The 47,893-nt window shown below is 51.4% G+C and carries 34 protein-coding genes and 1 tRNA gene (1 of these 35 running past the window's edge); 17 read left to right on the plus strand and 18 right to left on the minus strand.

Annotated features, from left to right (window positions below; genetic code table 11):
* Window positions 1–733 carry the 5' portion of a response regulator transcription factor gene (locus IXB28_RS00250; protein ID WP_215616539.1) on the minus strand. The gene continues 8 nt to the left of window position 1, outside the view, so only the first 733 of its 741 coding nucleotides appear in the window; it begins with the start codon at window positions 731–733; the stop codon falls past the left edge of the window.
* A 518-nt stretch (window positions 734–1,251) separates the two neighbouring features.
* On the opposite strand from IXB28_RS00250, the gene IXB28_RS00255 reads away from it, so the two are divergent.
* Complete coding sequence (locus IXB28_RS00255; protein ID WP_215616540.1) at window positions 1,252–1,494, plus strand: DUF6761 family protein; 243 nt, start codon at window positions 1,252–1,254, stop codon at window positions 1,492–1,494.
* A gap of 107 nt (window positions 1,495–1,601) precedes the next feature.
* On the opposite strand, the gene grxD is transcribed toward IXB28_RS00255, so the two are convergent.
* The 3 genes from grxD to IXB28_RS00270 form a co-directional block, all read right to left on the minus strand.
* Complete coding sequence (grxD, locus tag IXB28_RS00260) at window positions 1,602–1,925, minus strand: Grx4 family monothiol glutaredoxin (protein ID WP_215616541.1); 324 nt, start codon at window positions 1,923–1,925, stop codon at window positions 1,602–1,604.
* Window positions 1,926–2,038: 113 nt separating this feature from the next.
* Window positions 2,039–2,290 carry a BolA family protein gene (locus IXB28_RS00265; RefSeq protein WP_215616542.1) on the minus strand — a complete coding sequence of 84 codons (252 nt, stop codon included), beginning with the start codon at window positions 2,288–2,290 and terminating at the stop codon, window positions 2,039–2,041.
* A gap of 83 nt (window positions 2,291–2,373) precedes the next feature.
* Window positions 2,374–3,405, minus strand: a complete 1,032-nt coding sequence (locus IXB28_RS00270; RefSeq protein WP_215616543.1) for a hypothetical protein — start codon at window positions 3,403–3,405, stop codon at window positions 2,374–2,376.
* 153 nt (window positions 3,406–3,558) lie between these two features.
* Between IXB28_RS00270 and IXB28_RS00275 the strand changes: the two genes are divergently transcribed.
* On the plus strand, window positions 3,559–5,700 hold the full coding sequence (locus IXB28_RS00275) for a S8 family serine peptidase (protein ID WP_215616544.1): 2,142 nt from the start codon (window positions 3,559–3,561) through the stop codon (window positions 5,698–5,700).
* Between the two features lie 723 nt (window positions 5,701–6,423).
* Here the strand turns inward: IXB28_RS00275 and IXB28_RS00280 are convergent.
* Window positions 6,424–6,497 (minus strand) — tRNA-Pro (locus IXB28_RS00280).
* Window positions 6,498–7,025: 528 nt separating this feature from the next.
* Here IXB28_RS00280 and IXB28_RS00285 point away from each other — a divergent pair.
* The 3 genes from IXB28_RS00285 (at window position 7,026) to tsaA (ending at window position 10,089) form a co-directional block, all read left to right on the plus strand.
* Window positions 7,026–7,403 carry a hypothetical protein gene (locus IXB28_RS00285; protein ID WP_215616545.1) on the plus strand — a complete coding sequence of 126 codons (378 nt, stop codon included), beginning with the start codon at window positions 7,026–7,028 and terminating at the stop codon, window positions 7,401–7,403.
* A 257-nt stretch (window positions 7,404–7,660) separates the two neighbouring features.
* On the plus strand, window positions 7,661–9,124 hold the full coding sequence (locus tag IXB28_RS00290) for a phosphoglucomutase/phosphomannomutase family protein (RefSeq protein ID WP_215616546.1): 1,464 nt from the start codon (window positions 7,661–7,663) through the stop codon (window positions 9,122–9,124).
* Between the two features lie 239 nt (window positions 9,125–9,363).
* Window positions 9,364–10,089: a tRNA (N6-threonylcarbamoyladenosine(37)-N6)-methyltransferase TrmO gene (gene tsaA, locus IXB28_RS00295; protein WP_215616547.1), complete on the plus strand. Its 726-nt coding sequence runs from the start codon at window positions 9,364–9,366 to the stop codon at window positions 10,087–10,089.
* On the opposite strand, the gene IXB28_RS00300 is transcribed toward tsaA, so the two are convergent.
* The 4 genes from IXB28_RS00300 to IXB28_RS00315 form a co-directional block, all read right to left on the minus strand.
* Window positions 10,086–11,399, minus strand: coding sequence for a hybrid sensor histidine kinase/response regulator (locus IXB28_RS00300; protein ID WP_215616548.1), 1,314 nt, complete (start codon window positions 11,397–11,399; stop codon window positions 10,086–10,088). The genes tsaA and IXB28_RS00300 overlap by 4 nt on opposite strands.
* Before the next feature lie 27 nt (window positions 11,400–11,426).
* Complete coding sequence (locus IXB28_RS00305; protein ID WP_215616549.1) at window positions 11,427–13,859, minus strand: hybrid sensor histidine kinase/response regulator; 2,433 nt, start codon at window positions 13,857–13,859, stop codon at window positions 11,427–11,429.
* 65 nt (window positions 13,860–13,924) lie between these two features.
* Window positions 13,925–14,254 carry an AzlD domain-containing protein gene (locus IXB28_RS00310; protein ID WP_215616550.1) on the minus strand — a complete coding sequence of 110 codons (330 nt, stop codon included), beginning with the start codon at window positions 14,252–14,254 and terminating at the stop codon, window positions 13,925–13,927.
* On the minus strand, window positions 14,247–14,966 hold the full coding sequence (locus IXB28_RS00315; RefSeq protein ID WP_215616551.1) for an AzlC family ABC transporter permease: 720 nt from the start codon (window positions 14,964–14,966) through the stop codon (window positions 14,247–14,249). Before IXB28_RS00315 ends, IXB28_RS00310 begins: the two co-directional genes overlap by 8 nt.
* Window positions 14,967–15,389: 423 nt before the next feature.
* On the opposite strand from IXB28_RS00315, the gene IXB28_RS00320 reads away from it, so the two are divergent.
* The 10 genes from IXB28_RS00320 to IXB28_RS00365 all read left to right on the plus strand — a co-directional run bounded on the left by IXB28_RS00320 (window position 15,390) and on the right by IXB28_RS00365 (window position 29,992).
* Window positions 15,390–16,673 (plus strand): proprotein convertase P-domain-containing protein, encoded by a 1,284-nt coding sequence (locus IXB28_RS00320; protein WP_215616552.1) that lies wholly within the window; start codon window positions 15,390–15,392, stop codon window positions 16,671–16,673.
* Window positions 16,674–17,002: 329 nt separating this feature from the next.
* Entirely contained in the window at window positions 17,003–18,082 is a 1,080-nt protein-coding gene (locus IXB28_RS00325) for a TIR domain-containing protein (protein ID WP_215616553.1), read from the plus strand.
* Window positions 18,083–18,228: 146 nt separating this feature from the next.
* Window positions 18,229–20,247: an NB-ARC domain-containing protein gene (locus IXB28_RS00330; RefSeq protein WP_215616554.1), complete on the plus strand. Its 2,019-nt coding sequence runs from the start codon at window positions 18,229–18,231 to the stop codon at window positions 20,245–20,247.
* A gap of 874 nt (window positions 20,248–21,121) precedes the next feature.
* The gene (locus IXB28_RS00335; protein WP_215616555.1) at window positions 21,122–24,334 is read left to right on the plus strand and encodes a DUF4347 domain-containing protein; all 3,213 of its coding nucleotides are present in this window, start codon (window positions 21,122–21,124) and stop codon (window positions 24,332–24,334) included.
* A gap of 585 nt (window positions 24,335–24,919) precedes the next feature.
* The gene (locus tag IXB28_RS00340) at window positions 24,920–25,213 is read left to right on the plus strand and encodes a hypothetical protein (protein WP_215616556.1); all 294 of its coding nucleotides are present in this window, start codon (window positions 24,920–24,922) and stop codon (window positions 25,211–25,213) included.
* A gap of 519 nt (window positions 25,214–25,732) precedes the next feature.
* The gene (locus IXB28_RS00345) at window positions 25,733–26,695 is read left to right on the plus strand and encodes a protochlorophyllide reductase (RefSeq protein WP_215616557.1); all 963 of its coding nucleotides are present in this window, start codon (window positions 25,733–25,735) and stop codon (window positions 26,693–26,695) included.
* Between the two features lie 179 nt (window positions 26,696–26,874).
* On the plus strand, window positions 26,875–27,747 hold the full coding sequence (locus IXB28_RS00350; RefSeq protein ID WP_215616558.1) for an S-methyl-5'-thioadenosine phosphorylase: 873 nt from the start codon (window positions 26,875–26,877) through the stop codon (window positions 27,745–27,747).
* A 136-nt stretch (window positions 27,748–27,883) separates the two neighbouring features.
* A complete protein-coding gene (locus IXB28_RS00355; RefSeq protein ID WP_215616559.1) occupies window positions 27,884–28,471 on the plus strand; it encodes a DUF3611 family protein in 588 nt (195 codons plus the stop codon).
* A 511-nt stretch (window positions 28,472–28,982) separates the two neighbouring features.
* Entirely contained in the window at window positions 28,983–29,132 is a 150-nt protein-coding gene (locus tag IXB28_RS00360) for a hypothetical protein (protein ID WP_215616560.1), read from the plus strand.
* Between the two features lie 8 nt (window positions 29,133–29,140).
* Window positions 29,141–29,992, plus strand: a complete 852-nt coding sequence (locus IXB28_RS00365; protein WP_215616561.1) for an EamA family transporter — start codon at window positions 29,141–29,143, stop codon at window positions 29,990–29,992.
* 109 nt (window positions 29,993–30,101) lie between these two features.
* Here the strand turns inward: IXB28_RS00365 and IXB28_RS00370 are convergent, their stop codons facing one another.
* The 7 genes from IXB28_RS00370 to bchB form a co-directional block, all read right to left on the minus strand.
* Entirely contained in the window at window positions 30,102–31,265 is a 1,164-nt protein-coding gene (locus tag IXB28_RS00370) for a sugar phosphate nucleotidyltransferase (protein WP_215616562.1), read from the minus strand.
* A 356-nt stretch (window positions 31,266–31,621) separates the two neighbouring features.
* Complete coding sequence (locus tag IXB28_RS00375) at window positions 31,622–32,476, minus strand: segregation/condensation protein A (RefSeq protein ID WP_215616563.1); 855 nt, start codon at window positions 32,474–32,476, stop codon at window positions 31,622–31,624.
* A gap of 318 nt (window positions 32,477–32,794) precedes the next feature.
* On the minus strand, window positions 32,795–33,148 hold the full coding sequence (locus IXB28_RS00380; RefSeq protein WP_215616564.1) for a lipopolysaccharide assembly protein LapA domain-containing protein: 354 nt from the start codon (window positions 33,146–33,148) through the stop codon (window positions 32,795–32,797).
* A gap of 106 nt (window positions 33,149–33,254) precedes the next feature.
* Complete coding sequence (locus tag IXB28_RS00385) at window positions 33,255–33,938, minus strand: DUF3153 domain-containing protein (RefSeq protein WP_215616565.1); 684 nt, start codon at window positions 33,936–33,938, stop codon at window positions 33,255–33,257.
* Window positions 33,923–34,429 carry a tetratricopeptide repeat protein gene (locus IXB28_RS00390; protein WP_215616566.1) on the minus strand — a complete coding sequence of 169 codons (507 nt, stop codon included), beginning with the start codon at window positions 34,427–34,429 and terminating at the stop codon, window positions 33,923–33,925. The genes IXB28_RS00385 and IXB28_RS00390 overlap by 16 nt, the downstream gene beginning before the upstream one ends.
* A 91-nt stretch (window positions 34,430–34,520) precedes the next feature.
* The gene (locus tag IXB28_RS00395; protein ID WP_215616567.1) at window positions 34,521–40,085 is read right to left on the minus strand and encodes a trifunctional serine/threonine-protein kinase/ATP-binding protein/sensor histidine kinase; all 5,565 of its coding nucleotides are present in this window, start codon (window positions 40,083–40,085) and stop codon (window positions 34,521–34,523) included.
* 301 nt (window positions 40,086–40,386) lie between these two features.
* Window positions 40,387–41,913 (minus strand): ferredoxin:protochlorophyllide reductase (ATP-dependent) subunit B, encoded by a 1,527-nt coding sequence (bchB, locus tag IXB28_RS00400; protein ID WP_215616568.1) that lies wholly within the window; start codon window positions 41,911–41,913, stop codon window positions 40,387–40,389.
* 373 nt (window positions 41,914–42,286) lie between these two features.
* Between bchB and IXB28_RS00405 the strand changes: the two genes are divergently transcribed.
* Together IXB28_RS00405 and IXB28_RS00410 are read left to right on the plus strand one after the other, a co-directional pair.
* A complete protein-coding gene (locus IXB28_RS00405) occupies window positions 42,287–42,844 on the plus strand; it encodes a hypothetical protein (RefSeq protein WP_215616569.1) in 558 nt (185 codons plus the stop codon).
* A 190-nt stretch (window positions 42,845–43,034) separates the two neighbouring features.
* Window positions 43,035–44,441, plus strand: coding sequence for an MFS transporter (locus IXB28_RS00410; RefSeq protein ID WP_215616570.1), 1,407 nt, complete (start codon window positions 43,035–43,037; stop codon window positions 44,439–44,441).
* A 150-nt stretch (window positions 44,442–44,591) separates the two neighbouring features.
* Here the strand turns inward: IXB28_RS00410 and IXB28_RS00415 are convergent, their stop codons facing one another.
* Window positions 44,592–46,118: an alpha-amylase family glycosyl hydrolase gene (locus tag IXB28_RS00415; protein ID WP_215616571.1), complete on the minus strand. Its 1,527-nt coding sequence runs from the start codon at window positions 46,116–46,118 to the stop codon at window positions 44,592–44,594.
* Between the two features lie 320 nt (window positions 46,119–46,438).
* The gene (locus IXB28_RS00420) at window positions 46,439–47,515 is read right to left on the minus strand and encodes a diguanylate cyclase (protein ID WP_215616572.1); all 1,077 of its coding nucleotides are present in this window, start codon (window positions 47,513–47,515) and stop codon (window positions 46,439–46,441) included.
* Window positions 47,516–47,893 lie beyond the last annotated feature (378 nt).

Below are 47,893 nucleotides of genomic sequence, written 5' to 3' on the forward strand. Positions count from 1 at the left end.
CGGCATTTACCGCATTAACCGCCCCAATACCCACAGGGCGAGGCTGATGTAAACGCTCAATATTCAATCGATAACCAACATTGCGCACAGTCTGAATCACACTCGGTTGACGCGGATCCACCTCAATTTTCTTACGCAACGATAAAACATGGGTATCCACGGTGCGTGGATTATCAATGGCATCGGGCCAGGCACGCCGCAGCAAGTCAGCCCGACTGAGGGGGGAGCCCTCCGCCTGGGTTAGCACATAAAGTAAACTAAATTCCTGGGGTGTTAGGTCAATAAACTGCTCTTTAAACCGCACGCGGCGCTGCACTAGATCAATGTTCAAATCCCCATAGGCTAGGGACGCTGGTGCTGTCAGCTTTCGATTTCGACGGGTTAACGCCTCTATCCTTGCCAAAAACTCTTGCATGCCAAACGGCTTTTTGAGATAGTCATCAGCCCCCGCTTGCAAACCAGCTACGACGTCCGGTTCCCCAGACTTCGCAGACAAAATCATAACGAGCGGTCTACCCCGCTGCTGTAACCATTGGCATAGCTCCAAGCCACTACCATCAGCAAATTCTGTTTCAAGAATGACCAAGCTAGGCTGGGCCGTCTGAAACGTTTCCTTGGCCCGCACTATATCAGCAGACTGATTGACTCGATAGCCTGCCTGCTGGAGATGCCAACTAAGTAGCGATCTCAAATGGGGATTTCCTTCAACGATTTGAATACACGTAGAGGCCACAGCTAACTATCGAAGCCCAGGCTTCATAACACTCTCGTAGAAGAGTATCAAAGACTTCAGGAACATTTTGTAGTTGCGGCTACGGGGCGACCAGACATCCGTATTTCTGTCCATCGCCAGTGTAGTTTTTCTTATAAACCCTCATTTACCACCTAAAGGCCAGCACAAGGACGTAAATCTATGGTTTAAACCCTAATATTTGCAAAAGAAACCACTCCGTACATCGATGAAACTGATAAAATCTTAGAGAGACTACTGAAAAAACAAAAAAACTTTACATAATAATTAAGTGTGCTTAAACGTCGCACTTAGTCGGGTTTTCAGTAATTTCCACTCCGTATCTACCCCTTCACGGTTTCATCAGCCCCTTTGTTCTTTCGTCACTACGATTACCTGTACCCCTCGGGTAAATGTCGGTTATTTAGCAGAACTTTGACGATTAACCCCCCATTATTTAGCTATCCATAGCGCCAGAAAATAGGTCACGAACCAGTGGTTTAGAGGAGGCCCAACAAAATATGCTTCAAGATGCCAAAACAATTCGCTTCTACCAAAGAGTTACAGATGCTTTAGTGGATCAGTGGAATCGTGGATATCGCTCCGATGATTTACGTCGCTATGTGGCAGGTTATTTAGCCGCTCTTCGCCATTCTGATGCGCTAGAGCCCTACCTGATTCATCGTCTCGAAGAAGAAGTTGGTCGGTTTTTATTCGATTCATCCAACTTTGCGATGGCTCAGCCCGAACCAGACTATCGTTAATCACCAGATGCGTTATCTAGGTCCGTAGTTGCATAGAAAAGGGGCAGCCGTGGCGCTGCCCCTTTTTGTAGCTGAAATAAATTTATTATTTTCAAGCCAAACAGAGTCTAAGACGCCAGGGCAACTTCTACCATTTCCTGAAGTTTGCCGCTCTGGTATAGCTCAATCATAATGTCGGAGCCACCAATGAATTCACCATCGATGTATACCTGGGGAATGGTGGGCCAGTTGGAATATTCTTTGATGCCCTGGCGAATATCAAAGTCTGCCAACACATCAACGGTTTCATAAGGTGCCCCCAGGGAATTGAGAATTTGGGCCACATTATTAGAAAAGCCACATTGGGGCATGAGTTTGGTGCCCTTCATGAATACAAGGATTTTATTGGATGTGACTAATCCGTCGATTTTTTCTTTGACTTCTGGAGACATAACTACAGCACTCAATGATTACCTAATGTTCGACATTACTAGCCCATGGAGTTAGCAATGTGTAAATAATTAACGATTGTAATGGGATTTGATCGGTCTGGATGCAGCAAGACTTAGCTTTGCTGGCTCCATTCCTCTGGGGTAAAGGTTTTGAGGGTGAGGGCATGGAGATCGCCAGAGGCCATCGCAGCATTAACGCTGCCATAAACTAGCTGATGCTGCTTTACCAAGTTGAGCCCTGCAAATGACGTGGACACAATGGTGGCTTGGTAGTGATCTTGCGTTCCGGTTAGGTCCTGAATAGTTACCTGGGCATCGGGCAGTTTAGCTTTGATCAGTTGCTCTATTTTATCGGCAGGAATCATAGGAGATGGCAGATAGGGAGATAGATGATCCTAACTTGGATAGGCTGGCTTTCCCACATTTATCCTAAACCCGTTCGTGGGTATCACTGCTCAGCGGAGGTGGCCGTTTCTTCGTTGGCGACATATGGCTGGCCGACAAACCCAATATCAAATAGCTGATCGTAGGCCCGTTTACCTAAATCACGACTAGGGTTTTGACTGTTGAGCACTTCCACGAGTAAAGGAATCGCCAGGGAGGACTGCTGCTGCGCTTGATAGGCGCTGGCCAGTAGTAAGGTAGCTTCATCTCTAAGTTGAGCCGCTTCCAGGGCTTTTTGGCGGGCTTCATCACTAATGCGACTATCAATGCCCTTAAAGGTGGTAAACAGGCTTTGGTAGTAGCTGGAGCTAGTATTTAGGGTCTCACGGGCATCTTGGAGACGGACAGCCGCAGTGGCATTGTCGCCATTGGCACTGGCGGCATTACCTTCTGCGATTAAAATTTCCGCAGCGACAATGCCAATGGGGCTATCGTCCTGGTTTAAAGGACGAGCGGCACCGGCCACTGCGTCACTGGGGTCTTCTGAGCCTGTGCGGCGATAGGGACGACCCATAAAGCCAAGTTCAAAGAGCTGGCGATAGGCATCTAACCCTAAATCTCTGGCTGGGCCCTGGCTTTGAACAATTTCGATCAAAAGCGGGACCGCTAGTGAGGCCTGACCTTGGGCTCGGTAGATCAGGGCCTGGCGCAGGGTGGCCTGGTCGCGCATTTGCGCTGAATCTCGGGCACGGTTACGCAGGTCGCTGCTAATGTCTGAATCGATGCCCGTAAAGGCGGCACCAATGCTCTGGTAGCTGGTGGAGGTTTCGTTCAGGGTTTCGCGAGCAGCCTGTAGTTTACGGATGGCTAAATCATAGTTTTGGTCTTCAATGGCGGTCTCTGCTTCCGCCAATAGACCTTCGCCAACGGCAATGCCAAGGTCGGTCACCCCTGCTTGGGCTAGGAGATGGCTTGGCACAGCTTGGTTAGATGTCTCTGTAGAAGCGGCACTGGGGGACGCCATGAAGGTTAAGCTGGCAGCTGCTCCCAACAAGGAGAGCATACTAGGTTGAACGATGCGCAGTAAGGAAACCATGGGGCCAACTAACAACTAAAGCGATTACAGGTGGAATAACAAAGCGTAACGATTTGATCTCCAGGGGATCATTAGGGTCGAGACCCTACTATATCTTTACGAAGATATCGTTACAGAGGCTATCAATATATAAGTCTTAGGTTTCCAGGCATTGTGCCTATTGTCAAAGTGGATAGGGTCTTTGGGGTGTCTGAAATGGTTGCAGGAGAAAGCTTACAGGGCGTCAATCCGGAACAGGCAGGATTGATTTTGCAGCGGGGTGGCGAAGAGCTATGGCTATATAAGGTGGCCAATTGGCTCACCTTGCGATTTGAAGATCTTGCCGAACAATCGTTGGTCCTGGAAGATCTAACCCGCCAGTGGCAGCCCCTAGAAGTTAGGTCGGTGGCCCAGGGGCAACTGGTGGCCCTGAAGGTGAAGCGTCAGCAACTGGAGGACTATTTGCAACGGGCAAGGCAGCTACCCCAGGTGCGATTTGCTAGCCATGTCTATGAGCTGGCCGCCAGCCCGAACACCCATCTCTATTTATTGGAACAGTTAACGGTACAGTTCGCTGCGAATTTTCCCCTGCGGGAGATTGATGCTTTAGGGCAGGAGCTGGGGCTAATTCGTACCAAGGGATTGGCGGGGGTGGAGCGTACCTATGTGTTTCAGGTGGGGCCATCGGCGATGGAAAACCCCATTAAGCTGGCGAATCGTTTGATGCGCCATGCCGCTGTGCTGGTGGCGGAGCCTAATGTGGTGATTTCTACGGCACCGTTGTACCGTCCCCAAGATAATCTCTACCGACAGCAGTGGCATCTCCAGCATCAGGGGGGCAGAGGGCTGGTGGTGAATTCTCATATTAGTGCTGAAAAAGCCTGGGATATTACTCGCGGGAGCCGTTCGGTGGTGGTGGCCGTTACGGATGATGCGTTTGATCTAAATCATCCAGACTTGCAGGGCATGGGCAAGCTGGTGGGGCCGCGGGATTTGAAGAATAAGGATGGTTTGCCGATGCCGGCCCAATCCTATGAGAACCATGGCACGTCGGTGGCAGGGTTGGCGGTGGCCGAAGAAACGGGTAGCGGTGTGGTGGGGGTGGCGCCGGGCTGCAGTTTTATGCCGATTCAAACCACTGGTTTTTTGGATGATGAGTCGATTGAGCAGCTATTTGACTGGGCCGTGGCCCAGGGGGCTGCGGTGATTTCTTGTAGCTGGTCGCCAGCGGCGGTTTATTTTCCCCTCTCGTTTCGCCAGCGCAATGCGATTAATCGGGCGGCGACGCGGGGCCGCAATGGTAAAGGCTGTGTGGTGTTATTTTCGGCCGGGAATGCGAATCGTCCTTTGAATGGCAAGGTCCAGGAATTGGGCTGGCCCAGGAATGCATTGCGGGGGGTAACCCAGTGGCTGGGCGGTTTTGCCATGCATCCGGATGTGATTACGGTGTCGGCCACCACGAGTTTGAATCGGAAGGCGGTGTATAGCAACTGGGGGAAGCAGGTATCGGTGGCGGCGCCGAGTAATAATGGCCCACCGAGTATGGCTTTGCCCAATGTGGGGCAGGTGGAAACGGGACCACCGGTGAAAGGTGCGATGGCGGGGTTGGGGATGACCACCTGCGATCGCACCGGGCAAACTGGCTACAGCCGCAGCGACTACACCAGTTCCTTTGGCGGTACCTCCAGTGCCTGCCCTGTGGTTGCGGGGGTGGTGGGGCTAATGCTGTCGGCTAATCCAGACCTCTCGGCCGCAGAGGTGAAGCAAATTTTGCAAGACACCGCCGATAAAATTGAGGACACCAGTCCTGACCCGCAGCTGGGCTTAGCCTACGGTCGCTACGACAATCGCGGCCATTCCCTGTGGTTTGGCTATGGCAAGGTCAATGCCTATCGAGCCGTTAAAGCTTGCCGCGATCGCTACCTATCCACACGACGGCTGAGCAAGACCCTAGAGCAAACGAGCGCCGTGACCTTAACCATTCCGGCTAGCCGCACTGACCTCCAACGCGCGGGCATTACGATCAATCAGCGGGGCAATTTGCAGGATATCCAAGTGTATGTGGACCTGCGCCATCCCTTCCTCGGTGACCTGAGCGTGTCGTTGCGTTCGCCCCAGGGTAGAACGGTTTTGCTCCAGGGACGCACCCTGGGGCGTCAAACCCAGCTGCGTAAAACCTATACCTTTGAAAATACACCGGCCCTAACCCTAGTCATGCATGAGGGGATCCATGGCCGCTGGCAGTTGGACATTGTGGACCACACGGAGACGCACCCAGGCCAATTGTTGCAGTGGTCCCTCAAACTAGGCATCTAGCGCACATTTATACGTAATTTGGCCTATGGAGATTTCCATAGTGTTACAGGTGCACGGATATTTAGTGTGTGTAGTAATAAGGTTGGTAACACAGCTTACGCACATTCCTTTCTGAGAATGTTAAATTAGGGATATGACGCTTATTAAAGTGAAACACTACTGCTAATAGTCTTAGCAATTAGATTCACTAGTGTTGTTCCCCTATCCCTATCTACATTCATTAGATATACGGATAGTCACAGTGAACATTGCCGAGAGGCAGAGACATCAGGGTTTGGTTTTTGGACTGGGGTATGTTTTGCCCCATTGTTGTATATCAGTCAGGTGTATATCAGTCAGGGTTAGCGGTTGAGTCAGTAGACCACGCACAGGGTAACGATTAGTTTGCTGTTACGGAGAATACGTAGCTGCCTGGCTGTAAAAGTTTTTACCAACTTCATCAGATTTTACCTGGGCCGAGAGATATTTCTTGAAAACCTTACCATCGGCGTTCGGAGATATTTGATTTGTCTAGGATTCTGGTGATGATCACGGCTTGCTGGGATCTTTAACGCACCAGTATTAACTAGTTGGGACGTTTTGTTTTTGAATTTAGTTTCTCGAACATTTTCAATGGCCCCATGGCCATTGACTGGGAAAAATCCAAATCGAATAGCTAGATACTTGCTTCAGCCATTCGAAAATGTCAGCAGCCTTAGGGCTACTGGGCGGAATTTTTCTAAATCGGGATGACTGGATTCGAACCAGCGGCCCCTTCGTCCCGAACGAAGTGCGCTACCAAACTGCGCTACATCCCGTTTCAACAGCCTTCAGTCAAAGAATAAAATACTCGAACTACATTAAAATTCGAAGCTTTTATGTTGCTGACCGCTGTTACTAACCTAGGGTATCACAGGAGTTTATTGTGGTTCTTAGGTAAATCCTATCAGTATTTATTGATGGGGGACTGGGATGGCTACAGATGGTGCCATACCATGGCCAGGCGACTTTACCGATTTTTTACGGTTCAACGTCTGTGTTCGTTAGTTTCTTTATGCAACTAACGCTGCAACCTGGCTCTAGATGTGCATCCTGAGCCTGTGGGTGCATATTTTCCTCAGTTGACACACTTGTATAATTTTCCAGTTACACGATGCTACTGATGGCCAAAATGCTTAGGGAATCACTAAGTTAACCGATGTAGCGGAATGTAACCGTTTAGGAGACAGTTCGTGATTGCCCTTAATATTGATTGTTCACATACTGCCGATAAACTGAAAGCAGATGTACTGAACATTTCTGATGTTCCGACGGGATTAGACTTTCAATCGTTGGCGCCACTAGAAATGGTGACTAATCAGTTTCCTAAGATTAGTTTTGGCTGTGCGATCGCGCTAATTCCATCTAATCCTAAGTTTATTGCCAAGGCAGGTGAACGGGTGCTGATGCCAACGGGTAATGACAATCGACTATCCATGGCTCTAGAAAATAGCGTTAACTCATTTTGTTTGTGGGGACGCTGTACTCAGCCCATGTTGCTCAAGGTCTTAGAAAGCACTGGTAAGGTCCTTCAAATCCATAGCGACAAAGGATTTCGCTGGCCAGGAGGATCCGAAATGAATCTGTTGCCACTGCAGATTTTGAAGCTGGAAAACATGGAGAATATCGCCATGATTGAGTTGTTTGCAGATGCCCCTTTCACCATTGAAGGGTTGTCTATATAGATAGTGCGCTTAGTGCGACTAGTGCGATGTTTTGGCCGCAGTAATTGCGCCAAATCCCAGGTTTGAGATCAAATCTGTAATCTAGGCAACTCTTTTAGGCATTAGGTAGTCCATTTCAGTAAGGCTAAGTTCAAAAAAAACTATGTCGTCGAGTTCTACCCTCTGGCATTGACTAAGGTCACTGGTTAAACTGCTGGTGAGATCTAGCTTCTCGCTAGTATCTGTGAATCCTTAGATATGGCATTACTGAAATCATTATGGCAACTGCATTATCTCCATCTGTATTTGTAGGTAAATCAATTAAATTTGGTACTGACGGCTGGCGCGGCATGATCGCAGCCGACTTTACCTTTGAGCGAGTGGATTTGGTCGCTGCCCTGTCCGCTAAAGTTTTAGAAGAATGTTACGGCAGCAATGGCAGCCGCACGGTAATTGTTGGTTACGACCGCCGATTCTTGTCTCCTGAATTTGCTAGTCACGCCGCTGAAGCCGTTGCCCAGGCTGGTTACGACGTACTACTGTCTGAGTGTTTTGCCCCCACCCCTGCATTTAGTTGGGCCGCCCATGAGAAGGGTGCCCTTGGCGCCATTGTGATTACGGCTAGCCATAACCCGGCTGCCTATTCTGGTCTGAAAGTTAAAGGCGCATTTGGGGGGTCTGTGCCACCGGATGTGACGAAAAAAGTTGAAGCCCTATTGCCCCAGGGTAAGCCGGTGGCTGATACACCAGGCACCATCACTGCTTTTGATCCCTGGCCCAGTTACTGCCAAGCATTGCAGAGCATGGTCGACATTGAGGCGATTCGCGGCGCTATTGCCAACGGCGAACTAACCGTATTTGCCGATGTGATGCATGGTTCAGCGGCAGGCGGCTTTGAGAAGATTTTGGGCATGCCCATTAACGAAATCAACGGTGACGCCGATCCCCTATTCGAAGGCGGTGCCCCCGAACCCTTGCCCCGATATATTCCTAAGCTCTACAAAGCGATTAAAGATCGTTACCAGGCCGGTGCCGATGGCCTGACGGTGGGCATCATTTTTGATGGGGATAGCGATCGCGTTGCTGGCATGGATGGCCAGGGCGAATTCCTAAGTTCTCAAGTATTGATCCCAATTTTGATCGATCACCTCAAAGCCAAACGTGGATTTGACGGCGAAGTGATTAAAACGATCAGCGGCTCTAACCTGATGCAAAAGGTGGCTGAGCTCCATGGTTTATCGGTCCACGAAACCCCCATCGGCTATAAGTACATTGCCGATCGCATGCTAGAGGCCAAGGTGTTAATTGGTGGTGAAGAGTCCGGTGGTATTGGCTATGGCCACCATATTCCTGAGCGCGATGCGTTGCTCTCGGCCCTTTACTTGCTAGAAGCCGTAGTCAAGAGTGGCAAAGACTTTGGCCAGTTGAATCAGTTTTTGCGCCAGCAAACTGGATTTACCGGTGCCTACGACCGGATCGATTTGCCCCTAGCCAATATGGATGTGCGGGCCAAGCTGTTGGATCAGCTACAAAATGCCACACCCACTGAAGTGGCGGGTAAGACGGTCAGTGATGTTCTTTCCATCGATGGCTATAAGTTCTCCCTGGCGGATGGTAGCTGGTTGCTAATTCGCTTTAGTGGAACTGAGCCCGTACTACGTCTTTATTCCGAGGCAGCCACCATTGAAGAAGTGCATAAGCACCTCAATTGGGCTAAGGATTGGGCTAGTTCTGTAGCTTAGGATGTTCAGAAACTACTTCATGGTTTAATCTGGGCTTTTTAAGCCATGATTTCCAGGCACAGGACCATGATTTAAGTTTTAACAAGCCCTTGGTCTAGGGTCCCCTCCAGCATTAGATAGCTTTGGAGGAGGGTCTCTTTCGACCGTTATTTTTCTCTTTGATTTGGGACTAGAACCATGCCCTGGGGTATGGTTCTTTTTTTGTTATATCCTAAAAATGATTTTGATTGAGCTATTCCATGGTCGCTGAGATTACATTTGCCCCCATTGCCCATATCCAATCTTGTTATCCCGATCGGTTTGGGATTCCCCGGCAGGCAGGGTTGGTAAAATCGGCCTATGCCGATATTGTTTTTGAGGCGACCGAAGAGAATAAGTTAGCCCTGCGGGGCATTGAAGAGTTTTCCCATCTGTGGATATTGTTCTTCTTCCATGGGCAGACCTATCGCAAATTTAAACCCTTAGTCAGGCCCCCTCGCCTGGGTGGCAACAAAAGTGTTGGTGTTTATGCTACCCGTAGTCCCAACCGCCCAAACCCCATTGGTATGAGCGCTGTGCAATTGTTAGGGGTGGTTGAACAACAAAAAACAATGCGACTGCAAGTACAGGGGGGAGACTTTTTAGATGGCACCCCCGTCATTGATGTGAAGCCTTATATACCCTATGCCGATGCCCTCAGCGATGCATCTAGTGCCTGGGCCAATTATCAGGAGCCATCTTTGCCCGTGCACTGGTCTGCAGCCGCAGAGGCGGTTTTGTTGGCTGATGGGGCCGATGGCGCAGCAGAGAGACTACGGTGCTTGATTGGTGAAACCATCGCCCAGGATCCACGACCGGGATATGAACGGGGAAAAGATGGTAAGCCAGGGCAGCGCTGGCATATGCAAATTAATAACTACAGCGTTTTTTGGACGGTGTATAACAATATTGCAGAGGTGATTGAGTTAATCAAAGTCGATGGCTAGGGCTGTTTGGGTTGTTCAAGGGGTAAGGTGATTTCAAATGTTGTTCCCTGGTTGAAGCGCGATTGACAGCGAATATTGCCGTTGTGTCGTTTAATCGTTTGGTGGACGTTGGAAAGCCCTAGGCCGATACCCTGACCAATGGGCTTGGTGGTAAAAAATGGATCGAAAATATGTGGATAGTGTTCTGGGGCAATACCGATGCCATTGTCCCGAATGCTAATAACGAGGGAATCTGCCTGCTGTTGTGTGGTAATTCTAATGGTTGGGGTGGTTATTGTTTCATTCGTTTCAGCTTTTTCATCAATGGCATCAATGGCATTGGTAATGAGCTGGAAGAGGGCTTGATTGAGTAACTGGGGAAAGCATTCAATTGTGTTAGGACTGAAGCGATAGTTTTTTTCGAGGGAAATTGTTCCCCTGGATGTGGATGTGTGCAACCGATTGTTGACCATGAGTAGGCTGTAATCGAGGGCTTGGTGGATGTCGATGGTTTTTTCAGCGGCCTGGTCTAAATTGGCGAAGTTGCGTAGGCCTTGGATGATGGTCGCTAAACGTGTGGCCCCACTTTTCATCGAACCTAAAATATGGGGGATATCCTGAAAGATAAAATCTAGGTCGATGGCCTCTAGCTGGGCTTGAATTGGTGTGGGTATTTTGAAGTCTAGGGACTGATAGAGGGTTAAGGCCTGTTGCAGATCGTTGATGTATCGAGACAAGGGGGCTAAATTACCCGTGATAAAGGTTAGGGGATTGTTCATTTCATGGGCGATGCCCCCCACCATTTTTCCGAGGCTAGAGAGTTTTGCCGCCTGAATCAGCTTGCCTTGGGCGGCCTTCAGTTCTATGAGGGCGGTGCGTAGTTTTTTTTCGGTGAGCTCTTGCTGGTGTATTTTTTCCTCTAACTTTTTGTTGGTGTTTTGGATATTTTGTAGGGCCTGATGCAATTTTAGGTGAGTTTTTATCCGAGCAATAATTTCAGCTTCTTGAAAGGGTTTAGTGACGTAGTCTGCGGCACCCAGTTGGAAGGCTTTAACTTTGCTTTCGGTATCTGTTAAGGCCGTCATGAAAATAATGGGAATATGGGCTGTGTCAGGATTGGCCTTAAGCTGCTGGCAGGTTTCAAACCCACTGATTCCAGGCATCATTACGTCGAGTAAAATAACGTCTGGTGTAGCGTAAGCAACTTTTTCTAATGCACTCTCTCCTGACTTGGCAATTAACACCTCCAGGTTAGCGGTATCTAAGCATTCAGAGATTACGCCTAGATTATGGGGATTGTCATCGACGACTAGAACGGTCCCTAAATACATGGCTTGGTCGAGCGGATCATAGGTGCTTTATTCGGTGGTTCCCAGGGCGTCTTTTAAGAAAAGGGTTAATTCTTCTTCTTGGAATTCGGTGACAAATTTCTGAATCTGTTGGGTAAAGGCGGTATAACTAGAATCTGTTTCCATCAGTTGCTCTGCCTGTAGTTTTATTTTTTTTAGATTACCTTGTAGGGCTAGATGGTGAAGTGATTGAAGAACCTTTTCGGGTGGGCAGTGGAGACCGCTCGTGGTTGAGGAAGCGATGGCTTTGGGGGCTAATGGCTGGTATACCCAAGTGAGGTTAAGGTGAGTTTGAAGGGCTTTGAACAGGCTATCGGCTTGTACCGGCTTGGGTAAAAAGTCACTGCTGCCTGCCATTAAGCTGTTTTGTTCATCCACAGCACTGACGCTAGCGGATGAGGTGATGATCGGAATGGTGTGCCATGCCGCTGACTGGCGGAGCTGTTTGATCAGGGTAAAGCCATCCATAATTGGCATCACTAAATCGGTGATAATGGCATCGGGTTGACACTGGTCAAGTTTTTCGAGGGCGTCTTGTCCGTGAATGGCCTCAATAATTTCAAAGCCTACATCGGTGAGTAACCTTGTTAAAACATCGCGATTTTCCCAATGGTCATCGACCACTAGAATATGGCGAGTGGGGCCGTCATAGCCGGTGATTTTTTCGTTAACGGCTGTGGCAATTGGGTCTATACTTTCGAGGCAATAGGGCACTGTAATGGTGAATTCAAAGGTGCTTCCTTGGCCGGGTTGGCTGTTCACCTCGATGGCGCCGCCCATGAGTGACACAATTTGTTGGCTGATGGCTAAGCCCAGCCCTGTTCCCTCCGCTTGTTTCTGTCGTTGGCCCACCTGTTCAAAGGGGGCAAAAATCTGTTGGCATTGTTCGGGTGAAATGCCAATGCCGGTGTCTTCTACCATAAAATGTAGCTGGCAGATGTTGTTGCTATGGTCACTGCGGTTAACGCGGAGGGCGACCTTGCCCTGGTCTGTAAATTTGATGGCGTTGCTCAGGAGATTTAGCAGTACCTGGCGTAGCCGTTTGACGTCGGTGATAATGCCGGTGGGCAATGTGTCGTCAAATAGGTATTGGAATTCAATGTTTTTTTGGTCGGCCTGGAGCTGACAAATTTCGACGATGCTTTGCAGTAGAGAGCCTAAATGGGCTTCCTTGGGATCTAGGGTGAGTTTACGGGCTTCAATTTTGGCAAGGTCGAGGATGTCGTTAATCAGGGTGAGGAGGTGGGAGCCGCATTGGTAGATGACCTTGAGCCCTTGTTGATCGCGGGCCCCTAGATGTTGCGATCGCAGCAAGATTTGAGCATAGCCCAAAATGCCATTGAGGGGAGTGCGCAGTTCGTGGCTCATATTTGCCAAAAACTCACTTTTTGCCTGGTTCGCAGCGTCGGCTAGTTCCTTCGACTTGCGCAGTTGTTGTTGCTTAAACTGTTGCACCCACCACAGCCCCACCAGCATGGCACTAACCAACCCCAGAATGAGAATGGCCATGAAGTTTAGTAACTGTAGCTGAGATTCAATATTTTGTTGAGGGATGACCAGGGCCAGGGACCAGTCTGCCTCTTGAATCGGCATATAGGCCACATACACGGGTTCACCATTTAAGGCCGTTCGATCGATCTTTTTACGACCGTCTACCATCTGTCGCGCGATGGTGGCCAGGGCTTTTTCATCACTGTCAACCAGGCTGGTTGGATTTTCGTCATTGATGGTACCCATCAATGTTTTGTCGGGATGGATGATGGGTAATCCCGTGGAGTTTAAGGCAAATGCATAGCTATTGGGGCCATACTCCAATGCATTGACTTCCTGCTCTAGCTGGTCAATGTCGATCAGCCCAGCGGTGACACCAATGGGGCTGCCCTGTTGGTTGGCATCGGCCCAAATCGTGGACGTTACCGCCACGATCGGGGTGTCTAGGGTTCTAGAAATAACAGGGTCAGATACGTAGGTATTACCCTTTAGGGCTTCTTTCACATGCTGACGGTCTTTTAGATTTTTACCCTCTGCATAACCAACTTTCGTGTTGTAGTAAGTCCCATCCGGGTTGATCATGGCAAAAAAGTAGAAGTCTGGAATGCGGGTGACTTCCGATTGCAAAAAGGGCTCGGCAATATACCAATCCATGGACCGCATCGACGGGGTGTTGGCGATGCTGGCCACCTCTGCTTTGCGCTGAATTAACCATTGATCTAGGGTGTCTGTGCGCTGTTCGAGCTCTAGTAAAACATTGCGTTTGATATTGCTCAGCAGCAGCCCCCGCACAATGCGATAGCTCCAATAGCCGGTGAGGCCCACCCCAAGCGCCGCACCGAGGACGAGGACTCGCTTAATCCAGCTGCGCAGTCCTTGGCGAAAGGCTTGCTGCGCAGGGGATTCAGTGTTTTTGAGGTTAGATACTCCAGACAATGGTGCAGGGGTCATAATGGCCTGATTAACTTAAAAAATGGGGACGATAGACCTTTCCGTATATTGCCCACCTAGAATATTTACCCACCAACAAAACTTTGCCAGAACAGAAAGGTACCCATGCCCACCAAGATGGTAATTAATAGGTTCTTTTTCCAGAGGCCCATCCCCAGTGCCACCAGCGCCCCCACCAGTCGAGGATTGGTGGGGGCAAGCCAGAGCCCGTCATCAGTGACTAAAACAGCGGGCACAACAATGGCCATCAGCACCGCAGGGGGCACATAGTTGAGGGCCTGCAATAGGCGCGGGGGTAAGGTAATGCGATCGCTCATGGCCAGCACTGGGTAGCGGATCAAAAAGGTGACCAGGGTCATGCCCCCCAGCAGCAAGACTTCATCGGGATTAAACATGGGTCTGCTCCAGATGGTTTTCCACCAGCATGCCGGTGACAATACCTGCGATCGCAGCCACCATTAACCCCAGCTGATGGGGCAGGCCTCTGGCCACCACGGCCCCTATCCCAGAAACAACCACCGTCGCCACCATCGGCCGACTAGAGAGATAGGGCACCACCATGCCAATAAACGTCGCCACCATGGCAAAGTCCAAACCCCAGCCCGCCGCATTCGGCATCGTCTGCCCCACCGTCAGACCAATCAGCGTACACAGCTGCCAGCTGGTATACATTGCCAACGCCGAGCCCAGCTGAAACCAATGCTTATGGCGAGACAAATCCCCCTGGCGATAGCGCTGGATCGCCACCATAAAATTCTCATCGGTCAGCCAAAAGCCCAGCGGCAATTTCCACCCCTGGTTTAAGTGCTTAATATAGGGCACCAAACTGACCGCATATAGCAAGTGGCGTAGATTGACCACCCAGGTCGTCAGCACAATCATGCCCATGGGGGTGCCCGCCGCCAGTAGCCCCAGGGCAATAAACTGAGAAGACCCCGCAAACACAATCACCGACATGCCCATGGCCCCCGCAAAAGAGAGACCGCTAGACTGGGCCAGGGTGCCAAAAATGATACCAAACGGAATCGCCCCAAAAATCAAAGGGACTGTTTGGCGGGCACCGGCCCAAAACTCACCCCAGGGGGTCGCATTGGAGACCGTGGTCATAAAAAATACCAGGTAGATAAAAGGACCCCTCTAGCTTAAGGGCTTGTTAAAAATTAAAATCATGGTCTTGTTCCTTCAATTCATGGCTTAACCAGCCTGTTCGCCCTAAACCGTGGGTAGTTTTTTGACAGCTCCCAAGGGAACCCCACGGCAGCCATCCTGGGCAAGTTCTGTCACCGCTTTAGGGCATCCACTGTTGTTGTTCAACGCGCGCCCTAGCAACAAGCCCATAGCGTAATATTTGTAACGAAGGGTACTTTTTCATTAAAGCCACCGCCCCGAGGACTAAACAAACAGGTTAAATGGGCTCCTATGGGTTAAAACTTTACCCAAGAACTCGTGTGATTTAGTTATTAGGGCTGTAATCATGCGTAGCTTTCGGTAAAACACCCCATATCGATTGTTTGTGCATCGTTAGCCCCAATGAAACAAGTTTTCACCAACAATACGGCAGTACCCATTTCGCGGTTTGCCCCCACCAGTGTTAGTTCCAACCTTAACGTTGCCAATATTCCTGGATCGTTACAGCGCATTACGGTCACCCTCAACCTGGTGCACACCTTTACCGAAGATCTAAGCATCTCTCTATTAGCCCCCAATGGCTCGTCTATTCTATTAGTCGGTAATGAAGGCGGCAGTGGCGACAACTTTTTCGACACCACCTTCGACGACGAAGCAGGGGTGCCCATCACCCAGGGCAGAGCGCCTTTTCAAGGTACATTTCGGCCAGAACAGCCCCTGGCCACCTTGCTCAGCAGTGACCCCAACGGCACCTGGTCTTTACAGATTCAAGACCAGGCCTTTTTCGATGGCGGCGTGCTCAATCGCTGGTCCCTAGAGCTAGTTTTTGATAGCCCGGTGCCCGAGCCCGAGCCCACGCCAACTCCCACGCCAACTCCCACGCCCACGCCCACCCCGACGCCCACGCCTGCTCCAGTATCGCAGTTCACCATCGAAATCCGCTTCCTAGGTGGTCTCACCGCATCTCAGCGGGCCGTATTTGAAACCGCCGCCGCCCGTTGGCAAGAGATTATTATTGGCGATCTACCCACTACAACCATCGACGGTGAGACCATCGATGATGTGCGGATCGAAGCGCGGGGCCTTTCCATCGATGGTCCCAACGGTGTGTTGGGGCGGGCAGGTCCCACCCGGTTGCGCAGTGGTTCGTTGTTGCCTGCCACCGGCGTGATGGAGTTCGACATTGGTGACCTAGCCCGACTAGAGGCCGAGGGGGGCCTGTTGGATGTCATTATCCACGAGATGGGCCATGTGCTAGGCATTGGCACCATCTGGCAAACCCAGAACTTGTTGGTGGGGGCAGGCACCGCCAACCCGCAATATGTGGGCCAAAATGGTATGCGAGAGTTTTCTACCCTGATTGCGGCCCAAGGGATGACACCAATCCCCGTGGCCAATACCGGTGGCCAGGGCACCCGCGATGGCCATTGGCGCGAAGCTGTTTTTGGCAATGAGCTAATGACCGGCTTCTTAAACCGGGGGCCAAATCCCCTGAGTCGTTTGACCGTAGGTTCCTTAGAAGATTTGGGCTATGCGGTGAACTATACGGCGGCAGATCCCTATGGGCTACCGTCGTCGCTAATGTTAGCGGTGATGGGCGTTAACACCGCTGGGGACTACGGCCATCGTCAGTGTCGCATGTGCGATGCGGGCATATTGGGGAATCACTTTTTCCCTCAGGTGTAGGCCTGCGGGGAGTTGTGTAAGACTCTTAGGAGAGTTTGATGAGCACTCTCTTCTCTCAGCATATAATGGAGATTGACAACAAGTCTCCCCTCCTGGGAGGGACTGGGGTGGGTTATCAAGAAGCTTTTTCCTATCGGGGATCGGTTACTTGCGTTGGCGGTTAACCCACTCCGCCTGCGGCACCTCTCCCGAGAGGGGATGGCCTCCTACCACTATTATGTGCCTGTAACAAATATATTCGTGTCTAAATCCTCAAATTTGTATGTATAACCCCTGACCTAATCGAATACACAAGCTATAGTAAGAGCGAATTATCCTACGCTCAGTCAATGCCTAAAATCCTGATTCTTGGGGCGAATCCTAACGGTACTACACGACTACGCTTAGATACAGAAGTCCGAGATATCAGCGATGGGTTAGAACGAGCCAAGCGGCGTGATGAGTTTCAGATTGCCCAGCGGTGGGCCGTGCGACCCCGCGACCTGCAGCGGGCCATGCTGGATGAACAGCCCCAAATCGTACATTTCTCTGGCCATGGGGAAGGGGAAACGGGGCTATATTTTGAGGATGAAGTTGGCAATGCGCAGCTGGTGACAGGGGACGCGTTGGCTGGGCTGTTTAAGTTATTTAAGAGCCAGCTACAGTGCGTGGTGCTAAATGGCTGCTATTCCGAAGTGCAGGCCGAAGCGATTTCGGCCCATATTCCCTATGTTATCGGCATGCGGGATGGGGTAAAGGATACGGCAGCCATTGAGTTTGCGGTTGGTTTCTATGACGCCCTAGGCACTGGGCAGTCGGTGGAGTTTGCCTTTGAGTTTGGCAAAGCGGCCATGGCCCTAGGCGGAGTGGGCGACGAAGATTTGCCTGTGTTGCTCCAGTCGGAAACAGGCTCTGCTAGTGGTGGGTCGCCTGCAGCACCTGCCCCCTCGACCCCGTCAAAGCCGGTGGATCCCAATCAGCCCTTGAACGTGTTTATTTCCTATTCCCATCGGGATGAAGACCTCAAGGAAGAGCTGGAGGTGCATCTGTCCACCCTGAAGCGACAAAAGAAAATTAAACCCTGGCAGGATCGGTCCATTGAGGCCGGAACAGAATGGGACGATGAAATTAAAACCGCCCTGGAAAATGCCCAGATCATCCTGATGCTGGTAACACCCCGGTTTATGGCCTCGGACTACATCAACGACATTGAGCTAGCCCATGCCATGAAACGCCACAATGCCGGCACCGCACGGGTGATTCCCATTATCCTCAAACCGTCGGATGTCAAAGATACGCCATTGAGTAACCTCCAGGCATTGCCCAAGGATGCCAAGCCAGTCACCCGCTGGGATGACCAGGATGAAGCCTTTTTGGATGTGGTCAAGGGCATTCGTCGGGTGGTAGATTCCCTCACTAAAAACCCTTAGCCGCCTCTTCGACTCCGGAGGATGCCCCTGCGGAGAGGCGAGATACGGTATCAAAATCCCCAATTCCAGAGCAAACTCTGGGGTATTTGTCCCCTAGCGTGCCGCGACTGCCACCCAAATTTTTACCAAGGTCAGAAGATTTAGGCGTGCTCAAAACGACAATCTTAGGGTCTAGTCAGCCGCCGGTGGCGGTCACCGGCACCCGACGGGGGCTTAGCATTCAGGGCATGGGGGGCATTGGCAAGTCGGTGTTGGCGGCGGCCCTTGCCCGGGATAGTGCGGTGCGTCAGGCATTTGCCGATGGGGTGTATTGGGTGTCCCTAGGCCAGGAGCCCAATGTGCTGTCGTTGCAGACGGAATTAGCACGGGAATTGGGTGACAAAACACCGGACTTTAGTGATGTGTCGGGGGGTAAAAAGTTTTTGACCGAGCTGCTGGCACCGCAGCGTTGTTTTGTGGTGTTGGATGATATTTGGGATGAACAACATCTGCGGGCATTTGATGTATTGGGGGACCAGGGCCAGATGCTGGTCACCACCCGCGATAGTAGCTTGGTGACGGGCATTGGTGCGGTGGAGCACTCGTTGAATTTATTGTCGCCTGACCAGGCCAGGGTGTTGTTGGCGAGGTGGACCGGCTGTGGGGTAACGGAGCTGCCAACCGAGGCGGATAAGATTGCCAGGGAATGTGGCTATTTGCCCCTGGCGCTGGCCATGGCGGGGGCCATGCTGAAGAAAAGTCGTCGTTGGGAGTCGGTGTTGCAGCGGCTGCAGCGGGCAGACCTGGATAAGATTCGGCAACAGTTCCCGGACTATGACTATCCAGACCTGCTGAAGATGCTGCAGGTGAGTGTGGATGCTTTGGAGCCAGAGCTGCAGGAGAGATATTTAGACTTTGCGGTATTTCCAGAGGATGCGCGCATACCGGAGGCGGTATTGCAGACGCTGTGGGCACCTGTGGGCCTGGATGAGCTGGATGTGGTGGATATTTTGGATGACCTGGTGGCCAAGTCGTTGTTGCGACGGGACGATCAGGAGAATTTGTTTCTCCATGATTTGCAGTATGACTACATTGGTAAGCAGGTAAAGGATTTGCCTGGGCTGCATCAGCGGTGGTTGGATGCGTATAAAGAAAAATGTGGGCAGGGTTGGGCCAGCTGCCCCCAGGATGGCTACTTTTTTGGTCAGCTGACGCGGCATTTAAAAGAGGCGGGGCAGGTGGATCAGCTGCGCAGTTTGTTGTTTGACTATGACTGGCTGCGGGCACAGCTAACGGCCAATGGCATCAATGGTTTGCTGGCAGATTATGACTGGCTAACGGATGACAAACTGTTGCAGCTGTTGCAGAGCACATTGCGGCTATCGGCCCATGTGTTGGCCACTAAACCACAACAGCTAAACCAGAGGCTCTGGGGCCACCTGAGGGATAGGGAACAACCAGAATTTAGCACGTTGTTAACCGAGGGGGCCGCGCAACAACCATCACTGTGGCTGCAACCCCAGCAAGCTAACCTGACGGCCCCCGATGGGGCATTGTTGCGTACCTTTGAGGGCCATAGCGGCGAGGTCATGTCCGTGGCGCTGAGTGAGGATGGCCGTCATGCGCTGTCAGGGTCATACGACAAGACGATGAAACTGTGGGATGTGACGACGGGAGAGGCGTTGCGCACCTTTGAGGGCCATAGCGGCGGGGTCAGGTCCGTGGCGCTGAGTGAGGATGGCCGTCATGCGCTGTCAGGGTCAGAAGACAAGACGATGAAACTGTGGGATGTGACGACGGGAGAGGCGTTGCGCACCTTTGAGGGCCATAGCGGCTGGGTCAGGTCCGTGGCGCTGAGTGAGGATGGCCGTCATGCGCTGTCAGGGTCATCCGACAATACGATGAAACTGTGGGATGTGACGACGGGAGAGGCGTTGCGCACCTTTGAGGGCCATAGCGGCTGGGTCGGGTCCGTGGCGCTGAGTGAGGATGGCCGTCATGCGCTGTCAGGGTCATCCGACAATACGATAAAACTGTGGGATCTGACCACGGACAACTGTTTAGCCACCTTCTGTGGCGACCATTCATTCTATGCCTGTGACCTATCTGCCGATGGCGTCACCATTGTTGCGGGCGACCAAGCAGGCACCGTCCATTTCTTTTCTGTTATCACACCAGAGCCTTAGCTGCCGACATATAAGCAAAGCTCCCCACTCCCCTACATCAAAAAATCTCTTGCCAACTGCACGACCTTTCCCCTTCAAACTAACGGATCGCCTTGGCTCTTATCCAATTCTTTACCCAACCTTAAACGACAGTTTCATAAAAGCGCTCGTAACCAAAGACATTTTTTGATTTAAACATTAAAATAACAATAATTGTGTTGATATGTTAACTCGTTGTGGAGCTTGCTACAGGCCGGTTTGCACATGACACCCCAAAAAATATGCTTGGGTGAAAAGCGCAGGGAGAGCACGCCAACCCATAAAGCCTAGGAAAAGTCCCATATACATTACGTAAAGACATTGTATTTATACGTATTTGCTGATTTGCAGCACCAAGCCATCTGAAAAAGTCTTATGTCCCATTTTTTTTCGGATTCCATCATCCCCTGGATAAGAATCAGTAACGCCCCCGGTCTTTACTTATCTTTTTGCAAGCCCCTGTCCTCAGGCGTATGCACAACAATAAAATCCCAACAGGATTCTGTTATGCCGCTTCTGCCTTAGGCAGGCATAAGTTAGAGAGGGCGGCTAAATCTCTTTTTTTTAATGGTTCCCAAATAGCCTAGGACAAGGATTCCCTTCGCAAGGCTGCCGTGTATACACATCAAAGGGGGATTTAGGGGGCCAGGGAGGGGGCTGGATCACTTGCGCTAACGATCGAAGCCCCCTCCGTTGAGCTCCTGACGTAGGTTGGGTAGAACTCCGTGAAACCCAACACCCTAGGCTAGCAACAACAACTCTCCTAGGCACGCGAAAAATAACGCTCTACCCATAGTTCAACAACAGTTAATTCCTTACCCATAACACCCGTCTTTTTATTCATACGATCCTCCATATGCTGACCTCTACTCCTATCGTTGATGTCACAACCCAACCAACATCGGTAGCCCTTCCAAACCAAACAACAACCCAACATACCGTTATCCTCGATTCACAAATTGAGGACCTAAACCTACTGCTGGATGGTTTACGAGCAGATGTCACAGCCCATGTGCTCACAGCCCATGAGGATGGATTACAGCAAATCACTGCGTTTCTAACGCAACATCCCACACAGCACCTAACCCTCCTGGCCCATGGCTTCCCCGGTGGTATGCGCCTGGGGGCAACCACCGTAGACATTAACCACTTAGACACTCACACTCCGCAGCTGCAGCAGTGGTTTGCCCCCACCGCCCCGGCAAAACTAACTCTAATGGCTTGTAATGTGGCCCAAGGGGATGCGGGGCAGGCGTTTATTCAACAACTTGCGACCGTTACCGCCGCTGATGTTACGGCCAGCGTCAATGTTTTGGGTAATGGCGTTTGGCTACCCGCTGCTAAGGCGTTGTTTACGCCGGCAACCCTGGCGGCCTACCGTGGCACCCTGCAATGGTCAACTGTGGGTGCCGGGGCCATTGCCCCCCAGATTGACAACGACTTTGACATTGAAATAGACAGCCAGGGTACGCCCTATATTATTTTCCAGGATGATGCCAATGGCGTGACGGTGAAACGGTTCGATGGCCTCAATTGGGTGGATGTGGGGGTGCCCGGTTTTCCGGAGGGCAATGCTAGCTTTGTCGGCCTAGAATTTGGCCTGAATGATACCCCCTATGTGGTCTTTAAGGATGATGCCAATAACAGCCGGGCCACGGTGATGCAGTTTAATGGCACCGACTGGGCCTATGTGGGTGATCCTGGCTTTTCGCCGGGAGGGTTTAAGGACATTAACATGAAGTTCTACGGTGATGCGCCCTATGTGGTGTTCACCGATAGAACCCAAAATTCCCGGGCCACGGTGATGGTCTTTGATGGCCTCAGTTGGGAAACGGTGGGCAACCCTGGCTTTTCCACTGGGGCGGTGGCCGCCTCTGATATCAACATTGATGGCAACGGTGTGCCCTATGTGGCCTATGTGTCTGGGGAAGAGGGCTTCGAACAGGTCTCTGTGCAGCGATTTATCAATGGCCAGTGGAGCTTTGTTGGCGCGGAAGGATTTTCGGTGGGGGCGGAGGCTGCCAGACCGGATATTGAGTTTGATAATAACAATGTGCCCTACCTTGTTTACCGGGCTCGGGGCAACGGCGAAGGCAATAAGGCCATTGTGCAATCGTTTAATGGCACCGACTGGATCAAAGTGGGCAGCAATGATGCGTCCATTGCCGGTGGTTTCCACCCCGATCTGGAGTTTGACCAGAACAATGTTCTCAATCTGGCGATTGTGGACCAGGCTCTGAAAGATAAGGTCTCGGTGCGCATCCTGAATCCAGATAATACCTGGGGCTATTTGGATGATAGTGGTTTCTCGTTGGGGCCAACAAACTTCCCAGACCTGGAGTTTGATAGCAACAACCTGCCCTATGTGCTCTATCGTGAGACGTTTGACGCCAATGGGGATGTTGCATCCAGCGCCGTGGTAAAACGTTTGGGCGAACCCGCTACGGTGGTGGATAATATCGCCCCTGTGTTGGCCAGTGTGAGTCGCAAAACTCCCCTTGGGGCGACGGTCCCTAGTGGCACTGTGGTGTTTGAGGCGCTCTTTAGTGAGGCGGTGGCCAATGTTGGCCCAGAAGATTTTGTGATTAATGGGTTGCCCACGGCCACCATTGATGCGGTAACGACGACAGACAGCACTCGCTATGACATTGCGGTGACGGCCACTGGCGCAGCCGGTAGCGTTTTTGGGCTAGATTTAGCTACGGTGTCTGACATTGTGGATATTGCGGGCAATGGGTTAACCCTGGCAGAGCCCACTGTGGATGAGGCATATACCCTTGCGGGACCTTTGGTGGCCCCTGTGCTATCCAGCATCCGTCGCAAAACGCCCGTTGAGGCTGCGGTTACTGGTAATAGCACCCTGGTATTTGAGGCCACCTTTAGTGAGGGGGTGGTCAACGTTGGCCCAGAAGATTTTGTGATTAATGGGTTGCCCACGGCCACCATTGCCGGGGTAACGGCTGTGGACGCCACTCGCTATGACATTGCGGTGACGGCCAATGTGGGGGATGCCGCCAGTGGCACGGTTGGTTTAGATTTGGCCGCAGTTTCGGATATTGTCAACGCTGCGGGGACGGCCTTAACGCTGGTCGAGCCGACGGTGGATCAGGCGTATACCGTTACGGCCCCAGGGACTGTGGCCCCAGCGCCTCCGGCCACCCCTGTGGTTGAGCCTCCTACCCCCCCCGTTGTATTGCCTGAGGTGGTAACGCCCGTTGCACCTGGTGCGCTGACGATTTTACCCAGTGTGAATCGGGTGGAAGTGACATCTCTAGGCACCGATAATACGCTGCAGCTAACATTTCGAGGGGGGCAGGTGACGAATGTCCCCGACATTCTGGTCTTTGATGAGGCGGATGCGCTGATTGGCCAGTTTTCCTTGCTGGATTCTGATGACCTAGCTGCGGGGTATACGTCTCGGTTTACCATCAGTAGCAATGCCATTAGTGTTGGTCAGAGTTTGCAGTTTGCGATTCAGGATGGGGAGACGACCTGGTTTGCAGACCCCGCAAGGCTATCCGACTCTGAAGCTCTGTTGAGGTTTGGCAATGGGTTTAGCTTTAATGTGGGATTGGCGACCGAAACGGGTAGTACGAACCTATTGGTAAATGATGCGGAGTCTATTGACCTGACGGGGCAGGCGTCTGGCACCATCAGTTTCTCGGTGTATCGAGAGGCGGCGATGGATAATACGGTGGATTTGTATACAACTGATTTTGCCGATGGTGGCATTGTTGATGCGTTCACTGGGCGCACCTTGATGCCCGGTGATGCTGGCTATAGGGCAGCGGCCATTTCTAATCGGTTAAATCTCAACCTATCGGGCACCAACGGTCAGGTTAATACGGTGGATGCGGCGGTTACCGGCGGCATGCATCTCGGCATTTTTGTGGTGATCGATGGCATAGACCCTGCCGTTGGCGAGGTTGTGTTTAGCCACAGTGGAGCCAATGCCAATGGGGCGGACCACATTAAACACCTGGGCGACAATTCTTTTGGCATTGAAGATCAGGCTGGGTTGGGCGATAAAGACTTTGACGATATTGTTTTACAGTTTTCTGTTGCCTAGGGGCCCCCTGAATCGATAAATATTCTATAGATAAGAACAAACGCAATTAAGCACTTGCACGTCGAGCAATGGACCATCCATTGCTCGACGTGTTTTAAAGTTTTGGTGATACGGATTGGGTGGTGCTTAAACGTGGGGCTACCGAGTAAAAATACCCATGGCTTTGAGACCCTGGTAGGACGACTTCATTGCCTAACTAATGTTGATAGGTCTTTATACGCAGGGGCCAAAAGCCTTGCACTACAAAGAGTCATGAAACTGTAACAAAAAAGTTAACTATTCCGGAGAAGTCTGGAAGTGTACGAAGAGTAGAACGAGCAGAAAGTCTTATAGACAAGACTGCATCGAATAGCATTTATCACCTTGGGGTCAGATTATCTGACTACCTGAAAATCGATCACTTCAGACATCAGCCCCCTGTCTGCCCGATAAATTCACCTCTGATCTAAAGATACCCTTTTCTGGGTCTTGCAAAATGCTTTTATAAGTCTTCCTGGGAGAAAACTTCTGGGGTATATAATCCAGCAGCTTTGTCTATGCTTTCTGCCGACTGTGTTGTCGTAGCTCGGTTTATAGCAACTTGTCATGAAACAACAACGATTTTGGCACGCTAAGCGTCGTTGCCATCTCTATCTAGCCGTTTCCAATTCCCCCGGTATGTTTATGTTTATGGGTAAACCTTGGTCCTCCAAAGCATTGCAGGCCCTTGGTTTTGTTCAAGAACCTAACGAACAGAAACTTCAACAACCTAAGCTTGCTTTTGGCGATCCCTCTCGATTCCAGGGATCGTTTTGCAAGACCCAGGGGAAGGGATCTTCTCCTACCTGGGGTGCCCGAGGTGGCTCCGGTGGTAAGGTCACTCGATCGCCTAAAAGTTAAGGGTTTGTTAAAAAATAAAAACATGGCTTTGTTCCTTGAAACCTTGGCGTAACAAGCCTTTCGGGACTAAACCGTGAAGCAGTTGCTTAACAACTCCTAAGTTAAGAGTTGCAAAGAGTGATGGTTAAGATCTGAGCTCTCTTCTGCCAGATCTTAACTATGCTCGCTAGGCGAAGCAGCGTGGCTATTGGTCAGGCTCGGGCAAAGGGGCTTTAGTCCCTAGTTTTGTCGAACAGACCATATGGCTTAAAAGCCCCCTGTCGTTACCCAATTGGGTAACGACAGGGGGCTAATTAATGGCTGGCTGGAATCTGTCAAAGCCCCAGTTGTTCGGTTTGGGGTTTGGGCTCTGGAGCTTCAGCAATGGACGGATGTAATATTGCGTTACTTAACCCCGCAATCCATAACATTGCCCCACATTGCTTAAGGTTTATTTCGGATAACCGTTACGGTTCAACCGTGTGAGAATCTAGTGTATTCACGGATTCATACCAATTTTAGACGCGCTTTTTGACATCCATGGACCAATCTCAGCAATCAACTGCGATCGTAACCGGTGCCTCCTCCGGCGTTGGCCTATATGCGGCTAAAGCTTTGACCGATAGGGGCTGGCATGTGGTGATGGCCTGTCGCAACCTACCCAAGACCGAAAAGGTAGCCAAGGAAGTGGGTATGCCTGACGGTAGCTACACCATTACTAAATTGGATCTGGCCAGCTTAGCCAGTGTGCGTAGCTTTGTGAATGAATTTCGGGCCAGCGGAAAAAACCTAGATTCCTTGGTCTGCAATGCGGCCGTTTACCTGCCGCTGCTCAAGGAGCCCATGCGTAGCGAAGATGGTTATGAGTTGAGCATGGCTACCAACCATCTGGGGCATTTTCTACTGTGTAATCTGATGTTGGAAGATTTGCAAAAGTCTTCTAATCCGCGTCTGGTTATTTTGGGCACGGTGACTGCGAATCCGAAGGAATTGGGCGGTAAAATCCCCTTCCCCGCACCGCCTGATCTGGGCAATCTAGAAGGCTTTGAACAGGGATTTAAGCCGCCTGTATCCATGGCCAACGGCAAGAAATTTAAGCCCGGTAAAGCCTATAAGGACAGCAAGCTGTGCAATGTGCTGACCATGCGTGAGCTGCATCGTCGCTACAGTGAGTCTACGGGCATTGTCTTTAGTTCTCTATATCCTGGCTGTGTGGCCGAAACTCAGCTGTTTCGCAATCACTATTCCGCTTTTCGGACTATTTTCCCTTGGTTCCAAAAGAACATTACCGGTGGCTATGTGACTGAAGCCGTGGCTGGCGATCGCGTGGCGGCGGTGGCGGCTGATCCCGACTACAGTCAGTCTGGTTACTACTGGAGTTGGGGCAACCGCCAGAAGGAAGGCCGTAAGTCTTTTGTGCAGGAAATGTCTAACGAAGCGCTAGACGACATGAAGGCCCGGCGTCTGTGGGAGCTGAGTGAGAAGCTGGTGGGCATGGCCTAGGGCTTGAACGCCTCATAGGGTATACGGTCGGTCCCGTAGGGGCATTGCACGCAATGCCCCTACGGGTGGTTTCCATCTATAAACAGATTCCAAAAAATCAACGTTTCTGTAGATAACTTCGGTACTATGGCCTGCGGACCACTGTGGTCTAGTACCCACATTTATTGCAGGTTATCTCCATGGCGCAAGCAGACATCGGTATTATCGGCGGCAGCGGTCTCTATAGGATGGATGCCCTCACTGATATTGAAGAGGTCACCGTTGAAACACCGTTTGGTGAGCCTTCCGATGCGTTTATTTGCGGCAAGCTAGATGGTACTCCGGTGGTCTTTTTGGCGCGTCATGGTCGGGGGCATCGTTTGTTGCCGACGGAGCTGCCGTTTCAGGCCAACATTTACGGCATGAAGAGCCTCGGGGTGAAGTATTTGATTTCGGCATCGGCGGTGGGCTCTCTCAAGGAAGAGGTAAAGCCAGTGGACATGGTGATCCCCGATCAGTTTATTGACCGGACTAAAAATCGGACAGCCACGTTTTTTGGTGAAGGCATTGTGGCCCATATTGCCTTTGGCGATCCGGTGTGTAAAAACTTGGCGACAGTTTTGGGCGATGCCGTGGAAAGCTTGAACCTGGAGGGTGTAACCCTACACCGGGGGGGCACCTATGTGTGTATGGAAGGGCCGGCATTTTCCACTAAGGCGGAGTCGCATTTGTATCGTAGCTGGGGGGCCACGGTCATTGGGATGACTAATTTGACTGAGGCAAAACTGGCGCGCGAAGCGGAAATTGCCTATGCCACCTTGGCCATGGCCACTGATTATGATTGTTGGCACCCGGACCACGATAGTGTGACGGTGGAGATGGTGATTGGGAATTTACAAAAGAATGCGGTTAATGCCCAGCGGGTGATTCAAGATGTGGTTTGTCGTTTGACGGAGAACCCCCCTGAATCTGAGGCCCATTCGGCGTTGAAATATGCGGTGTTTACCCCTCTGGATACGGCGCCTGTGGCAACGAAAAATAAGCTTAAGCTTATTTTGGAAAAGTATATGTAGGCCCTGGCCAGGATGTCCGCATGGCAGGGTGGTTTTGGGCTGCATGTTGTAGCAATTTGCTGAATAGCGCTGTACCTGTAGGGTGAACTGTGGGCGCAAGGCTATATTTAATGTTGGAGACGCTTCTAAACAGCTTATGACCGGTGAACTTGGTTATTCCTTACCCCCCGCTATCCGTCGCATTGCGAATAACTTTCGCCTGGTTGGCTGGGTGAGCTTTTGGGTGCAGATCGTCAGTGGCGTCATTGCTACGCTGCTGTTTGTCACATCATTGCTGGGGCTGCAGTCTGTTTCGAGCCGTAGCGGTGCCGAAAATGCAGCGGCAGGAAGTGGTTTTCTGTTGGCGGCGCTGGGTTTGGCGGCCGTATATGTGGGTGTGTTTTGGGCGTTTCAATATACTCGGTTTGCCCGCAAACTTAAGTCTAGTAATCCGGACCTGCGACCTAAGCCGAAAAATGCGGCAAAAATCGTTGCCACTGGTTTAACGATTAGTGTGCTGGGGATGTTTTTTGGCCTATTGGGCTCTGGAGGCGTGGTGGGGTCACTGATGCTGAAGGTGATTTCCCAACCCCAAAGTGGCAATATTGCTGTGGTTAATCCCACTTTGGCTGTGGAGCCGTTGGATGTGTTTCTGGTGCAGGCAACCATCAACACGTTGATTTCTCACTTTGCTGGCATTGTGGGGTCGCTGTGGTTGTCGCGGACGATTAATAAGCAGTCCTAAGGTGGGGGAGGGGTTAGTGAAGGTGAGAAATAAGGAATTAGGAATTAGGAATTAAGTGGGTTGACCCAATTAGCTATCAGATGTCGAGGCCCCTTCTGTCCTCCAATTTTGGGGGGGACTAGATCCAAAGCCCTAAAAAAAATGGGGGGTTGGGGCAAAGGACGCGAAGTCCAAATGCCTGTGCGTATCTTAATAAAAGATTGATTCACCTACTTGGTAAGGGGGTTTTTCTGTCTCCTTTAATTAATAATTGTGGTCGGGAACGGGGTTGAACCGATGTGTAGCATCCCTTGAAGGGCTGTTGCTGCCATTGACCAGTATTCTGGTTGGCACGTCCAGGCGTTGCTTTTTGTGGAGCTTCGCTAGGGTGGACATAGCCCATTTCTGGGAGATGAGACCATGAAAAAAGGAGTTTGTGACCGAGTCTGGTTACTCTATCTACAAGGACGCCTATCCCCGGTACAGCTGTTGGCATTGTGTAAGCTATCTGCAGTGAATAGCCAGGCAAACAATGACCATCAATCATCTACTGCTGCATAGTTTTTTGGGTGCTGAGCCGGGCCAGGATTTTACGGGCCACCATCGGTCGGTTTATCCCCTAGCTCAGCAACGGCATTTTGTGCTTACGATCTTTCCCAGCTGGCTGCTGCTCGCCGCGTAGTGCAGCCCATGGAACAATCTTTGACAGATCGTATCCCAGCGCCGACGCTGGTAATTTTGGCGGGTTTAACGGTGCAGCTGGGGTCGGCCCTGGCAAAGTCTGTTTTTGTTTTGGCGGGCCCCCTGGGCACTGTGTTTCTGCGGGTGGCCCTGTCGGCGGTGCTGTTGACCCTGATCTGGCGGCCGCGCTGGCAGCCAATTCGGTCCCACTGGCCCCTGGTGCTGGCCTATGGGGCGGTGCTGGCGGTCATGAATACTTGCTTTTATTTGGCCATTGATCGGATTCCCCTGGGTATTGCGGTGGCCATTGAGTTTACGGGACCCTTGGGGCTGGCGGTGCTGAAGTCGCGGCGCTGGCTAGATTTGGTGTGGGTCACCCTGGCGGCGGTGGGGGTGCTGTTGCTAGCACCCTTGCAGGGCAGTGGTTTAGACCCGCTGGGGTTGATGTTTGCAGCGCTGGCGGCGCTGGCCTGGGCTGGATATATTGTGCTGGCGGCGGCGGCGGGCCAGGTGATACCAGGCCTTGAGGGACTGGTGTGGGCGATGATTTTTGGTGGCTTGTTGTTAATGCCCGTGGGTATCGGTGTGGCGGGGGCTTCGTTATTCAATGGGCAATTGTTGCTGATGTCTGTGGCGGTGGCGACCCTATCGTCGGTTACCTATGCCTTGGAGCTGATGGCGTTGCGACGGCTGCCGGTGAATGTGTTTGGGGTGTTGCTGAGTGTGGAACCGATGCTGGCGGCAACCTCTGGCTTTTTTGTGTTGGGGGAAACGTTGACGCTGCGATCGCTAATGGCCATTGTCTTAATTTCCATCGCAGCGGCTGGGGCCGCCCGCTATGGCGTCTCAGCGGTTGAGTAAGTCGGGTAAACCGCCTATATACAAAGGCAAAGGCCCGGGGAATAGCGCCCCGGGCCTTTGCAATCATGTCGATGGAGTTGTTGAACTAGCGTTCATTAAAACGCAGCGTTCATACAACGGCTTCGTTGAGCAGTTCAGTAATGGCCCGATGCTCAATGGGGGGCTCCATCACCTCCTGGCGAGTATCCGTAATCAGCCAGTCTAGGGCCGCTTGCTTCATATCGATGGAGGCGCCAGTCTTGTCAACGCAATAGCGACCGAACACAAGCTTGTCGATCAAACGTACGCCGGAACCAATGCGGGAATATTCGAAGACGACGCTCTTGTCCACCAGGGCACCGCTGCAAATGCAGCTATTGGGGCCGATCATAGTAGGTCCAATGATGGTGGCACCATCTTCGATTTCCGCCATGCCGCCAATGTAAACTGGACCTTCGATATTGATCTTATCCCAGTTGGCCTTCACGTTTAGACCGGTGTAAACACCAGGCTTTACTTCATGGCCCGGAATGCTAACGCCCTTGACCTGGCCCGTGAGCACATCTTGGATGGCCTGCCAATAGTCGGGGACCTTACCAATGTCAACCCACTCAAAGTCCATGGTGATGCCATAGAACGCTTCGTTGGCTTCCACTAGCTTGGGGAAGAGGTCGCCACCGATGTCAAACTCTTGACCGGAGGGGATGTAGTTAAAGATTTCGGGCTCGAAAATGTAAATACCGGTGTTGATGTTGGTGCTCAGGGCCTCCTCAACCGTAGGCTTTTCTTGGAAGGACTTGATGCGGCCAGTGTCATCCGTGACCACCACACCGTAGCTGGGCACCTGCTTGAGGGGCACCGACTTCATGACGATGGTGGCGATGGAACCCTTTTCCTTGTGCTGACGAACCGCTTCGGTGAGGTCCAGGTCAATCAGGGCGTCGCCGCAGAGGACGACGAAGGTATCATCAAAGAACGGGGAAAAGTCCTGGATTTTGCGCATACCACCGGCGGAACCGAGGGCATCTCCAACTAGTTCACCATTGGTAATGCGACCTTCAAAGGAATAGGCTAGATCTACACCGAAGCGCTGACCATCTCTGAAGTAGCCTTCAATTTCATTGGCCAAGTGGCTAACGTTGGCTACGATTTCAGTAAAACCGTGCTGTTTTAGTAGTTCTAATAGAAACTCCATCACTGGCTTTTGCAGGATGGGGATCATCGGCTTAGGAATGGTGTACGTGATGGGACGTACACGAGTACCTTTCCCTGCCGCCAAGATCATGGCTTTCATAAATGCTCTCTCTATTCCTAAATAACAGCTAAGAGGTAAAAATAACCGGACGTTGCGATCGCGAGCGACCGCAATAAGCATAAGGCTTTAACTACAGGTCTCACTATCGCAGGACAAACTTTAGTAGAGGGTCTAAAATTTGCCATTGCCAATCACCATTGGCACCTGACAGGAATCATCGGTTTGGCAACGTCAAGATAGTAACAAGCGCCCTTAAAGTATACCCACGCATATTGTCGGACTTCATTACTGCCTCACAGACGTCCAGGCAAATATTGATTTTTATGCATCCCATCCCCAGAATGACACCTATGGAATGTCCTTTGTTCCGGACAGGTGATTAGGGCCTTTGGGGCTTAATCGGGTAAAACATAGGCGGGCACATCCGCTAGGGTGGCTGCGTTGAGTTGTCTGACTTTCAGATCGCGGTAGAAACGGTCCTGAGCAAGTTCCACTTTGGACTGTGAGGATAAAAAGAGTAGGCCCCAAAATACGCCAACTTTTTCATGGCGATAGTCTTCATCACTTAATTCGTTAGTGATGGGGCCACCCAGAACATCTGGACGAAAATGGGCCCAATGTTCTAGTAAACGCTCAAAATCCATCCATTCGATGGCACTTTCTAATTCTTCCCAATATTTATCCAAGAATGTGGCCAGGGCATCCGCAATTTCTGACAAATTTTCTTGGTGAGCCAGCTGGGCAATCGTGCTAATGGCCTTGCGCTTGGAGTGGGGTTTGGCGCCCCGATTGCGATTGCGCGGCGTGGGGTTGGCCATGGCAACGGCCATCATTTCCAACTGGGCGATCAGCTCCTGCAGCGTCACCTGGCGCTTTTCTGGGGGGCTGGCCACGGCTCGGCGGTGGATATAGTTTTCCAGGTTGCGCGGTAGCCGTCTGGCGTAGCCCTGGGGCTCAAAGCCCTCTTCGTCTTCTTCGAAGTCCACGACTTCTTCTTCGATTTCGCTGCGAATTAGGGTGTCGGCTTTGAGCAGCACCAACATGGAGGCATAGAGAAAGGCCTGCCCCGATTCCGAGAGATTTTTTTCGTAGGGTGAGCGACCATTAGCGGCAACGAGCTCTTGTTCTTTAAGGCTTTTGAGAAAACGATCGACGACATCAATTACGTTTACGTCCCAGGGGTTAATCTCACCCCGTTCGGACAGGTCAATCAAAAATGCGATCGCTCGTTGAGCTAAGGAATTGGCCATAGACACAACCTTATTAAAAACTAGTTGACGCTACTGGTGTGAAATGAGCTGACGCTACATCTAGCGTGAACAGATGCACTATAGCTTAGAAGAAATGAAAATTCAAAAAAAAGTGTCAAATTCAGTTACAAAGACCCCTTTGCCCCTTTAAAAAGCGGTAAAAAACCGGCTGAAATGACTAGGGCGCTTACCACTAGGACTAGATAATTAATTTTTCTTAATAAAAGAAAGAAGAAGGAACCCGACAAGGTGTGGTTTAACCTGGGGTTTCTTCTTCTAAATCGTTTGCTTGCTTGGCAGGTTTTATTCAACCGGGCGCTACGCTACGGCTTCTCCTGTGCCTGCGTCTTTGGCCGCCCCAGGCAGCATGGGCTGAAGATCCTCTAGCTCCACACGGTAGCGCTCCACATCTTCCTCCAGCTGCTGGATGCGCAATTCTCGCTGTTGAACCTGGGGATTCACGTTGAAATATCCCTGGAGCTGGACCCAAACACTAAATACCCAGGCCAGCACAGCACCCACACCGAGGGACACCATTAGCTCGATGCACAGGGGTGCCTCGATATCTATACCCCTAACAATGTGAATTGTGGCTGTGTCGGTATTTTCAATGCCAAATAAGACGAGGGCTAAACAGATGACAAAGATGACGACGAAATTCACCTGGCGCATAGCGGTCACCTCTCAATCACGATGAAACAGCTACAGGCTACTACAGGAATGTCAAGATTGATCGAATTTTTTATTTATTAAAAGAGTTGCGGTCGGAATTTAGGTGTTATGGCCGGTTCAACAGCCCATGGCGAACGCCATAGCCCCCGGCGCACAGCAAAATAATTACCCCGGCACCAATGCCGATGGGGCTAGGAATCCAAAAGGTGGCATCCAGGGTGTTGACCTCGCCAGGGGTGAGGGGCCAGTGGCTGGCGTCGGCAATGGAGTCAATGTCAAAGCTGAGGGACAGGGTGCGCCAGCCATCTAGGGCACCGCCTTCGCCGATGGCCTGATCGGCGGATAGGCCCCGCAGGTCGATCTCCGCTTGGAGATGATTGAGCAAGGCCACGCCAAAGTTTTGTTGGCTCAGGTCTAGGTGGGCGAGCAGCGGCGGTGCGCCGGGCACCTGGGTCATGGGGCCATCGGCCGCAAACAGCTGGTTAAATTTTTTGACTAGGTCAGCGCCATTGTTAAAGTCGATGGTCACCTGGAGCGTGCCATCATCCAGGGATGTGGCTTTGCCAGAAAAGGTTTTGGCTTCTTGGATAAAGACCTGTAGCCACTGTTGGCGCACGTCGCTATTGAGGCTGACAAACTGGTCGTTGAGGTGCAGGGTTTGCACCAGGGTGCCATGGGTTTGGCTATCAAAGTCGATGCCTAGCTCATAGTCCACACAGCCGCTCAAACATATGGATAGGGCTGCGATCGCAATCAGCCGCATCATCAGCGTCCTTAGCTGAACCACCATAGACCTCCTAGCAACAGGGCGGCACCCACCAGGGCAACCCACACAAATCCGTTATCTTCCGTATTCACTTCACTCAGGGGCAGCGGTGGCGGTGGGGGCTTCAGGGGGCGAGGCTTAACGGGGCGATTTTGCCACGGTTTATCATCGCCATTTTCCAGGTCCGCTAAATCGGGGATTTTAGTCAGGCATTCTTCTTTTACCTGCAATTTGGGCGCATTGATGATGTATAGCACCCGTTTGCTTTGTTTGCGCACATCCAGGTCTGGGTGCAGCGCCAGTTTGCCACATAGTTCAATGGCTTCCTGGCGTCGGTCTGTGGCCGCTAGGGCATTTACCAGCCACAGTTTTAACTCCCCGTCTAATGAAATGCTAGGGTTTTCGGCGATGCCCTGTTCAAAGGCTTGTACGGCATCGGCATATCGGCCTCGCTCAAAGGCTTTTTGACCCAGTTCAAAGGCTGTTCGCGCACTCTGATTGGCTGCATCTGGCATTGCGGCTAATCGCTAATTTAACTATCTTCTGCTCAGATATTTTACGGCGAACCTAGTTGAATGCAACTAAAAAACAGCGGGTGGGTTGGAATTATGTCTGGGCAGAATCGGTGGTCTGGTGCCCTTCGGGCTTTGGCATGGGTAGGGTGATGGTTAACGTTGTGCCCGCTGTAGACGACTCACAGGTTAGCGTTCCATCGTGCTGTTGGGTGACGATTTGATAGGCAATGGAAAGGCCTAGGCCGGTGCCTTTGCCCACGGATTTTGTGGTGAAAAATGGATCAAAGATTTTTTCCCGCAGGGCCTCGGGAATGCCAGGGCCATTATCCGAGATTTGAATTTCGTAGTGGGTGGCTAAACGGCGGGTTTGAATGTGGATGTGTGGGGTAAAGCTATCTAGGGCTTTAGTCTGTGCTTCTCGCAACGCATCAATGGCATTGCTCAAAATGTTCATAAATACCTGGTTTAGCTGGGAGGCGTAACAGCTAATGGGGGGCAATGGGCCATAGTCTTTCTGGATGTCGATGGCATCAAAATCGCTATTTTCCTTGAGGCGATTTTGTAAAATCAGCAGGGTGCTGTCTAGCCCCTCGTGGATATCCACGGGCTTTTGTTCGGCCTCATCGAGGCGAGAGAAATTTCGCAGGGAGGTGATAATGTCGGCGATGCGTTCTGCCCCCACCGTCATGGAATTTAGCAGGCTGGGTAAATCCTCTTTGATGTAGGTGATGTCGATTTTTTGGGCCAAGGCCGTAATGTCGGCGGCGGGGTCTGGGTAGTGGTGCTGGTACTGCTCAATTAGGGACAGCAGATCGTCGGTATATTCCTGGGCCGGTTCTAGGTTGCCATAGATAAAGCTGACCGGGTTGTTGATTTCATGGGCAATGCCCGCCACCATTTGCCCCAAGCTGGACATTTTTTCGGTTTGGATCAGCTGAATTTGGGTTTGTTTTAGCTGATCTAGCGTATCGGAGAGTCGGGTGTTTTTCTCGGCTAGGGCCTGGGTGCGATCGCGCACTTTCTGTTCCAGTTCCTGGTTCGCCGTAGCCAGGGTTTGGCGAGCCTGGCTCAAATTATCAAACAAAATTGAGTTTTGGATGGAGATCGCTGCCTGGGCCGACAGAATGCTCAGCATTTCCACATGCTGATGGGTAAATGCCTGGGCCATCAGGTTGTTTTCTAAATAAATCAGGCCCACTAGTTCTGCCTGGCGCAGGATGGGGGCACACACAATGGACTTGGGCCCATGGGTTTGAATATACCTATCCTGGGAAAACTGTTGGCTCTCCTGGGCATTGTCCAGCACCATGGGGCGTTGGGTGCGCACCACATACTGAACCAGGCTTTGGGGCAAATAGGGATAGTCCGTCGCCACGGTTGTAGCCAGTAGCGATTGATCGACCTGCGGGTCTGGAAAATGGCCATGGGTGACTTCAACCGTGAGTCGATCGGTGCGGTTTAGGAGCAACACCCCCGATTGTCCCCCCGCATTTTCCAGCGCCAGCGCCAGCAGTTTGCTCAGCAGGTTTGGCAACAGAATCTCGCTGGAGAGGGCCTGGGATGCCTTGATGACCGTTTCGCGATCCAAAATATGGTCGGAATAGTCACTGCGAACGCTAATGCTTTGGCCTTGGCCCAGGGAGGTCAGGGGGGGTAACCCTAGCTGGGGGGTGATCAACTGGGGATATTGCTTTGCCATGAGGGCAACTTTGCTCTGTGCCCCCCACCGTTGATAGAGCTGATGGGCTTTTTGTCTGAAAAATTGGGCATTTTCCAGCTGCTGCCGACTGTGTAGCAGGTCCGCTGCCCGCTCTCGGGCTAGGGCCTCGTTGGGCAAGCAGCGATACCCATGGGCCGAGGCAATGGCCTGTTCGTAAAGCTCCATGGCTGGCCAGGGCCGATCTTGCAGGCGCTCTATTTCGGCGGCCACCAGCAATGCCTTATGTTCAAAATTGGCCGCGCAGTGGCTGGCCCAGTCCTGGAGTTGTTGCTGGTGCTGGGTGATTTGGGCCCAATAGGCCGTCTGGGTCTCTGGTGCAGCGTGGGGAAATAGGGCCGCCAAGGTCAGCGCTGAAATGAAGGTGTATTCAGGAATGGCCACGGTGCCGACAACATAGTCCAACAGCGCCTGCGCCTGTTCAACACAGGTTAGGGCCTGGGCATAGTCCCCATAGAGATACAAGACATAGGCTTTGAGAATGTAGTAACGGGCCAGGGGGTTATGGCTCTGGTGACCGATGGTGCGGGTCAGATACTCTTTTTCTGAGCCAGTGTCGAGATCAAAGCTGTCGGCGGATGCGGTCTCCCCCATTAGGTTACGCAGAATCCGTTCGCACCCCCACAGGGCATCGGTCGCCCACTGGTTCTGGTGCTTTTGGGTGAGGGCCAAATAGTTGGGCAACTCGGTGAGGATATTGGCCAAGGGCTGCCCTTGGTAAAAGAAATGGTAACCCTGGTAAGAGAGACTGTAGCCCACATACTGCAGTTCTCCTGATGCTAGGCCAGCGTAGTAGCCGTCGTGGTAAATGGCTTCGGTGGTGTGTAGGGGATAGAGCCAGTGGTTAAGGAAGCTGCCCAGCACCATGCAGGCTTTACACTCCTGCATAGGGTTGTTCAACTTACGGCTGAGCTCTAAGGACATCTGGCCAAATTCATGGCCCCGAGCATACTCTCCCCACAGGCCGCTGAGTAAAATACCGTAGGCCCCGTAGGCGTAACAAACTTCGGGGGCATCCCCATGGTGGATGGCCAGGGTAATGATGGTGCTTACCACCCACATAAATAGCTGGGGGTTGGTGCGGTAGGCCGTGGGTTGCAGGGTGCCCAGAATTTTGACAGCGGCGCGGATGGTGGGGGATTCGATGGGGGAATTATTCAACAAACTGGCCACGGGGCGGTCCCCCAGCTGGGCTTTGAAGTCGGTGAGTTGTTGTTCCACCACCGGTTCTAGGTTGGTTGTTGGCACCGAAAATCCTAACAGATCTAGGGCCTGCCGTCCGATTGCGATCGCTTCTTCGTATCGAGCCTGCAGGGTGTACTGCAGAATCAGCAAGTGAATCACCTGGGCTTGATCTAGCGGGGACGTTAGCTGGGCCAACATGGTTTTGATCAGGGCTTCGGATGGCTCAAATTGGCCCTGACGCTGTTGTGCTTCAGCTAGGGAATAGGTTAGGTCAAAGGTTAGCTGGGGCTGGGCTTGCCAGGGCTGGGCAGGGAGGTTTTGAAGGCCCATATTAAAATAGCTGCTGGCGGAGGCATAGGCGGTTGTGGCCATGGCTTTTTTCCCCGCAGCCAGGTTGAGCTGTGCCAGATGTTGTTTCTCGTCCCCATCGGTGATGAGGGGCTGGCCCTGGTTGAGGTAGTCCACCTGCCGGAAGGTGGATAGTTCCGGGGAGCTGTTGTTGCTAGGGCGATGCTCAGCGGCCCGGTCTTGCTGGCTGAGGTAGCGGCCAATGTGCAGATGGATTTCCTGGGTTTGTTGGTCGCTCAAACGTTCAAGGGCGGTTTGTTGCACCTGATCGTGGATAAATTTGAACGCAGGAATGACAACATTAGCGGTGGGCTGCGGGACGAGACATTCCTCTGATGTGGGTAGCACAAAAGATGCGGTGGGCACAATCAGGTTGTTTTGGATTGCGGGTAACAGATGGCGATAAAGTTCTACCTGGGCGTCCGTTAACGATAGGGACTGGATTGGGGCCAGGGTGGGGGCATTGGCCTGGGCCATTAAACGGGCTAGGGTGGCCAACTCAAACTGGGTGCCCCAGCAGGCGGCCCAACTGAGAATTGTTTGGGTCAGCTCGGATAGCTGGCCCAGGCTTTGCAGAACTAGCTGGGCAACGTTCTCTGTGCTGTTATAGGTGCGGATTTGGTCCAGGTCCCAGCGCCATTGGAGAACTTCAGAACCGCTGCCCATGGAGGCGGTGCCTAGGGTGATCAGCTGGTCTTGGTGCAGCGTCCGCAGCAGCTGATTGACAAAAAATGGATAGCCCGAGGTTTTTTGGTGAATCAGCTTTGCCAGGGACTGGGCCGCCGCGTCATCGCAGCGAAAACTGTCTGAAATTAGCTGCCCCACCTGGTCTACATCCAGGGGTGGCAACAGAATCTTTTGGCTGCGTTCGGCTTTTTCTAAATATTGCAATAGACCGTGGAGGGGATGGGGGGTATCCAGTTCCGTGTGGCGGTAAGCGCCGATGAGAAACAGGTGCTGCAAGGACTCTTCCCGCACCATCAGCTCAATCAGTTGCAAGGTGCCCCGATCGGCCCATTGCAAATCATCTAAAAACAGGACTAGGGGCTGCTCTGGAGTACACAGCACCTGCATAAAGCTAAGGAAAACCCATTCAAACCGTTTCTGTGATTCCGTTGGTGGCAGTTCTGGAACTGGGGGCTGGTCTCCGATTAAAGTCCGTAGGGCGGGAATCAAATCTATGAGTAACTGGCCGTTGACCCCCACGGCGATGCGGATGCGATCGCACCATTGTTGGAACTGATCTTCCGGTAGGGTCAAGACCTGATCCACCCAGTGGGACAACGCCGATGTCAGGGCTGCGTAGGGCAGGGGAGACTGCTGAAACTGTTCAAACTTGCCGGCAAAAAACGTTGCCCGCTGATTATACAAAAAGGGTTTAAGGCCATTTACCAGGGCCGATTTTCCCGACCCTGATGAGCCCGCAATCAGGGCCACTTGGGTTGGGCCTTGACAGCTTTGTTGAAAACTCTTCTCCAGGTTTGCCATCGCCGTCTCCCGCCCGTAGAGCGTCTGGGAGAGCACAAACTGTTGGGGGATATCTTGGGTGGCCAGGGTAAATGGCTCAATGTGTTTTGTCTGTTTCCACTGTTCCAGGCATGTGTGTAGGTCTTGCTTTAGGCCCCAGGCACTCTGGTAGCGAGCATCGGGGGATTTGGCCATCAGTTTCATGACCAGGTCTGAAACAACTGTGGGCACATCGCGGTTGAGTTGGGAGATCGGTGGGGGTGTTTTCGCAATGTGGCAGTGCACCAGCTCTAATAGGTCGTTACTAACAAAGGGCACTTGCCCGGTCAGCAGTTCGTATAGGGTTACCCCCAGGCCGTAGAAGTCGCTGCGATGGTCAATGCTGTGGTTGGTGCGCCCTGTTTGCTCAGGGGCCAGATAGGCCAATGTACCTTCCAGAGCCTTAACGTTATTCTCCGCCGTGGTCACCTCGCGGGCAAACTCGGTGGCCATGCCAAAATCTATCAGCTTGATCCGTTGGCTAGGGGGCAGCACGAGAATATTGGCCGGGTTGATGTCCTTATGCACAATGTGATGGTTGTGCAAGGTCAGCAGTTGTTCGGTAACTTGTAGCCCAATGGTCAGAATGTCTGCCAGCGATAGGGCTTGGGTTTGGCGCCATTGCTTCAGGGATACCCCGGCACAGTCTTCGAGCACAAGCACTAACCCATTTTGGTGGGGTTCTAACCCATAGGTTTGAATCACCCCCGCATGTTTGACCTTAGACAATAGGGCATATTCCCGGTGGTAGCGGGCCAATTCTAAGGGCGACGGATAGGCTTGTTGGGATGTTTTTAGAATAACGGGACGCTGTGAGGAGTCCTGCCGTGCCCGAAAAATTCGCGTTCGCGCGCTTTCGTAGATCGGCTTTAGGGAAGAGTATCCAGACAGGGTCAACATGGCTATGTTAAGGGCAAAAAAACCTATGTTTTAAGGTGCCCATGCGGCCGTGGGATGACACTGTTTTGACCTGGGTTAAGCTGTGATCACAGCCTCGATAAAATGTGTCGGTTGGAGGTGAAAACACTTGTGGTGCCGTCGTTACAGCACCGTTTAATTGCCCGATTTTGGGGGTAAGGTCTTTACATTACTTTGATCTACTTTGATCTACTTTGATCTATGAAATAAAAATACCCTTGACAACACAATAGGGACGCTGTCAAGGGTATTTTTTGGGGCTCTGGTTAGGCCACGATGGGGGTTAGGCGCCTACCGCTTCCTTGGCGGCGTACATTACCTCGGCCGTAATCTCCGTATGGCCCTGTTCGCGGGCAAATTTTTCGGTATTGCGCTTCACCTTACCCCGCACAAATCCGGGTACCCGCTTGAGTTCCTTCAGACCGTCAGTGGTCCAGCTGAGGTCAGCATCGGCGGATAGGGTTTGGGTAATGGCTTCCTTGGTGTCGTGGCCGCCGAAAATTTCCAGCAGGTGGTCCTCCATACCCAGGGTGAAGGAATTGTAGATCAGGTCAACAACCTGGTTGGCCCCTTCGTAGCCCAAAAATGGACGATAGCCCACGGGGAAGTTTTGCACGTGGATGGGGGCGGCAATCACACCGCAGGGAATATTGAGCCGTTTGCCCACGTGGCGTTCCATTTGGGTGCCAAAGATGGCGGCGGGTTCGAGCTGGGCAATTTTATCTGCGATCGCGCCATTATCTTCACTCACCAGCACCTCATCGCAGTAGCCATCCACCTGGTTTCTAAACCAAGCATCGTCATACTTGCAGTAGGTCCCGGCCAGCACCACCTTCAGCCCCATTTCCCGAGACAAAATTTTAGTCAGTGCCGCCGCATGGGTATTGTCCCCAAACACAACACAGCGCTTGCCCGTCAGGTTTTGACAATCGATGGAGCGAGAGAACCAGGCCGCCTGGGAGGCAAACCGCGTTTGGTCATCAATAAACTGATCGTAGTTAGCATCCACGCCCCGCTCATTCAAAATCTTTTGGATGGCGCGAATGCAGCGAGCGGTTTCCACCACACCCATGGGGGTAATATCCACATAGGGCATATCGTGCTCCCGCAGCAGATATTCCGCCGTCATGGAGCCAATTTCTCGGTAGGGGATCAGGTTAAACCAAGCTTTCGGTAAATTCTTTAGCTCATGTACCGACGCCCCCTCTGGGATCACGGCATTGACCGTAATACCCAGGTCCGCCATCAGTCGCTTTAGCTCAGTGATGTCGTGGTTGTTGTGAAAGCCCAGGGTGGTAATGCCAATGATATTCACCGAAGGCTGTTCTGTTTTGCCCTCTGGCAGGTCTCCCTGTTTAGCCGCTTTCTTAAGATAAAAATCAACAATCTGCTGTAGGGTGCGGTCTGCCGCCTGCAGTTCATTCGCCCGGTAGTGGTTCACATCCGCCAGCATGACATCCCCGTCAGCATCTATCTGGGCGCGCTCAACAAAGTTCGCCAGATCTTCCTGCAGAATGCTAGAGGTGCACGTCGGTGTGAGAACGATCAGGTCGGGACTTTCTTCCTTATCTTTACGGGTGATATTGTCCACCACCTTTTCTTGGGAGCCCCGTGCCAGGACGTGGCGATCGACGACGCTGGTGGTTACCGGGGTGAAGTCTCGCTCACGGGAGAGCATGGAACGCATGACATTAAAATAATCGTCCCCCAAGGGGGCGTGCATGATGGCATGGACATTCTTAAATGAGCTGGCAATGCGCAGAGTGCCAATGTGGGCAGGTCCTGCATACATCCAATAGGCCAGTTTCATAAATAGCGCTCCAATGTTTTGGGTGAGTGAGGGCATGGCAACCCAGCTATTACGATATGGGAGGTATCAGCGGCCATCCTGCCCCCTAAATGAATTGCAATGGTTCGTAAGAATGGGTCACAGTTGGGGGAGTGGTGCCGAAGAAAATCTTTAAGTTTTAAGTAGATCGTCTGCTGAATCGGAGCCGTGATTGGCGAGGTTCAGACTTCTGAACGTGCCCCCTGCCCTGGGTTAGGGAAAACCACGGGGCGATTCACCGGGCATAATTCGTCTGCATCACTTTATTTAGGCTGGGCAAATTGTTCTGGAACGCCCCATGGCGGCTGTGGAGTATTCAATGTCATAGCAGTTCATTGTTTTTCAGGAGGCCACTATGGGGTCTATTGTGAGCGGTCTAGGTTTAATGGGTGTGTTGCTCGGTTTGGCGATGCCTGTCTCCGCCGAGGTGCTAACCCAGACCAGTGCCACCGAAGCAAAGTTAGTCACCGCTGATGCCCATCGGTCCCTTCGCCATCAGCTAACGGCAAATGCTGGCGAAACAGTGGCCATTAGACTCAAGCTAGCCAATAACAACCCAGGCATTGTGAGCCGCGTAGCGGTCTATGCCGAAGGCAGCCGCACTCCTTTATTGGTAGACAACCAAGTAAGCTATCGCACCGTGAACCCAACCCAAAAATCACAGATTAGCCATTTGATTGTCATGACGTTGCCCGCCGGTCGGGGGAGCGGTCGGATGCGCTACGACATTGAGCCTTTATTTGACTTTGATAATTCTCCCCAATTTAGGGTGGCCCCGGAGTCTGACGCGGTGTCAGAATCTGTGCCGGCCACTGATCCGCTCAGTGAGCCAGCTACTGTGCGCTACCGAATGACAGTGGAAACAGCAACAGTTTCCCAGCAACTGTTGCTAGATGCCCACCAGCGTCAGTAGGGGGGTGCTTAGGCCATAGATTAACGGCGGCATAGATTTGTAGCAGGGCATTCCGTTTGGATGCCCTGTTTGTCGTAGTATATTCTTTGCCTCAGGCTGGCCTGCGTGCTCTGTTTGGGGTAATCGGAGACCCGGTAGGACGGGGCTTGCTACATGCTGTTTTGAACAGAAAGGACATGCCGCCGTGCCCATGGTGCCAACGATCAGTGCCCCCGACTCCCATGCTCCCCTCAATCTCAGGACGAAGGTTGGTTATGGCGTGGGTGAAATTAGTAAAGAGATTCCGGGTAGTATTCTGGTATTTTTTTTACTGTTCTTCTTTACCGATGCGGTGGGGCTGTCGCCGGGGTTGGCGGGGAGTGTGCTACTGGTTGGCAAGGTGTGGGATGCCGTTAATGATCCGTTGGTGGGCTGGCTTAGCGATCGCACCCAGTCGCGGTGGGGGCGGCGGTTTCCTTGGATGCTTTGGGGGGCCATTCCCTTGGGCATTAGCTTTTGGCTGCTGTGGCTAATTCCGCCATTGCCCAGCCAGTGGCAGCTATTTGCGTATTACACGTTTGTTTTGTCTTTGTTCTACGGGGCCTTAACGGTGATTGCGGTGCCCCATTCGACCCTGGCCGCTGAGCTGACCCAAACCTACGACGAACGTACCCAGCTAGCGAGCTTTAAGTCCGCCTTTAGCATCGGCAGTAGCATTCTCGGGCTGGTGATTGCCCAGATTATTTTTGCCATGGTGACCGATGTGGGACAGCGCTATGCCCTACTGGGGGTGGTGTGTGGTGCCATTACTATTCTGGCGGTGTATGGCTGTGTTTGGGGCACGTACCATCGCTTTTGGCAGTTGCAAGGCAAACGGGGCAGTGTTGCCCTGGTGGGCCCGCAGTCCATGGGGCAACAGATCAAAGAGCTGTTGAAAATCCGCCCGTTTGTATATCTGATGGGCATATATTTTTGTTCCTGGGTGGGCCTACAGGCGACGGCTGCCATTTTGCCCTATTTTGTCACTAGCTGGATGGGGCTGTCAGATCAGCACTTTACCCAGATGATCCTGGCGGTTCAGGGCACAGCCTTGTTTATGATGTTTTTCTGGAGCCCCATTGGTCAGCGTGTGGGGAAGCGGGCTGTTTACTGCTGGGGCATCCCCTTGACGATGTTGGCCCTGATGGGGTTGTTTTTTCTACAGCCTGGTCAGACGGGCTTGATGTATGGCTTGGGAATGTTGGCTGGCATGGGGCTTTCTACGGCCTATTTAATCCCATGGTCGATGTTGCCGGATGTGATTGATTTGGATGAGTTGCACACGGGGCAGCGGCGGGAGGGGTTGTTTTGTGGGCTGATGGTGCAGTTGCAAAAGCTGGGCACGGCCATGGCAATTTTTATGGTGGGTAAGTTTCTAGAAGGGTCGGGCTATGTGGCTAGCGTTGGGGAATCTGCGGTGACTCAACCGGACAGCGCGCTGGTGGCGATTCGATGGATTTTGGGGCCGTTGCCGGTGGTTGTGTTGTTGGCTGGGATTGGTTGTGCTGCCATGTATCCGATTACGCGGCAGCGACATGATCAGATTTTATTGAAGCTCAAAACATCGCGACCCAGCTAGCGATGTAGTCATTCCATGCAAGGGCATGACGGATGGGCTGCATATATGGTGGGGAGCCAGACTACTCAGTTCTTCAAAGCAGGGTAGTCTGGCTCCTTATACGCTGTTAGCTTTTGCCAGCCTCGATTAACTTATGAGTTGAGCCGAAGCTTATTCTGCATACCACATGCTGGCACTACGAGCCGGTAGCTTGAAGGTATATTCAGGGCCTTGGATTTCAGGCAGCGGATTGCCAGTTAAGATATCCGTGTAGGGATGATCCCATTTGAGTTTGAAACTTGTATCCACTGTGAAAGAGCGCTCATCCCCACACTTGTTTATCCCAACGATGCCATCTTCACCACGGCGCCAGAGCAATGCGCATTCGTCTGCTGCCAAAACGTCCATAGGCTTACCCTGCATACGGTTATGGAAGTCAATCATGTTTTTCATCATGTCCTGCTTCCAAACGCCAACCCAGCGCTCATTGTTGGATGGGCCACCATATTTGGGTAAACCTGTTGAACGATCGTCAAAAACTAGGGGCGTGCCGCCATCTCGTCCCATGATGTAGGCGTATGCTAGATCTTCATCTTTCGAATTATCAGCACTTTCATCAAAAATGAGATATCTGAAACCATCGTTGTAGGGAATGTCATGGGTAACAACCACGGTTACGGCACGACTATTTTCCAGGGCGTTGCCGGTGGCATAGGGATTTGCGATGTCAGATAAGGGTTGCCCAAAAGCAAAGGCATTTTTGAGCGCATTGAGCAATGGAAAGTCATAGGCTCCAAATTGCTCGGGTAGCTGACTTAAATACGGGTTTAGAAACAGTTGATAATCTGAAGCCGTCGTTCCACCTGAGGTAATGATTTCGGCAAAAATTTGTGAGTCATTTGCAACAGCATCGGGAACAAAATATTGAATCGCGCCCATGGGCATGTGCTTCGCCGCATCAATTCGAAACCCGCGTACGCCTAAGTCGTAAAGCGCTTGAATGTATTGCTTCCGTTGGTCGTTGACCCAGTTATTGTCAGGCACACTGTCTTTTAAATCCGGGAGGCCAGTATCGCCATTTCCTCCACAAATGCGATCAAAAATTACTGCATTTCTGTCGTTGTAGTCACTAATGCATTTGGCCGAATGAAAATCACTGGAGTCAAATAAGCCATCGTTTTTGCCATCATCCGGCAAAATGCCATTGTCTAGAACTCCGTTACCATTGCTATCCCCATATAGGATTTGCTTTGCCCAGTAGTCTTTATTGTTGTCGTATTCTTTTAGGGTACGGTCACCAGGAAATGTCGTCGCCGCCTGGCGCTCATTGGCCATGTGGTTAACGACAACATCTGCATAGGTTCGCACGCCGTTGGCGTCTAGGGCCTTAATGGCATTGACAAAACTCTCTTTGTTGCCATCACAATTGTCGATGACACGAAAATCCTGAGGCTGATAGCGTAAGTACCACTCGCAACCCCCTTTTTTTGGCGATTTGAGGGGTGGGGTGACTAGGACGGCTTTGTAACCTGCATCTGCGATCGCGTCAGCATTGTCAGCAATATCCTGGTAAGACCAATCAAACGCGTGTAAAATTACGTCTGCCTGAGCAGCTTGCATGGGAAAAGTGATGTAGCTTGCGATCGCAAAAAAGACAATCACAATTATGGTACGGATTGAAGCTTTGATTATCTGCATTACGCTCGTCAATGTAGGGGCATTAAAAAAGCTAGAATTGGGGACCAATAGAGGCGATAGCGTCCTTTAAATTTGATACCAGTTAAACGCCTCAATTAAGTGTAATGACTTTGATGCGTTTGAACATTACCCTTTAGGGTACCTAGCCATTGATATTTGCTGTTTTAGAGGATGCCCCGATCGAGCTCAGAAGATAATTACAAAAAATGCGATGAATAGAACGACCATTCACCGCATATTAAGTATTTTAGAAGGTGCTACAGGGGCTTGTTAGGTTGGGTCCTTGCCCACTGTGCTCTGGATATCCGTAGCAATAGGTTTTAGCTAAATAGGGCTGGAACAAATCGTTCTTTCGGTTCAACGACTTCAAATTGTGCACAAGCATTGCCCCCGTTATTTTGGGCTCGATACAGAGCCGTCTCTGCCCACTCAATCAATTTGCGCGGGGTGCAATTTGCATCGGGGATAGTAGAACAATAGCCAACACTGACCGTCATGGGAGCATTGTTCTTCGCTGGATGGGGGATAGCCATGGCGCATATCCTCTCTCTCAAGGTGTGGGCCAAAAAGAGCGCATCGTGAGCGTTGCCATAGGTAATTACGGCAAACTTTTCCTTATCATATCTGCATGTAATATCAGACGACCGCTTGCACACATCTGATATTGCCTGGGCAATTTGCACCAGGCATTCGTCCCCAGCATAGTGTCCCAGCAAATCGTTATATTGTTTAAAGTCATCCACATCACATATAACAAGAGAAATATTATGTTTCTCCCGAATTGCGAGGTTAGTTAAAAAGCTAAGCTGTGAGTCAAACTCTGGGCGACTTTTAAGCTTGGTTAAACTATCAACGGTGGCTCGCCCATAGAGTTCAGAACTGGTCAACTCTGGTTCGATCATGCCCACTAGCAACCTAGCTTTGCCCGCATCGTCCCTAAGTAATGCCCTGACACGGCTTGAAAAATATGAAGCTTCGCCAATTACGGACTGGGAGTAAGGAAAACGATTGCAATATTCGTCAATGATGCCCTTCTTTAATTGATTGTATCCATCAAAAAAATGTTGTGCCTGGGCTGATTTTTTAGTGGAAATATTGTTGTAATAATCTCTGGCAATTGGGTGGTTTTTTCTGACGGAATGCTGGATTATGCTCGGATCTAACGAGAATGTTTTGCACATTTCTCGGTTGCAATAGAACGTATCCGGATCATCCTCTAGGTCGATTATCCACCATGAGAAACCTGAGAAGCTAAGGGTTTCTTCGCAGAGTTGATAATACTTTTCTATGTGTTTATTCGGGAACATAAGCAGTGGGGTGGATACGTGTAATAACCTTCTATAAATATGACTATTGTCAGCAACAGTTTCTGAGGGTTTATATTTGGATTGAGCCATGGGGGCATCAAATATTTTGTTGATATTTGATATGAAGAGCCAGGACTTTCCCTATCTGCAATAGTTCTTTTTTGTAGGCTAATGCACTAGGGAAAGCTTGTGAAATCCTTTCGTATTAGTGGTTTTAGGCTCAATTAAAATGGCAGTTGCTATGCTGTTTTATGGAAGTGGAAACACCCTTGCTGTATGTTTGCTATTAGTATTCCCAGCTATTTCCTAGGGGTTAATAAAACAAATAACCTTTATGTGTTGTTCTGTCTTTGTTATTGCTGATCTAGGGGTGAAACGAACAGCGGATGGTGAAAACTAAGTAGTTCGGCAAAAATAGTTACAGCATTTAAGCGAAAAAGAGCGATTCTAATAGAATCGTGATTCTGC

This window comes from Leptothoe kymatousa TAU-MAC 1615, from assembly GCF_018739865.1.
Lineage (GTDB): Bacteria > Cyanobacteriota > Cyanobacteriia > Phormidesmidales > Phormidesmidaceae > Leptothoe > Leptothoe kymatousa.

Coding starts and splice junctions, on each gene's coding strand:
- IXB28_RS00355 (WP_215616559.1), top strand. CDS start 27,884: ATGACCGGTGAACTTGGTTATTCCTTACCCCCCGCTATCCGTCGCATT.
- IXB28_RS00325 (WP_215616553.1), top strand. CDS start 17,003: ATGCCTAAAATCCTGATTCTTGGGGCGAATCCTAACGGTACTACACGA.
- IXB28_RS00420 (WP_215616572.1), bottom strand. CDS start 47,515: ATGGCTCAATCCAAATATAAACCCTCAGAAACTGTTGCTGACAATAGT.
- IXB28_RS00415 (WP_215616571.1), bottom strand. CDS start 46,118: ATGCAGATAATCAAAGCTTCAATCCGTACCATAATTGTGATTGTCTTT.
- IXB28_RS00290 (WP_215616546.1), top strand. CDS start 7,661: ATGGCAACTGCATTATCTCCATCTGTATTTGTAGGTAAATCAATTAAA.
- IXB28_RS00380 (WP_215616564.1), bottom strand. CDS start 33,148: ATGCGCCAGGTGAATTTCGTCGTCATCTTTGTCATCTGTTTAGCCCTC.
- IXB28_RS00405 (WP_215616569.1), top strand. CDS start 42,287: ATGGGGTCTATTGTGAGCGGTCTAGGTTTAATGGGTGTGTTGCTCGGT.
- IXB28_RS00305 (WP_215616549.1), bottom strand. CDS start 13,859: ATGACCCCTGCACCATTGTCTGGAGTATCTAACCTCAAAAACACTGAA.
- IXB28_RS00410 (WP_215616570.1), top strand. CDS start 43,035: ATGGTGCCAACGATCAGTGCCCCCGACTCCCATGCTCCCCTCAATCTC.
- grxD (WP_215616541.1), bottom strand. CDS start 1,925: ATGTCTCCAGAAGTCAAAGAAAAAATCGACGGATTAGTCACATCCAAT.
- IXB28_RS00335 (WP_215616555.1), top strand. CDS start 21,122: ATGCTGACCTCTACTCCTATCGTTGATGTCACAACCCAACCAACATCG.
- IXB28_RS00360 (WP_215616560.1), top strand. CDS start 28,983: ATGACCATCAATCATCTACTGCTGCATAGTTTTTTGGGTGCTGAGCCG.
- IXB28_RS00285 (WP_215616545.1), top strand. CDS start 7,026: ATGGTGACTAATCAGTTTCCTAAGATTAGTTTTGGCTGTGCGATCGCG.
- IXB28_RS00370 (WP_215616562.1), bottom strand. CDS start 31,265: ATGAAAGCCATGATCTTGGCGGCAGGGAAAGGTACTCGTGTACGTCCC.
- tsaA (WP_215616547.1), top strand. CDS start 9,364: ATGGTCGCTGAGATTACATTTGCCCCCATTGCCCATATCCAATCTTGT.
- IXB28_RS00315 (WP_215616551.1), bottom strand. CDS start 14,966: ATGACCACGGTCTCCAATGCGACCCCCTGGGGTGAGTTTTGGGCCGGT.
- IXB28_RS00340 (WP_215616556.1), top strand. CDS start 24,920: ATGAAACAACAACGATTTTGGCACGCTAAGCGTCGTTGCCATCTCTAT.
- IXB28_RS00395 (WP_215616567.1), bottom strand. CDS start 40,085: ATGTTGACCCTGTCTGGATACTCTTCCCTAAAGCCGATCTACGAAAGC.
- IXB28_RS00300 (WP_215616548.1), bottom strand. CDS start 11,399: ATGTATTTAGGGACCGTTCTAGTCGTCGATGACAATCCCCATAATCTA.
- IXB28_RS00255 (WP_215616540.1), top strand. CDS start 1,252: ATGCTTCAAGATGCCAAAACAATTCGCTTCTACCAAAGAGTTACAGAT.
- bchB (WP_215616568.1), bottom strand. CDS start 41,913: ATGAAACTGGCCTATTGGATGTATGCAGGACCTGCCCACATTGGCACT.
- IXB28_RS00350 (WP_215616558.1), top strand. CDS start 26,875: ATGGCGCAAGCAGACATCGGTATTATCGGCGGCAGCGGTCTCTATAGG.
- IXB28_RS00365 (WP_215616561.1), top strand. CDS start 29,141: ATGGAACAATCTTTGACAGATCGTATCCCAGCGCCGACGCTGGTAATT.
- IXB28_RS00385 (WP_215616565.1), bottom strand. CDS start 33,938: ATGGTGGTTCAGCTAAGGACGCTGATGATGCGGCTGATTGCGATCGCA.
- IXB28_RS00390 (WP_215616566.1), bottom strand. CDS start 34,429: ATGCCAGATGCAGCCAATCAGAGTGCGCGAACAGCCTTTGAACTGGGT.
- IXB28_RS00345 (WP_215616557.1), top strand. CDS start 25,733: ATGGACCAATCTCAGCAATCAACTGCGATCGTAACCGGTGCCTCCTCC.
- IXB28_RS00265 (WP_215616542.1), bottom strand. CDS start 2,290: ATGATTCCTGCCGATAAAATAGAGCAACTGATCAAAGCTAAACTGCCC.
- IXB28_RS00310 (WP_215616550.1), bottom strand. CDS start 14,254: ATGTTTAATCCCGATGAAGTCTTGCTGCTGGGGGGCATGACCCTGGTC.
- IXB28_RS00320 (WP_215616552.1), top strand. CDS start 15,390: ATGAAACAAGTTTTCACCAACAATACGGCAGTACCCATTTCGCGGTTT.
- IXB28_RS00375 (WP_215616563.1), bottom strand. CDS start 32,476: ATGGCCAATTCCTTAGCTCAACGAGCGATCGCATTTTTGATTGACCTG.
- IXB28_RS00270 (WP_215616543.1), bottom strand. CDS start 3,405: ATGGTTTCCTTACTGCGCATCGTTCAACCTAGTATGCTCTCCTTGTTG.